A 54251-nucleotide genomic window follows, 5' to 3' on the forward strand; every position below is an offset into this window, starting at 1 on the left:
TCATCGACGACGACCTGAAGGGCTACAAGAAGGACTTCGCCGACCAGCTGCGGATTGTTGAAAACGACGCGTTCGCGCGGATCGAGCGCCTGTTGACCGGTAAGGTCGCCAATGGCGGTCCGAAAAAACTGGCGAAGGGCGCGAAGCTGACCAAGGATTATCTGCACTCGCTCAACCGCCACGACTGGTTCGACATCCGTCTGGCGAGTGAGGAAGCCGCGCAGCAACTCGAGAACATCAAGGACAGCATTTCGGCCACCCGCGTCGAGTTCGACAAGATGTTCGAAGAGAAGAAGCGCAAGCTCACCCAGGGCGACGAGCTGGCGCCTGGCGTGCTGAAGATGGTGAAGGTCCACATCGCGGTCAAGCGTCGCCTGCAGCCGGGTGACAAGATGGCCGGCCGTCACGGCAACAAGGGCGTGGTTTCGCGCATTGTGCCGATCGAAGACATGCCGTACCTCGAAGACGGTACTCATGTTGACATCGTGCTCAATCCGCTGGGCGTGCCCTCGCGCATGAACGTCGGGCAGATCCTCGAGACGCACCTGGGCTGGGCTTGCGCCGGCATGGGCAAGAAGATCGACGAGATGGTCCGCATCTATCACCAGAAGGGCGATCTGAAGCCCCTCCGGGCCGAGATCCAGGACCTGTTCGCCGGCGATGAGAGCATCACCGACCTCGACGACGACGGCATGATCCGGCTCGGCGAGCACCTGTCCAAGGGTGTCTCGATCGCCACTCCGGTGTTCGACGGCGCCAAGGAAGCCGACATCGTCAAGATGCTGGAAAAGGCGGGGCTCAAGGGCTCTGGCCAGTCCACCGTCTATGACGGGCGTACCGGTGAGCAGTTCGATCGTCAGGTGACGGTTGGGTATATCTACATGCTCAAGCTCGACCATCTGGTGGACAACAAGATCCACGCGCGTTCGATCGGTCCTTACTCGCTCGTTACCCAGCAGCCGCTGGGCGGCAAGGCGCAGTTCGGCGGGCAGCGTTTCGGCGAGATGGAGGTGTGGGCACTCGAAGCCTATGGCGCCGCCTATACTCTGCAGGAAATGCTGACGATCAAGTCGGACGACGTCGCGGGCCGGACCAAGGTCTACGAATCCATCGTGCGCGGCGACGACACGTTCGAGCCAGGCATCCCCGAGAGCTTTAACGTTCTGGTCAAGGAAATCCGTTCCCTGGGCCTCAATGTCGAACTCGACATGCGTGATGTCGTGGAGCCCGACCGGGCGGAGCTCGCACCTCCTCAGGAAGCGGCGGAGTAATCCGGCACTTCCTAACCCCATTCATTTTCCGTTCGGCTCAGTAGAGCTGGACGGATAGAGGAGAGAATTGATGAACCATCATTCCCACGTCATGGACCCGTTCAATCCGGCAGTGCCGGTGCAGACGTTCGACCAGATGAAGATTTCGATCGCGAGCCCGGAGAAGATTCTCTCGTGGTCGTTCGGCGAAATCAAAAAGCCCGAGACCATCAACTATCGTACGTTCAAGCCTGAACGCGATGGCTTGTTCTGCGCGCGTATCTTTGGCCCTGTGAAGGACTATGAGTGCCTGTGCGGCAAGTACAAGCGCATGAAGTTCAAGGGCGTCATCTGCGAAAAGTGCGGTGTGGAAGTCACCCTGAGCCGTGTTCGTCGCGAGCGCATGGGCCATATCGAACTGGCCGCGCCGGTCGCGCACATCTGGTTCCTGAAGTCCCTGCCGTCGCGTATCGCGCTGCTGCTCGATATGACGCTCAAGGACATCGAGCGCATCCTGTACTTCGAAAACTACGTCGTGCTCGATGCCGGCCTGACCCCGTTCAGCCAGCATGAATTGCTCTCCGAAGAGCAGTTCCTCGATGCCCAGGACGAATATGGTGCCGACAGCTTCACCGCCAAGATCGGCGCCGAAGCCATCCGCGACATCCTACTCGCCCTCGATCTCGAGAAGATCGCGGCCGATTTGCGCGTGGAAATTGCTGAGTCCACGACGGAACTTAAGCCCAAGAAGCTTGCCAAGCGCTTGAAGATCGTCGAGCAGTTCATCGTTTCGGGCAACAAGCCCGAATGGATGATCATGACGATCATTCCGGTCATCCCGCCCGAGCTGCGCCCGCTGGTGCCGCTGGATGGCGGCCGCTTCGCCACGTCCGATCTGAACGATCTCTATCGTCGCGTCATCAACCGTAACAACCGGTTGAAGCGCCTGATCGAGCTGCGGGCTCCCGACATCATCATCCGCAACGAAAAGCGCATGTTGCAGGAAGCTGTGGATGCGCTGTTCGATAACGGCCGCCGTGGCCGCACCATCACCGGTGCCAACAAGCGTCCGCTGAAGTCGCTGTCCGACATGCTCAAGGGCAAGCAGGGCCGATTCCGCCAGAACCTGCTCGGCAAGCGCGTCGACTATTCGGGTCGTTCGGTCATCACCGTGGGTCCGAATCTCAAGCTGCACCAGTGCGGCCTGCCCAAGAAGATGGCGCTCGAGCTGTTCAAGCCCTTCATCTATTCGCGCCTTGAAGCCAAGGGCTTCAGCTCGACGGTGAAGCAGGCCAAGAAGCTGGTCGAGAAGGAAAAGCCCGAGGTTTGGGATATCCTGGACGAAGTGATCCGCGAGCACCCGGTTCTGCTGAACCGCGCGCCCACGCTGCATCGTCTTGGCATCCAGGCGTTCGAGCCCATCCTGATCGAAGGCAAGGCGATCCAGCTGCATCCGCTGGTCTGCTCGGCATTCAATGCCGACTTTGACGGCGACCAGATGGCCGTGCACGTTCCGCTGTCGCTCGAAGCGCAGCTGGAAGCGCGCGTCTTGATGATGTCGACCAACAACATCCTGCATCCTGCCAACGGCCAGCCGATCATCGTGCCGTCCCAGGACATCGTGCTGGGGCTTTATCACCTCAGCTTGATGAATGAGAACGAGCCCGGCCAGGGCATGAGCTTCTCGTCCATGGGCGAGCTGGAACACGCGCTCTACAACGGCGTCGTGACCATGCACACCAAGATCAAGGGCCGCGTACACACGTTCGACGAGAACGGCGCGTCCAAGACCGAGATCGTGGAAACGACCCCGGGCCGCATGATTATCGGCCAGATTCTTCCCAAGCATCCGTCGGTGCCGTACGCTACGGCCAACCAGCTGATGACCAAGAAGATGATCTCCAAGATGATCGACACGGTTTACCGTGGCTGCGGTCAGAAAGAGACCGTGATCTTCTGTGACCGCGTCATGCAGCTGGGCTTCACCCATGCGTGCAAGGCCGGCATCTCGTTCGGCAAGGACGACATGGTCATTCCGCCGACCAAGTATGCGATCGTGGAAGCGGCGCGTAAGCAGGTCGAGGAATTCGAGCAGCAGTACAATGACGGCCTGATCACTCAGGGCGAGAAGTACAACAAGGTCGTGGACGCCTGGGCCAAGTGTGGCGACAAGGTTGCCGAAGAGATGATGAAGGGCATTGCCGCCGTTCAGATCGACAAGGAAACCAAGCGCCAGAAGCCGATCAACTCGGTTTACATGATGAGCCACTCGGGCGCTCGTGGTTCACCGGCCCAGATGAAGCAGCTTGCCGGCATGCGCGGCCTGATGGCCCGTCCTGACGGCTCGATCATCGAGACCCCGATCACGGCTAACTTCAAGGAAGGCCTCAACGTTCTCGAGTATTTCAACTCCACCCACGGTGCCCGTAAGGGTCTGGCGGATACGGCGTTGAAGACCGCGAACTCGGGCTATTTGACCCGTCGTCTCGTCGACGTGGCGCAGGACGCGATCATCGTTTCCACCGATTGTGGGACCGATCGCGGCCTGACCATGGAGCCGATCGTCGATGCCGGCCAGATCGTGGCTTCGATCGGCCAGCGCGTTCTCGGCCGTACGGCCGCTGACGACATCAATCACCCGCTGACGGGTGATCTGATTGCCGCCAAGGGCACGCTGCTCGAAGAAAAGCATGTCGATATCATCGAGGAAGCGCGGATCCAGTCGATCCGTATCCGTTCCCCGCTGACCTGCGATATGCGCCAGGGCACTTGCGCGGCCTGCTATGGTCGTGACCTTGCTCGCGGTACTCCCGTGAACATGGGTGAAGCTGTCGGCGTTATCGCCGCACAGTCGATCGGTGAACCCGGCACGCAGCTCACCATGCGCACGTTCCACATCGGTGGCACGGCTCAGGTGGTCGATAGCTCGTTCCTGGAATCGGGCGCGGAAGGCACCATCGCCATCCGCAATCCGAACGTGGTCAAGGTCGAAGGCAACAAGCTCGTCGTCATGGCGCGTAACGTGTCGCTGGCCGTTCTCGACGCCGAAGGCAAGGAACGCAGCACCCACAAGGTGACCTACGGCTCCAAGCTGCTGGTGAAAGAGGGCGATCAGGTTCGCCGTGGCCAGCGTCTGGCTGAATGGGACCCCTACACCCGTCCGATCCTGGCGGAAGTTGACGGCGAGGTGGTCTTCGAGGACCTGCTCGACGGGACTTCGGTTGCGGAAAACACCGACGAGGCAACGGGCTTCACCAAGCGCGTCGTGATCGATTGGCGTACCAATCAGCGCGGTGACGGCCTCAAGCCGGCACTGGCGATTGCTCGCAGCGGTGCCGTGGTGAAGGTCGACCGCGGTGGCGAAGCCCGCTATCTGCTGTCGGTGGATGCCGTGTTGAACGTGGAACCTGGCCAGAAGGTCTCGCCCGGCGACGTGCTGGCGCGTATCCCGCTGGAAAGTGCCAAGACCAAGGACATCACCGGCGGTCTGCCGCGTGTGGCCGAGCTGTTCGAGGCACGTCGTCCCAAGGACCACGCCATCATCGCCGAGATCGACGGCATCATTGGTTTTGGCCGCGACTACAAGAACAAGCGTCGCGTCATCATCAAGCCGCATAACGAAGGCGAAGAGTCGGTCGAGTACCTGATCCCGAAGGGCAAGCCGTTCCATCTGCAGGAAGGCGATACCATCGAGAAGGGCGAATATATCCTCGATGGCAATCCGGCTCCGCATGACATTCTGGCAATCAAGGGCGTGGAAGAGCTTGCTCGTTACCTCGTCAATGAAATCCAGGAGGTCTATCGTCTGCAGGGCGTGCTGATCAACGACAAGCACATCGAGGTGATCGTTCGCCAGATGCTGCAGAAGGTCGAGATCGTGGATCCAGGTGATACCGGCCTGCTCAAGGACGAGCAGCTGGACAAGCTGGACTTCGACGAGCTCAACGACCAGTTGATCGCCGATGGCAAGAAGCCGGCAACGGCCAATCCGGTGCTGCTCGGCATCACCAAGGCGTCGTTGCAGACCCGCTCGTTCGTGTCGGCCGCTTCGTTCCAGGAAACCACCCGCGTCCTCACGGAAGCGGCGGTTTCCGGCAAGGCCGATCTGCTCGAAGGCCTCAAGGAGAACGTCATCGTGGGTCGTCTGATCCCAGCCGGTACCGGCGCGGGCATCACCTCGGCCAAGCTGATCGCCGCCAAGCGCGACGAGCTGATCCTCGACGAACGCCGCCGCCAGGCCAATACCGCCGCGATCCCGTCGCCGCGCGTGTTCGACAAGCCGGTGGAAACGCCAGCCGAGTAAGTTCGGATCGATCGATGAAAAATCAGGGAAGGGGGCCGAAGGGTCCCCTTTCTTTTTGCGCCGGCCGCGGGTTGGCAACTGACGCAAAACCGTAACGGCAGTGCAATCAGACTGTAGGCGGACCGACATGTTGGCTGGGTAGGGAAGGCGGGTTCAATTTACCTTCCGGAGAAGTCATGTTCCGTTCCCTCCTTCTGGCTGGGGTCAGCCTGCTTGGCCTTATGGCCACTGCCAATGCCCAGGACGTCCCGAAATTCGAAGCCGTGCTGAAGGCTCATGCCCAGCAGCCGGGCGCGACCTTCGTCGAAGCGCCCGCCGATGCGCCCGCTGAGTTCCAGATGTCCGGCCGTTTCACCTCGGGCACCCGCGTCGAAACGCTGGAAGAATTCAAGGATGCCAAGACCGGCATCGGCATGCCGTTCAAGGGCCAGGCACTGCAGGGTTTTTCCGGCATCCGTTCGCTCGGCGATGGCCGTTTCGTGGTGCTGACCGACAATGGCTTCGGCGCCAAGGCCAATTCGGCTGACTCGCTGCTGATGTTCAACACGCTCAAGCTCGACTGGACCGGCCACACTGTCGCTCGCGAAGCCGGCGTGTTCCTGTCGGACCCGAACCGCGTCGTGCCGTTCCCGATCGTCAATGAAGCCACCGACACTCGTTACCTCACCGGCGCCGATTTCGACATCGAGTCGATCCAGCCCGTTGGCGATAGCTACTATTTCGGCGACGAGTTCGGCCCCTGGCTGATCAAGACCGACGCCAAGGGCGTCGTGCAGTCCGTGTTCAAGACCCAGATCGGCGACCTCGTCTACAAGGGCCCGGATAACCAGACCGTTTCGGCTCCGAACCCCGGTGCCGAACTGGCCGGCGTCGTCACCCAGCGTTCCGGCGGCTTTGAGGGCATGGCCCAGTCGCCCGATGGCAAGACGCTTTATCCGCTGCTCGAAAAGACCTTCTGGGATGCCGACAAGAAGGCGTTCGAGCTGATCGACGGCAAGCCGGCGATCCGCATGCTGCAGTTCGACGTCGCCACCGGCGCCTTTGCCGACAAGGTCCGCTATTATCCGCTGGAAGACGCGCCGAATTCGATCGGCGACTTCAATATGATCGACGACCACCGTGCACTGGTCATCGAGCGTGACCAGAACCAGGGCGATGCCCGTGACGGTTGGGCTGCCAAGCCCGCGCTGCTGAAGCGCATCTACCTCATCGATATCGATCAGCTCGATGCCAATGGCGTGGTCAAGAAGCTGGGCTATATCGACCTGCTCGACATCAAGGATCCCGATGGCATCGCGCCGCGCGGCTCCAAGGACGGCGTCTTCACCTTCCCGTTCGACACCATTGAGAACGTCGATCGCGTGGACGAGAACACCATTGTCGTGGCCAACGACAACAACTTCCCCTTCGACGTGAGCCGCGAGCAGGGCAAGCAGGACGACGAGGAATTCATGATCCTCGACGTCACTGAGCTGCTGAAGGCCAAATAGCCAGACCAGGCGTGCGGGAAGGGGCCTTCGGGCCCCTTTTCTTTTTGGCCGATGAAGCGGCAATAAAAAAGGGGCCCGTCGGGGCCCCTTTGGATTCGATGGCAGCGCGTGGCTTACTTCTTGAAGCCGACGTGATCGGCGAACTTGCTCATCGTATCGGCCCAGATGCCGAACTGGCCATCCAATGCCTCGGTGCTGATACCCTGGGCCATGTAGACGTCAGATTCCACCACAGCGTCCTGATCCTGATCGAGGTATGCTCGACTGAAGCTGTTGTCGCGATTCCAGTCGTTGATTATTTCGATTTTTGGCTTTAGATCGGCGAAACCGAGATAGAAGTAGCCGTTCTGGCAGTCCCTATTGTCGGTGCACCCGAGGAAGTAGAACACATAATTCACGCCGTCGATTCGGCCGGTGATCATGGGGTTGCCGTTGCTGCTGGTGCTGATCGAGGCGGAGCCATAGCCGCGCGCTACATTGAGAATTTCATCGGTGTCGGACGCGGTGATGTTTGCAGCATAAGCCGAACCGGTCAAGGCAAGCACAAGTGCGCCGCCAGCAAGCATGGCATTCAATTTCATTTGTAGTCCCTCTTCTGAGTCGTCGTGCCCGCCCTGAAAGGGTCGGGCGCATCCCCGCTGCCAATTCTACACATTTACATGAACGGGAAAAGCAGGATGCAAATCAAATCTACGGTGGTACGCGCGATCAACTGTGCCGTCATCTCTTATGCTACGGGCGTTAAGAGGCGCGAAACGAATACGCTACCAAAGCATGACCGGCATGCAGATTTTCGCGAAAGAATCCTTGACGCATGCAGACATCGGCACTAAACAGCCCATACCTAAGCAGTCGGTCGTGAATGTCGCTTCGGGTACCTGCCATCTTGTGCGGGCATCCAGGACACTCAAACACACTGGTGGGTAGATAGACGAAGCAAATCCTTGTGCGCATGAACGTGGTCCTTTCGGGCTACGGTCCGCTGCAATTAAGGCGCCGCCGTTCCCCTAACCGGGTCGGATGAGCGCCGTTTTGGTTTGCTGCGTTGTGATCGAAACGATTTGGACGATGGAAAGAGCTCAATGCCCACCATTAATCAGCTGATCCGCAAACCACGCGCCAGCAAGCCAAAGCGGAACAAAGTTCCGGCGATGGAAGCCAACCCGCAGAAGCGCGGCGTTTGCTCACGTGTCTACACGACCACTCCGAAAAAGCCGAACTCGGCTCTGCGTAAGGTTGCCAAGGTTCGCCTGACCAACTCCCGCGAAGTGATCTCGTATATTCCGGGCGAAGGTCATAACCTGCAGGAGCACTCCGTTGTGCTCATCCGTGGCGGTCGCGTTCGCGATCTTCCGGGCGTTCGTTATCACGTGCTCCGCGGTGTCCTCGACACGCAGAGCGTGAAGGACCGTAAGCAGCGCCGTTCGAAGTACGGCGCGAAGCGTCCGAAATAAGGAGATAGAGTCATGTCCCGTCGCCACAGCGCAGAAAAGCGTGATGTTATTCCTGATCCCAAGTTCGGCGATCTGGTTGTCACCAAGTTCATGAACTCCTTGATGAAGGACGGCAAGAAGTCGGCCGCCGAAGGTATCGTTTACGGTGCATTCGAAATCGTCGAGTCCAAGACCAAGCAGGACCCCATCGTGGCGTTCCACACCGCACTCGACAACATCCGCCCGTCGGTTGAAGTCCGGTCGCGTCGTGTTGGCGGTGCCACCTATCAGGTTCCGGTTGAAGTCCGTACCGATCGTCAGCAGGCCCTGGCCATTCGCTGGCTGATCGACAGTGCCCGCAAGCGCGGCGAGAACACGATGCGCGAGCGTCTGTCCGGCGAGCTTATGGATGCGGTCAACGGTCGCGGCCAGGCCGTCAAGAAGCGCGAAGATACGCACCGTATGGCTGACGCCAACCGTGCCTTCTCGCACTACCGCTGGTAGGAGCTTACTATGGCACGCGAATACCCGATCAATCTGTATCGCAATTTCGGCATCATGGCTCACATCGATGCTGGCAAGACGACCACGACCGAACGCATCCTCTACTATACCGGCAAGTCCCATAAGATCGGCGAAGTCCATGACGGCGCCGCTACCATGGACTGGATGGAGCAGGAGCAGGAACGCGGCATCACGATCACGTCCGCTGCCACCACCACGTTCTGGAAAGACCGTGATGGCGTCATGCACCGCTTCAACATCATCGATACCCCCGGCCACGTGGACTTCACCATTGAAGTCGAGCGTTCGCTGCGTGTGCTCGACGGTGCCGTCGCGCTGCTGGATGCCAATGCCGGTGTCGAGCCGCAGACTGAAACTGTGTGGCGCCAGGCCGACAAGTACAACGTTCCGCGTCTGATCTTCGTCAACAAGATGGACAAGATCGGTGCCGATTTCTATCGCTGCGTCGAGATGGTCGGCACCCGCCTGGGCGCCAAGGCCGTTCCCGTGCAGCTGCCGATCGGTGCCGAGAACGACTTCAAGGGCGTCGTCGACCTGATCGAGATGAACGCGCTGATCTGGCACAATGAAGAACTGGGCGCTGCCTGGGACGTCGTTGAGATCCCTGATGACCTCAAGGAATCGGCCAAGAAGTATCGCGAAGCCATGATCGAAGCCGCCGTCGAACTCGACGACGACGCGATGACGGCCTACTTGAACGGCGATCTGCCGAACAACGATACGATCCGTCGTCTGCTGCGTCGCGGCACGATTGATGCGAAGTTCTTCCTGGTCTTTGCTGGCTCGGCCTTCAAGAACAAGGGCGTGCAGCCTTTGCTCGACGGCGTGATCGACTTCTTGCCGGCGCCGGCCGATGTTCCGGCGATCAAGGGCATCGATGCCCGCACGGAACAGCCGATCGAGCGTCATGCTGACGACAATGAGCCGCTGGCCATGCTGGCGTTCAAGATCGCCAACGACCCGCACATGGGTACGCTGACGTTCTGCCGCATCTACTCGGGCAAGCTCGAGCAGGGCATGATGATCGAGAACACGGTCAAGGAAAAGCGCGAGCGCGTTGGTCGTCTGTTCCAGATGCATGCCAATAGCCGCGAGCAGATCACGGAAGCCTTCGCTGGTGACATCGTCGCCATCGTGGGTCTCAAGGACACCACCACTGGCGACACCCTGTGTGCCTCCAATGCGCAGGTTATCCTTGAACGCATGATCTTCCCGGAACCCGTTATCGACATCTCGGTGGAACCGAAGTCGAAGGCCGACCAGGAAAAGATGGGCCTCGCGCTCAACCGCTTGGCTGCTGAAGATCCGTCGTTCCGCGTCAAGACCGATGAAGAATCTGGCCAGACCATCATTTCGGGCATGGGCGAACTTCACCTGGACATTCTCGTCGACCGCATGCGTCGCGAGTTCAAGGTGGAAGCCAATATCGGTCAGCCCCAGGTGGCTTACCGCGAGACCATCACCAAGCCTGCCAATGTGGACTATACCCACAAGAAGCAGTCCGGTGGTTCGGGCCAGTTCGCCCGCGTCAAGCTCAGCGTCGAGCCGGGTGAAATCGGCACGGGTCTGACCTTTGTGAATGCCGTCGTCGGCGGTTCGGTGCCCAAGGAATATATCCCGGGCGTCGAAAAGGGCGTGAAGTCGGTTATGTCGTCTGGTCCGTTGATCGGGTTCCCGATCGTGGACGTCAAGGTGACATTGACCGAAGGCGCGTACCACGACGTTGACTCCTCGGTTCTCGCCTTCGAAATCGCCGGTCGTGCGGGCTTCAACGAAGCTCTGCGCAAGGCGTCGCCGAAGATCCTCGAGCCGATCATGAAGGTTGAAGTTACGACGCCAGAAGATTACATGGGCGACGTTATCGGCGATCTGAATTCACGACGCGGTCAGATTCACGGCACAGAAGGCCGTGGTGTCCTCCAGGTCGTGGATGCCTATGTTCCGCTCGCGAACATGTTCGGCTACGTGAACTCCTTGCGCTCGATGAGCCAGGGCCGTGCACAGTATTCGATGTCGTTCGATCACTACGAGCAGGTTCCGCAGGCTGTCGCCGACGAAGTCCAGGCCAAGTACGCCTAATAACAAACTGAAACTCAAGGTTGGCCGAACGGCTAACGAATACGGAGAGAAGCGATGGGCAAGGAAAAGTTTTCCCGCAATAAGCCTCACTGCAATATCGGCACCATTGGTCACGTTGACCATGGCAAGACCTCGCTGACCGCAGCGATTACCAAGGTTTTGGCTGAGACTGGTGGCGCGACCTTCAAGGCGTACGACCAGATTGACGCTGCGCCGGAAGAAAAGGCACGCGGCATCACGATCAATACCGCCCACGTCGAGTACGAGACGGCTAACCGTCACTATGCTCACGTCGATTGCCCAGGCCACGCCGACTATGTGAAAAACATGATCACCGGTGCTGCCCAGATGGACGGCGCGATCCTGGTTGTGTCCGCTGCCGACGGCCCGATGCCCCAGACTCGCGAGCACATCCTGCTCGCTTATCAGGTTGGCGTTCCCGCAATGGTCGTGTTCCTGAACAAGTGCGACATGGTTGATGACGCCGAGCTGCTCGAGCTCGTCGAACTCGAAGTTCGCGAACTGCTCACCAGCTACGACTTCCCCGGCGATGATATCCCGATCGTCAAGGGCTCGGCTACCGAAGCGCTGAACAACGGCGACAAGAAGCTCGGCCATGACGCGATCGTGGAACTGATGGCTGCTGTTGACTCGTACATCCCGCAGCCGGAACGTCCGGTTGACCTGCCGTTCCTGCTGCCGATCGAAGACGTGTTCTCGATCTCGGGTCGCGGTACTGTGGTCACCGGCCGTGTCGAACGCGGCATCGTCAAGGTTGGCGAAGAAGTCGAAATCGTCGGCATCAAGGCAACCCAGAAGACCACCGTCACCGGTGTCGAAATGTTCCGCAAGCTGCTCGACTCGGGCCAGGCTGGCGACAACATCGGCGCCCTGATCCGCGGTATCGACCGTACGCAGGTTGAGCGCGGCCAGGTTCTCTGCAAGCCAGGCAGCGTGACCCCGCACACCGACTTCGTTGCTGAGGCCTATATCCTCACCAAGGAAGAAGGCGGCCGTCACACTCCGTTCTTCGGCAACTACCGTCCCCAGTTCTACTTCCGTACCACGGACGTGACGGGCATCGTGACCCTGCCGGAAGGCACGGAAATGGTCATGCCGGGCGACAACATCAACATGAACGTTCAGCTCATCGTTCCGATCGCCATGGAAGAGAAGCTGCGCTTCGCTATCCGTGAAGGTGGCCGTACCGTCGGCGCCGGCGTCGTGGCGAAGATCCTCAAATAAGAAGCGAATGATTTCGTGGCGCGCGAGTTGCGCGCGCCACGGTCCATTGTTGTCAGGATAACAAGATGAACGGTCAAAATATTCGCATCCGCCTCAAGGCGTTTGACCATCGCGTCCTCGACGCATCCACGCGTGAGATCGTGCAGACGGCCAAGCGTACGGGTGCTCAGGTTCGCGGTCCGATCCCGCTGCCGACGCGAATTGAGAAGTTTACCGTCAACCGCTCGCCGCACATCGACAAGAAGGCGCGTGAGCAGTTCGAGATCCGGACCCACAAGCGTCTCCTGGACATTGTGGATCCTACCCCTCAGACGGTTGATGCACTGATGAAGCTCGATCTTGCCGCCGGCGTCGACGTCGAAATCAAGCTCTAAAGTCACGGATTTCCGCGCTGACCAAATAACAGGGTCCTCTTGAGAACCAATGACCCGGTTCAGCGCTAAACAAGAAGGTACTAACCGATGCGTTCTGGTTTGATCGCACAGAAGCTGGGCATGACCCGCATATTCACCGATGACGGCGCACACGTGCCCGTTACGGTGCTCGGGCTGCAGAACTGCCAGGTGGTAGGCCAGCGGACGTCGGAAAAAGATGGCTATGTCGCGCTCCAGTTGGGCGCCGGACAGGCCAAGGTGAAGAACACGACCAAGGCAGAACGCGGCCAGTTCGCCGTTGCCAAGGTCGAGCCCAAGCGCCACGTCGCTGAATTCCGCGTCGATGCCGAAAACCTCATCGAGGTTGGCGCGACGCTGCAGGCCGACCATTTCGTCGAAGGCCAGCTGGTGGATGTCACCGGCACTTCGATCGGTAAGGGTTTCGCCGGCGGTATGAAGCGCTGGAACTTCGGTGGTCTTCGTGCCACCCACGGCGTGTCGGTGTCTCACCGTTCGATCGGTTCGACCGGTGGCCGCCAGGACCCGGGCAAGACCTTCAAGAACAAGAAGATGCCTGGTCACATGGGTGATCGTCGCATCACCACGCAGAACCTGACGGTCGTCAAGACCGACGTGGAACGCGGTCTGATCATGATCCAGGGTGCGGTTCCCGGTGCCAAGGGCGCCTGGATCCAGATCAAGGATGCCGTCAAGAAGCCTGCTCCCAAGAATGCTGCCTTCCCGGGCTCGTTCAAGGCCGCTGCTGACGTTGCGGAAGGGGCTGAATAATGGAACTCCAGATCACTACTCTGGACGGCAAATCTAACGGTACCGTGACACTCGCAGACGACGTGTTCGGCCTGGAAGTGCGTCAGGATATCCTGCACCGCATGGTCCGCTACCAGCAGCTGAAGGCGATGGCCGGCACGCACGATGTTAAGAATCGTTCGGAAGGCGTTCGCACCGGCAAGAAGTTCAAGAAGCAGAAGGGCGGCGGCGCTCGTCATGGCGATCGCAAGGCTCCACAGTTCCGTGGTGGTGGCCGTGCGTTCGGTCCGACCCCGCGTAGCCACGCGATCGACCTGCCCAAGAAGGTCCGTGCCCTGGCGCTCAAGCATGCCCTGTCGGCCAAGGCCGCAGCCGGCGAGCTGATCGTGCTGGACAGCGTCATCACCAAGGCTCCGAAGACTGCGGCTCTCCGCATCACCTTCGGCAAGCTGGACTGGATGAACGCGCTGATCATCGATGGTGCGACTGTCGACCAGAACTTCGCTCTGGCCGCTCGCAACATTCCGCATATCGACGTGCTCCCGATCCAGGGCATCAACGTTGTTGATATCCTGCGCCGTCAGAAGCTCGTCCTGACCAAGGCAGCGCTCGAAGCGCTGGAAGCGAGGTTCGCATGAACAAGCTCAGCGCTTATGACGTGATCCGCAATCCCGTCGTGACTGAAAAGTCCACGATGGCTTCGGAAGCCAACCAGGTCGTGTTCGATGTTGCCATCGACGCGAACAAGACTGAAATCAAGGCCGCCGTTGAGCAGCTGTTTTCGGTCAAGGTCAAGGCAGTGAACACCCTGGTCCGCAAGGGCAAGGTGAAGCGCTTCCGCGGCAAGATCGGCGTCCGCAATGACGTCAAGAAGGCTATCGTTACCCTCGTCGACGGCCAGTCGATCGATATTTCGACCGGCCTCTAAGGGAATAGAGACAAAAAATGGCTCTTAAAACTTACAACCCAACTTCCGAAGGCCGCCGCCAGCTGGTGACGACCGATCGGTCGGAACTGTGGAAGGGCGCTCCGGTCAAGACTTTGACCCAGGGTCTTTCGAAGTCCGGCGGTCGTAACAACCGTGGTCGCATTACCTCGTTCCATCGTGGTGGCGGTCATAAGCGGACCTACCGCATTATCGACTTCAAGCGCGTCAAGTTCGACGTCGTCGGCACCATCGAGCGCCTCGAGTATGATCCCAACCGTACGGCTTGGATCGCTTTGGTGATCTATCCCGATGGCGAGAAGGCCTACATCATTGCTCCCCAGCGCCTCGGCGCCGGCGACAAGGTGATCTCGTCGATGCAGACCGTCGACGTGAAGCCGGGCAATTCGATGCCGCTGGAACGTATGCCGGTCGGTACGATCGTGCACAATATCGAGCTGAAGCCCCGCAAGGGTGGCCAGGTCGCCCGTTCGGCTGGTGCTTATGCCCAGTATGTCGGTCGTGACCAGGGTTGGGCGATCCTTCGCCTGAACTCGGGCGAACAGCGCCGGGTCCATGGTTCGTGCCTCGCCACCGTTGGCGCTGTGTCGAACCAGGATCACTCCAACACCTCGCTCGGCAAGGCCGGTCGTTCGCGTTGGCTCGGTCGCAAGCCCGTCACGCGCGGCGTGGCGATGAACCCGATCGATCACCCGCATGGTGGTGGTGAAGGCCGTACCTCGGGTGGCCGTCATCCGGTTACTCCTTGGGGTAAGCCGACCAAGGGCAAGAAGACCCGCAGCAACAAGGCGACGGACAAGTTTATCGTTCGCTCGCGTCACGTGAAGAAGGGCAGGTAAGCCATGACCCGTTCAATCTGGAAGGGCCCGTTCGTCGACGGCTACATGCTCAAGAAGGCCGAGAAGGCCTTGGCATCTGGCCGCAACGACGTGGTCAAGATCTGGAGCCGCCGTTCGACGGTTCTGCCACAGTTCGTTGGCATCACTTTCGGCGTTCACAATGGCCACAAGCATATCCCGGTCAACGTGACCGAAGACATGATCGGCCACAAGTTCGGCGAATTCGCACCGACCCGTACGTACTACGGTCATGCGGCCGACAAGAAGGCCAAGAGGAAGTAACATGGGCAAGCCAAAAACCCAGCGCGCGCTTGCGGACAACGAAGCCAAGGCTGTGCTGCGCATGCTGCGCATCAGCCCGCAGAAGCTCAACCTTCTGGCTCAGCTGATCCGTGGCAAGAAGGTCGAGAAGGCTCTGGCCGAACTCGAATTCAGCCACAAGCGTATCTCTGGCCAGGTCAAGAAGGTGCTGGAAAGCGCCATCGCCAATGCCGAAAACAACCACGGGCTCGACACCGATGCCCTGGTCGTTGCTGAAGCTTTTGTGGGCAACTCGCTCGTGATGAAGCGCTTTACGGCGCGCGGTCGCGGTCGTTCCTCGCAGATCCAGAAGCCATTCGCGCATCTGACGATCATTCTCCGTCAAGTTGAGGAGGCCGCATAATGGGTCAGAAGATCAATCCAATCGGTTTTCGCCTCGGCATCAACCGCACTTGGGATTCCCGTTGGTACGCCAACAAGGGCGAGTATGGTAACCTGCTTCAGGAAGACCTGAAGATCCGTGCCATGCTGCTCGAGGACCTGAAGGCCGCTGCGGTCTCCAAGATCGTCATCGAACGCCCGCACCGCAAGTGCCGCGTGTCGATCCACACTGCCCGTCCGGGCATCGTGATCGGCAAGAAGGGCGCTGACATCGACAAGATCCGCGCCAAGGTGAAGAAGTTCACCGACAGCGAAGTGCACATCAACATCGTTGAAGTGCGCAAGCCGGAAACCGATGCGACGCTGGTTGCCCAGGGCATTGCCCAGCAGCTGGAACGCCGCGTGGCTTTCCGTCGCGCCATGAAGCGTTCGGTGCAGACCGCAATGCGCATGGGCGCCGGCGGCATCCGCGTGAACGTTGGTGGCCGTCTCGGTGGCGCCGACATCGCTCGTACCGAATGGTACCGCGAAGGTCGCGTTCCGCTGCACACGCTGCGTGCCGACATCGACTATGGTACCGCCGAAGCCGCGACCACCTACGGCATCATCGGTATCAAGGTCTGGATTTTCAAAGGCGAAGTGCTCGAGCACGATCCGATGGCCCACGAACGCCGTGCTACCGAAGGTGGCAATAGCGGCGGCGGCGAAGGTCAGCAGCGTGCTCCGCGGCCCGATCGCGACCGCGAACGCGCATAAGAAGGTTAGTTCATTATGCTGCAACCTAAGAAGACCAAGTTCCGCAAGGCCCATAAGGGCCGCATCCATGGCGTTGCCAAGGGTGGCACTACCTTGGCTTTCGGCCAGTATGCCCTCAAGGCGACTGAGCCGGAGCGCGTGACTGCTCGCCAGATCGAGGCGGCTCGCCGCGCGATCACCCGCGAGATGAAGCGCCAGGGCCGTGTCTGGATCCGTATTTTCCCAGACGTACCGGTTTCCAAGAAGCCGACCGAAGTACGTATGGGTAAGGGCAAGGGTTCGGTTGAACTCTGGGCCGCTCGCGTCAAGCCGGGCCGTATCGTATTCGAGATCGACGGCGTCCCCGAGGACGTTGCCAAGGAAGCCCTCCGCCTCGGCGCGATGAAGCTTCCAATCATGACGCGGGTTGTTACCCGCATTGCAGACTGAGGGGCGCGGTTATGACCACTGCCAAAGATGTGCGGGCCAAAACCCCGGATGAGCTGAAGGATCAGCTCGTTAGCCTGAAGAAAGAACAGTTCAACCTGCGTTTCCAGCGTGCTACCCAGCAGCTCGAAGCCCCGGCCCAGGTCAAGAAGGTCCGCCGCGATATCGCGCGGATCAAGACGATCCTGGCCGAGAAGAACGCAGCGAAGTAAGGAGCGGCGACCATGCCAAAACGCGTTCTACAGGGGACTGTTGTCTCCGACACCAATGAGAAGACGGTTGTGGTGCGCGTCGAGCGCCGGTTCACGCATCCCGTTATGAAGAAGGTTGTGCGCCGGTCCAAGAAGTACCATGCGCACGATGAAACTAATGTGGCGAAGATCGGCGATATCGTGTGGATCGAAGAGTGCGCGCCAATTTCGAAGAACAAGCGCTGGACGCTTGTTCCGACTGCAGCAGCAGCGCCGTCGGCGTAACATATAGGTTCAAGATCGGCAGTTCCGGGGACGGTAGGTCGGTTTAACAAGAAGGCATCCAGTCATGATTCAGATGCAATCAAATCTCGACGTCGCGGATAATTCCGGCGCGCGTCGTGTCATGTGCATCAAGGTGCTGGGCGGTTCGCATCGCAAGTACGCGTCGGTTGGCGACATTATCGTTGTGTCGGTCAAGGACGCTATTCCGCGCGGCCGCGTTAAGAAGGGTCAGGTTATGAAGGCGGTTGTCGTTCGCACCTCCTTCGATATCCGTCGCCCCGATGGCACGGTGATCCGTTTCGACAAGAACGCCGCGGTTCTGATCAACAATCAGAAAGAGCCGATCGGCACCCGTATCTTCGGACCAGTTCCGCGCGAGCTTCGCGCCAAGAACCACATGAAGATCATCTCGCTCGCACCAGAGGTGCTGTAATGGCTGCCAAAATTAAGAAGGGCGATAAGGTCGTCGTCCTGACGGGCAAGGACAAAGGCAAGACTGGCCAGGTTCTTTCCGTCATTCCGACCGAAACCAAGGCACTCGTGCAGGGTATCAACCTTGTCAAGCGCCACACCAAGCAGACCGCGTCGACCGATGCCGGCATCTTCACCAAAGAAGCGCCGATCCATCTGTCCAACATCGCGCTCGCCGATAAGGATGGCAAGGCCACTCGCGTCGGTTTCCAGATCAAAGACGGCGTCAAATCGCGCGTCGCCAAGTCGACCGGAGACGTGATCGATGGCTGATACAGTGTATATGCCTCGCCTTCGGGTCGAGTACGAAGAAAATATCCGCAAGGCTCTGACCGAGCAGTTCGGCTACAAGAATGTCATGGAGCTGCCCAAGCTCGACAAGATTGTGCTGAACATGGGCGTTGGCGAAGCTGTCAACGACACCAAGAAGGTCAAGACCGCTGCGGCCGATCTCGAAAAGATCGCCGGCCAGAAGCCTGTCATCACCCATGCCCGCAAGTCGATCGCCGGCTTCAAGGTGCGTGAAGACATGCCGCTGGGCGTCAAGGTGACCCTGCGCAAGCAGCGCATGTATGAATTCCTCGACCGTCTGGTGAACATCGCCCTGCCGCGTGTTCGCGATTTCCGCGGTTTGAACCCGAATTCGTTCGATGGCCGTGGCAACTATGCTATGGGCATCAAGGAACACATCATTTTCCCGGAAATCAACTACGACCAGGTTGACCAGGTCTGGGGCATGGACATCGTCATCGCGACGACGGCCAAGAGTGATGACGAAGCGCGTGCGCTTCTCAAGGCTTTCAACTTCCCTTTCCGCACGTAAGCGGGCAGGGGAAGGCATAAGGATCAGGACATGGCCAAGACCAGCTCCATCGAAAAGAACAACAAGCGTAAGGCACTTGCCAAGCAGTATGCGCCCAAGCGCGCTGCTTTGAAGGCTCTGACCAAGGATCAGTCGATTCCGGCAGACCAGCGCTTCGCCGCCCAGCTCAAGCTGGCGGAACTGCCGCGCAACTCCGCCAAGGTCCGCGTTCGCAATCGTTGCGAAGTGTCCGGTCGCCCGCGCGGCTTCTACCGTAAGCTGAAACTGAGCCGCATCGCGCTGCGCCAGCTGGGCAATATGGGCGAGATCCCAGGCCTGGTTAAGTCGAGCTGGTAAGGAAAAAGACAGATGAGCTTTTCAGATCCCATCGGCGATATGCTGACCCGCATCCGTAATGCGCAGATGCGCCGTAAGAATTCCGTTTCGACACCAGCTTCGACCCTTCGTGGTCGGGTGCTGGACGTTCTCCAGTCCGAGGGTTTTATCCGCGGCTATTCGGAGACCAAGTTCGAGAACGGCGCTGCCGAGTACGAGATTGAACTCAAGTACTCGGATAATGAAGCGGTTATCCGCACGATCGAGCGCGTTTCGCGTCCCGGCCGTCGCGTTTACGCTTCCGTGAAGAATATTCCGCAGGTTGCCAATGGCCTCGGTGTTTCGATCCTCTCCACCCCCAAAGGTGTGATGGCCGACCACGAAGCCAAGGCTGCCAACGTTGGTGGCGAGGTACTCTGCCGCGTCTTCTAATGAAGGCGTGGTAAGACGATTACTCAAGGATTGAACTAGCATGTCACGTACAGGCAAACAGCCGGTAGCCCCGGTCGGTGGTGTTACGGTGACCATTAATGGTCGCACCGTCTCCGCCAAGGGCCCCAAGGGTGAACTGAGCATCGAGCTCATGGACGCCATCAATGTCGAACAGACCGAAGCTGGTCTGGTTGTGTCGCCTGCGAACGACACCCGGTTTGCCAAGGCAGCCTGGGGCACCACGCGCGCTCTGATCCAGAATATGGTGACGGGCGTCAGCGCCGGCTTCGAACGCCGCCTGAATATCCAGGGCGTTGGTTATCGCGCTGCCCTTCAGGGCAAGGACATCAAGCTCTCGCTTGGGTTCAGCCACGAAGTGATCTATGAAGCGCCCAAGGGAATCACCCTTGCCGTGCCAGTGCCGACGGAAATCGTCATCACCGGCATCGACAAGCAGGCCGTCGGCCAGGTTGCGGCGAACATTCGTGCATGGCGCAAGCCAGAGCCCTACAAGGGCAAGGGCGTTCGCTATGCTGGCGAGTTCGTCTTCCGCAAAGAAGGCAAGAAGAAGTAAGGAGCGCCTGCAATGGCTATCAGTGCAAAGGGAGCGGATCGCCGCAAGGCCCGTGTCCGCAAGGCGCTCAAGGCTCGTGCCTTCGGTCGTCCGCGTCTGTCGGTTTTCCGTTCGGACAAGAATATCTACGCCCAGATCATCGACGATACGACAGGCCGTACGCTGGCCGCTGCATCGACGCTGGACAAGGACGTCAAGGCGTCGGTTGGCAACGGTGCTACCGCCGAGGCTGCTGCAGCGATTGGCAAGTTGATTGCCGAGCGCGGCTCCAAGGCCGGCGTTGCCGAAGTGATCTTCGATCGCGGCGCCTACATCTATCATGGCCGGGTCAAGGCCCTAGCAGACGCTGCCCGCGAGGGCGGCCTGCAGTTCTGATCCACGGCGCGAGAAAGAAGATACTATGAGCAGAGACGTTCAAGAACGCGATAGCGAATTTGTCGATCGCCTGGTCCACATCAATCGTGTGGCCAAGGTGGTCAAGGGTGGCCGTCGTTTTGGTTTCGCCGCGCTTGTCGTGGTCGGTGACCAGAAGGGCCGCGTTGGCTTTGGTCACGGTAAGGCCCGTGAAGTTCCAGAGGCAATCCGCAAGGCTACCGAGCAGGCCAAGCGCCAGATGATCCGGGTGCCGCTGCGCGACGCCCGTACCCTGCACCACGACGTCACCGGACGTCATGGCGCTGGCAAGGTCATCCTGCGCGCCGCCGTTCCGGGTACCGGCATCATTGCCGGTGGTCCGATGCGCGCCGTGTTCGAGACGCTGGGCATCAACGACATCGTTGCCAAGTCGCAGGGGACTGCAAACCCCTACAACATGGTGCGGGCCACCTTCGATGCGCTCAAGCGCGTCGATAGCCCTCGCTCGGTTGCATCGCGTCGTGGCTTGAAGGTTTCGGAACTGCAAGCCCGTCGTGGCGAAGCGGTCGAGGCTTGATCCGGTAAGCCGGACGGAGAGATATCATGGCTGAACAAAAGACCCTCGTCGTGAAGCAGATCGGTTCGCCGATCCGCCGCGATAAAGTGCAGCGCGCGACCCTGATCGGTCTCGGGCTCAACAAGATGAACAAAGAGCGCGAGCTGATCGATACGCCCGAAGTGCGCGGCATGATCCGTAAGCTCCCGCATCTCGTCCGTGTTATCGGCGAGTAAGAAGGTAGCTTCGTAATGACCCGTTTGAACGAACTTCGCGACAATCCAGGCGCCAACAAGATCCGTATCCGCGTTGGTCGCGGCATTGGCTCGGGCAAGGGCAAGACCGGTGGCCGTGGCGGCAAGGGCCAGACGGCGCGCTCGGGCGTTGCCATCAACGGCTTCGAAGGCGGCCAGATGCCCCTTCACATGCGTATGCCTAAGCGCGGCTTCAATGCCCTCAATCCTGGTGATTGGAACGAGGTTCGCATCGACCGTATCCAGGCCTATATCGACAGCGGCAAGCTGGACATCAAGGGTGTGGTCGACGCTGCGGCGCTGATCGCCGCTCGCGTGATCCGTCGCCCGAAGGACGGCATCCGTCTGATCGGCGCCGAGGGCTTCACGTCCAAGAAAGTCACCTTCAAGGTCGATTATGCGACCAAGGGTGCGCTGGCCGCTATTGAATCGGCTGGCGGTAAGGTCGATATCATCCCGGCCAAGGCGCCTTGGAAGAAGACTCCATTCGCTGGATAATTCATTCGGCAGGCGCACCCGACCAGCGGTTGGGTGCGCTCTTCTGGTTTGTTGCGTGAGGGATGTGGATGGCCATCTGCGTTCCGAAGCGCTCCGAGCGCACCTGGCCTTGAAGCCATAGGGAGCGATACATGGCGTCCGCAGCCGAACAGCTCGCACGTAATCTCAATTTCTCGACATTCTCCAAGGCGAAAGCCCTGCAGCAGCGCATCTGGTTCACACTGGGCGCGCTGCTCGTCTATCGTCTGGGTACTTTCATTCCGGTTCCGGGTATCGACCCGGATGCCTTTGCGGCCACTTTCGAGCAGAGCCAGCAGGGCATCATCGGCATGTTCAACATGTTCTCCGGCGGTGCCGTGCAGCGCATGGCGATCTTTGCCCTGAACCTCATTCCCTATATTACCGCGTCGATCGTGGTGCAGGTGATCGCCACGGCGTCGCCGCGCCTCGAAGCGATGAAGAAAGAGGGTGAAGCGGGTCGTCGCAAGATGAACCAGTACACCCGCTATCTGGCAGTCGTGTTCTGCGCCGTGCAGGCCTATGGCATTGCCATCGGGCTGGAAGCCAGCCAGGGCGTCGTGCTGCATCCGGGCTGGATGTTCCGTTTCACCACGGTCATCACCCTGGTCGGCGGCACCATGTTCCTGATGTGGCTGGGCGAGCAGATCACCTCGCGTGGTGTTGGCAACGGCATTTCGCTGATCATTTTCGCCGGTATCGTTGCCAATCTGCCCACGACGCTGGTGCAGACGATGGAACTGAGCCGCACCGGTGCTTTGCCGGCTGCTGCCGGTATCTTCATCCTGGTGCTGGCGATCGTCGTTATCGCGGGCATCGTGTTCTTCGAGCGCGCCCAGCGCCGGCTGCTGATCCAGTATCCAAAGCGCCAGGTCGGCAACAAGATGTTCCAGGGCGACACCTCGCACCTGCCGCTCAAGCTGAATACCTCGGGTGTTATCCCGGTGATTTTCGGCTCGTCCTTGCTGCTGCTGCCGGCGACCATCGCGTCGTTCGCTGCGCAGGGCAACGCGCCGGTGTGGTTGCAGACCGTGACGGCGATGTTGGGCCGCGGCCAGCCGCTCTACCTGACGCTGTTCGCCGTGTTCATTATCTTCTTCTCATTCTTCTATACGGCCATCGTGTTCAATCCGCAGGAAACCGCGGATAACCTGAAGCGCTCCGGCGGCTTCATTCCGGGCGTGCGTCCGGGCGAACGCACGGCTGCGCATATCGATTACGTGCTGACGCGCATTACGGTGGTTGGTGCACTTTATCTGACGGTCGTGGCCCTGATCCCCGAGATCATCCACAACCAGCTGGCAGTCAGCCAGTTCATCGGCGGCACCTCGCTGCTGATCATGGTGACGGTGACGCTCGACACCGTGTCGCAGATACAATCGCACCTGATCGCGCAACAATATGAGGGGCTGGTCAAGAAGTCCCGTCTTGGTGGGGGAGGTAAGCGTCGATGAGGTTGATCCTGTTGGGACCGCCGGGAGCGGGGAAGGGTACGCAGGCCAAGATCCTGGTCGAAGCTTACGGTATTCCCCAACTCTCGACTGGCGACATCCTGCGGTCGGCCATCGAGGCTAAGACTGAGATGGGACTGGCGGCCAAGGCAGTCATGGACCGTGGTGACCTGGTCTCCAACGATATCGTCAACGGTATCGTCTCTGAGCGTCTCGATGCCGCTGATTGCCATAACGGGTTTATCCTCGATGGCTTTCCGCGCACGATTGCGCAGGCCGAGGCGCTCGACGAAATGCTCGAGCAAAAGGGCATGCAGCTCAATGCCGTGATCGAGATGACGGCGGATGCCGAGGTCCTGGTTGAGCGCGTGATCAACCGGGCCAAGGAAAGCAACCGCCCGGATGATCATCCGGACGTCATTCGCAAGCGGTTGGAAGTGTACAACCGCGATACGGCTCCGCTGGTGGACTACTACCGCCAGCATGGGCTGGTCAAAACGGTCGACGGCATGGCACCGGTCGAGCAGGTAACTGCTGCGATCAAGGCAGCTATCGAAAACTGAAAGCTTTGGATTGGCCGGGGCAGTTGACACTGCCCTGTCTTATCCTTATGAACCGCACCAGTCTCATGGATTATTGGGCTGGATTCGGTTCCTCACGCAGGTTGGGGGTCGAAATCCGGTCCCTTGTTGTTTAATGGCGCGCGCCGTGATGGTTACCGCGTTAATGTAGGAGAGCAGACGTGGCCCGTATTGCTGGCGTCAATATCCCGACGAATAAGCGCGTAGTTATCGCGCTGCAGTATATCCACGGGATCGGCGACAAGTTCGCCGAGGATATCTGCACCAAGGTTGGCATTCCGGCCGATCGTCGCGTCAATGAGTTGACCGACGCGGAAGTGATCCAGATCCGTGAAGCCATCGACCGCGACTACGTCGTGGAAGGTGACCTTCGCCGCAATGTGGCGATGAACATCAAGCGGCTGATGGATCTGGGCAACTACCGTGGCCTTCGCCACCGTCGTGGCCTGCCGGTTCGTGGTCAGCGTACCCACACCAATGCTCGCACCCGCAAGGGCCCGGCAAAGGCGATCGCTGGCAAGAAGAAGTAAGAACCCGCTTCGGGTTCTTCGATGTAGCTGCTGGGGCCGGATGGCTAACGGCAGCGCCGATATCGAATAGAGGAATTACATGGCTAAGACTGAAACGACTCGCGTTAAGCGCAAGGAACGTAAGAATATCACGTCGGGTGTTGCCCACGTGAATGCCTCGTTCAACAATACGATGATCACCATCGCCGACATGCAGGGCAACACGATTTCGTGGTCCTCGTCGGGCGTGATGGGATTTAAGGGGAGCCGCAAGTCCACCCCTTACGCAGCGCAGGTTGCTGCCGAAGACGCCGCCAAGAAGGCCCAGGAACATGGCATGAAGACCCTTGAGGTCGAAGTGCGCGGTCCTGGTTCGGGCCGCGAATCGGCACTCCGGGCGCTGCAGGCAGCGGGCTTCAACGTCACCTCGATCCGCGACGTGACTTCGATCCCGCACAATGGCTGCCGTCCGCGCAAGCGGCGCCGCGTCTAATCTAGACGGTTTAGAAGCTCCCGGCCGCGCGGCCGGGAGTCTCATTGCGTTTGCGGCGGAGCGGCCTGGGCGAGGCCGCGATTTTGAAAGGACATAACCGTGACGATCCAGAGGAACTGGCAAGAACTGATTAAGCCGACCAAGCTGGAGATTGTTTCGGGCAGCGATAACGCGCGCGTGGCCTCGGTCGTTGCCGAGCCGCTTGAGCGCGGTTACGGGCTTACCTTGGGTAATGCCCTTCGTCGCGTGCTGCTGTCGTCGCTCCAGGGCGCCGCAGTGACTGCAATCCAGATTGACGGCATCTTGCATGAATTCTCGTCGCTTCCGGGCGTGCGTGAAGACATGACCGATCTCGTGCTCAACGTGAAAGAAATCGCGTTGAAGATGGGCGGCGAAGGCCCCAAGCGCCTGCAGCTCTCCAAATCCGGCCCCGCGGCCGTGACTGCTGGCGACATCAAGGTCACCGGCGACATCGAAGTGCTGAACCCTGAACTCGTCATCTGTCATCTTGATGACGGCGCCGAGATCAATATCGAGTTCACGGTCGATACCGGCAAGGGCTATGTCCCCGCCGACAAGAACCGTCCGGAAGACGCTCCGATCGGCTATATCCCGGTCGATGCGCTGTTCTCGCCGGTTCGTCGCGTTTCCTACAAGGTCGATGCGACCCGTGCGGGCGAAAGCCTCGACAAGGACAAGCTGACCCTGCAGGTCGAAACCAATGGCGCAATCTCGCCGGATGACGCCGTGGCTTACGCTGCGCGTATCCTGCAGGACCAGCTGTCGGTGTTCGTGAACTTCGAAGAGCCAAGCAAGGAAAAGACCCAGGATTCCGTTCCGGAACTGGCGTTCAACCCGGCACTGCTCAAGAAGGTCGACGAGCTCGAGCTTTCGGTGCGTTCGGCCAATTGCCTCAAGAACGACAACATCGTCTATATCGGCGACCTGATCCAGAAGACGGAAGCCGAGATGCTGCGGACCCCGAATTTCGGCCGCAAGTCGCTCAACGAAATCAAGGAAGTGCTCGCGCAGATGGGCCTTCATCTCGGAATGGACGTTGCCAATTGGCCACCCGAGAATATCGATGACCTCGCCAAGCGCTACGAAGATCATTATTGATCCCGCGCTGCCAAGCACTTTAGGAGACAACCATGCGCCACGGTAATTCAGGCCGCAAACTCAATCGGACGGCCAGCCATCGCAAGGCCATGTTCGCCAATATGTCCGCCGCGCTGATCAAGCACGAGCAGATCGTCACGACCTTGCCCAAGGCCAAGGAACTGCGTCCGATCGTCGAGAAGCTGATCACGCTGGGCAAGCGCGGCGACCTGCATGCTCGCCGCCAGGCCATTGCGCAGATGCGCGACGAAGGCCAGGTCGCCAAGCTCTTCGCAGTGCTTGGGCCCCGCTACAAGGAACGTCAGGGCGGCTATATCCGCATCCTGAAGGCCGGTTTCCGCTATGGCGACAACGCGCCGCTGGCAGTGATCGAGTTTGTCGATCGCGACGTCAATGCCAAGGGCCTCGATAGCGGCCCAGTGTTCACGCGCGAAGACGAAGACGAGTCGGTCGCAGCGTAAGACTGCTTCGACTTGACGAAATGATTATAAGCGGCCACGGATCATCCGTGGCCGCTTTTGTTTGTGCTTGGCCATCATTGCTTTGGGGGATGCGATGGCGAGCAAGGGACTGGTACTCGTCACGGGCGCGAGCGGGTTTGTTGGCAAATGGACGGTGATCGAGCTGCTCGGCAGCGGTTACTCGGTGCGCGGGACCGTTCGGTCGGCCGCCAAGGCCGACGCCGTGCGCAAGGCGGCCGCCAAGGCGCTGGGCGGCGATGTCGGCGACCGGCTGGACTTCGCCATCTGTGACCTGATGGACGATGCGGGCTGGGCCGAGGCCATGGTGGGCATCGATGCGGTGATGCACGTGGCGGCGCAGATCCTCGCCATCGAGCCCAAGGATTCCAATGTGGTGATCGGGCCGGCGGTCGAAGGCACGCGCCGGGTGTTGCGCTTCGCGGCCGATGCTGGGATCAAGCGGGTGATTCTGACCTCCTCGATCGCCACGGTCGGCTACGGGCACGGCCAGACCAGCGGCAAGCGCATCTATACCGAAGAGCATTTCACCAAGCTCGACGGCATGAAGTTCACCTGGGCCTATTGCATTGGCAAGACCAAGGCCGAACAGGCGGCCTGGGCCTTTGCCAAGGAAAAAGGCCTGCACCTGACCACGATCCATCCGGGCGCCATCCTGGGACCGGCTGTGGATGATGACGCCAGCATCTCGTTGCAGATGGTGGGCGGGCTGCTGGAAGGCACGACGCCGGCGATGCCGAGCAATGGTTTTTCCATCATCGACGTCCGTGATGTGGCGGCGATGCATGTGGCCGCGCTGGAGCAGCCGGCATCGGTGGGGCAGCGGTATCTTGTCACCTCGGACTATGTCCCGTTCCCTGAGGTGGCCAATATCCTGCGTGCGGCCTATCCCGACCGGGGGATTACTTCCAAGTCGGTACCGGACTGGATCATCAAGCTGTTCGCCCGATTTGGCGGCCCGACGCGGCAGATCATCAACGACATCGGCAACGAAAAGCATTTCGACCGCAGCAAGGGCGAGACGTTGCTTGGTCGGGCGTTTATCCCGGCCAAGGATGCGATCCTGAGTGCGGCGGAAAGCCTGATCGAATTGGGCCTGCTCAAGCCGGCGGCGAAGTAACCGGCGGCCGTTCGAGGCCCCAGACAGCGTAGGCGGCCTGAAGTTCGCGCATCGAACTGAGCTGTACCATCGGTAGGCCGGTTGCGCGCAGCAGGTTGATATCGCGTTCACGCTTGCGCGGCTGCTCGATCAAGATGTAGCGGATCATCACCCATTTCAGGCTGTCCTGCGCGCCGTCCAGCATGCCGTGGCGCTGGTGCTCGAACAGGGTGCGACGCAAGTAGCGCCCGAACGCACTCCAGCGATCGGTCCCCAGGAGCAGGATACCGGTGGCGCGGTGCATCCGTTCGGGCAACAGGCGCATGTAATTGCCTTCGATGACCCAGCGGTCGCGGGCGATTGCCGCGGAATGGGCAGCATCAAACTCTTCGCGCGGGCGCGCCACCCAATTGGTGTGGGGCTGGTGGTGCAGCAGGTCGAGATAGGTAGGATCGACGCCCATGCGGCGAGCAAGTGCCGCCGCTAGGGTTGATTTGCCGGCATTGGACGGGCCGCAGACGCAGATGCGCGGCCCCAGGCTTTCGAGCGGCGGGAGAGTGAGCATTTTCAGTTCCGATATGTTGACGGGATCGGGGTGGAAAAGGCGAATGGAGGTCGGCGGAGGCTCCAACGAAAAGGGCCGCTCCCTGAGGAGCAGCCCACATTCGGGGGACGGGCCTATAGACCCGAACGGCTAAGTTGGCAAGACAGCGCGATTAATCCGGCTGCACGTCCTTGCCGGTATAGACCTCGTCGACCCAGAACTGGTCGCGGCGGTCGAAGCCGTTGAACGGGGTGAGCGAGGCCTGGGTGTAAGCGCCCATCAGGCCGAATTCGATCCAGTCGTCCTCATCGATATCCGACGGCAGGGTGAACACCTGGGGCAGCACGTCATAGCTGTCGCAGGTGGGGCCCCAAACGGTGAATTCGGAGAATTCGGCGTCGTTGTCATGCACGCGGGCGCCGCGCCAGACGCGGACCGGCGGGGTGAAGTGCATGAACTTGACTTCCATCAGGCTGCCATAAGCGCCGTCATTGACATAGACCGACTGGCCGCCGCGCTGATGCTTGACGCGCAGCAGCAGTGACGTGGACGAGGTCACCAGGGCACGGCCGGGCTCGATGATCAGCTCGGGCTTGCGCTTTTCGCCAAAGTGGTCGTTGACGGCGGTCGCGATGGTTTCGAAGTAATAATCCATCGGCGGGGCTTCGCTGGTCGGGTAGGGGGCCGGATAACCGCCGCCGATATTGAGGCGCTTGAGCTCGATGCCGGCTTCCTCGACGATGCGGGCGGCGGCGGCGATGTGGCGCTCATAGGCATAAGCGTCTTCGCACTGGCTGCCGACGTGGAAGCACAGGCTGGGCGTGTAGCCCATCTGGTCGACCATGGTGGCGATTTCGGCCGCGCCCTGTTCCATGACGCCGAACTTGATGCCGAAATCGTAGGATTTCAGCGCCTTACCGGCCTTGAAGCGGGTGGTGACTTCGACATCTCGCGAGGGCGAAACTACGGCGGCAAGCTGGTCGAGCTGCTGGGGGTGGTCGATGGTGAAGGAGCGGACGCCGAACTCTTCGTAAGCGCGGGCGATCTCGCGCTTGTTCTTGATCGGGTTGTTGTAGTGCATCACGGCGCCCGGCGCGTTGTCGCGCACCAGTTCCATCTCGGTATTGGAAGCGACGTCGAAGGCCTTGAGGCCTTCACGATGCAGCTGGGCGATAATGTGGGGCGAGGGATTGCATTTGACCGCATAGGTCAGCAGCCCGTCGAAGCCCTTGCGGAACACCTTTGTGGCCTTGTGCAGCTCACGTTCGGAGAACAGGAAGGCCGGAAAATCCGGGGCTTCCGCCGCGATCAGGGCGGAGGTGTTCGGGAACACGTGGTTCGGCTCGTCTGTCATGGACATCTTGCCTTTCTGGGGCTGCAAAAAGTCGTGGAAAGAGCGCTGCATATAGGGCCGCATGCCCCCTCACGCAAACGTTTATTTATGACGATTTTGTAGGGTGGCGATGACACCTTAATGGCGCCGGATTCCGGGCGTTCTGCTGCGGAAACCATAGCGTTCCGCTCACGCTGAACCTATCAATCCGGAGGTTGGTCCGATGACACCGCGCAGTTTGGCTTTGGCAATTGGCGCTCTTGCAGTTCTGGCTATTGGCGGCACGCTGGCGCTGGCGCCGCTGACCGCGCGCAACGAGACGCTGGCGGCAGCCGTGGCACCGGACGTGGCGGTGCCGGTGAGCGACACGCAGGTCAAGCTGAGCTTCGCACCGGTGGTCAAGGCCGTGGCGCCCTCGGTGGTCAATGTCTACGCGACGACGATCGAGCAGCAATCGAGTTCGCCATTCGCCAATGATCCGTTCTTCCAGCGGTTCTTTGGTGGGCAGGGCCAGTTCCAGTCGCGGCCGCGGGAGTCGCAGTCGCTGGGCTCCGGCGTGATCGTGGATGCTTCGGGCATGATCCTGACCAATCGACACGTGATCGAGGGCGCGACCGATGTGCGGATCGCTTTGTCGGACGGGCGGGAGTTCGCCGTCGACGTGGCGGTCGAGGATGCGCAGACCGATTTGGCGGTGCTCAAGATCCGCGATCCCAAGGGCGCGACCTTCCCGGCGATCACCTTTGCCAATTCCGATGCGCTGCAGGTCGGCGATCTGGTGCTGGCAATCGGCAATCCGTTCGGGGTGGGCCAGACCGTCACCAGCGGCATTGTTTCGGGCCTCGCGCGAACCGGTGTGGAAAGCTCGGACTACGAGTTCTTCATCCAGACCGATGCGGCGATCAATCCGGGCAATTCGGGCGGGGCGCTGGTCGATCTCGATGGGCATCTGGTGGGCATCAATACGGCGATCTACTCGCAAACCGGCGGCTCGGTGGGGATCGGCTTCGCCATCCCGGCCAATATGGCGCGGTTGGTGGCGCAGGCCGGGGTCAGCGGCGGCGCGATCGTGCGGCCATGGTTCGGCGCCAAGATGCAGGCGGTCAATTCCGATATCGCCAGCAGTCTGGGCATGGTAGCGCCGCATGGTGCGCTGATCACCGAGGTGGCGCCGGATGGACCAGCGGCCAAGGCGGGATTCGCATCGGGCGATGTGATTATGTCCGTGGATGGCGTGGCGATCGACGATCCCAGCGCCTTCAATTTCCGGCTGGCCACCAAGCCCATCGGCAAGGCAACGACGTTGCAGCGGTTGCGCAGCGGCAAGACGGACGACGTACCGTTCAATGTCGAAGCCGCGCCGGTGCCGACGCCGGATATGCTGGCGACCATCAATGGCGATTCACGGTTTTCGGGCACCACAGTGCGGCAGATCACGCCAGACCTCGCCGAGGCCAAGGGGCTGCCTTACGACGCCAAGGGCGTGATCGTGACTGTGGTGACGAAGGGGTCTCCGGCGGACCAGATGGGCTTGCAGGTTGACGATGTCCTGATGACGCTGAACGATGCGGCGATGGATACGGCCAAGACCTTCGAGCAGACCGCGTCCCAGCGCGTGCGCACGTGGCAGGTGACGTTGGAGCGTAGCGGGCAGGTATTGCGCAGCATCGTCAGTGGTTAGGCGCAGATTCGGGCTGACCGTGATGGTTGGCTCCAATCTGTCGGCTCTGCCATCACTACCGCCTCGGCTTTTGGCACAACGCCGCTCCACCCACGGTGTCATACCGGCGCAGCCCTGTACCCATCCTGAGATGTGGCTGCAGCCGCAAGGTGGTTGCGAAGCCAACCTGCCACGTCCTCGTGGTTCGAGGGTCGCTACGCTCCCACCTCACCATGAGGACTACTGAAACAGCGCAATTCTAGCAGCATCCCCCATGTGAAAACTCTTTCAGTAGCCCTCATGGTGAGGTGTGAGCCCTTGCGAGCCTCGAACCACGAGGGCGTGGTACAATCTATCCAACTAATCCCCACCCCCAAAACCCGCTGTATCCTCGCCCCCGATATCTCCACAATGGCTGCGGGTTCGCGACGAACGGCTGTGGAGAGTTTGGTGGGAGGGGAATGCGGTCGCGCGATCCCTGGGCCAGTGCGACGTTCGTCTCCTGAAACAATGGAGGCCACGTTCGGGCGGCCAGAAACCCCATCGCATGCGGCGAGATGTGTCTCGCTTACTACAAATTACCATGAGGCACGTCTCGCCGCATGCCGCAGTCTTTGCAAAACCGTGAGCCGCTCGGGCTGCACGGCGTTTCGGCATGACCGCCGGTGGAACAGGAATCTCCGCTTTGTCGGGGATCACTGTGAAGTTGACGCCCGAGAACGCTGTATGCGCTTCAGCAGTCTGATAGAATGCAGCCATGACCGACCTGTTTTCCGCCGACCCCATCGATAGTGACACAGCACGACCGCTGGCCGACCAGTTGCGGCCGCGTTCGCTCGACGAGGTGATCGGGCAGACCCATCTGTTGGGGCCTGATGGCACCCTGCGGCGGATGATCGCCTCGGGGCGGCTGGGGTCGCTAATCCTGTGGGGGCCGCCGGGCACCGGCAAGACCACGGTGGCGCGCTTGCTGGCGGACCAGATCGGCTATCGGTTCGAGCAGATTTCCGCGGTGTTTTCGGGCGTCGCCGATCTCAAGAAGGTGTTCGAGAAGGCGCGGTTCGAGCGGCTGTCCGGGCACAAGACGCTGCTTTTCGTCGACGAAATTCATCGCTTCAACCGGGCCCAGCAGGATGGTTTCCTGCCGGTTATGGAGGATGGCACCGTGGTGCTGGTGGGCGCAACGACGGAAAATCCGTCGTTCGAACTCAATGCCGCTTTGCTGTCGCGCAGCCAGGTGTTGCGGTTCGAGTCGCTGTCGCTGGAAGACCTGGCGCTGTTGGTGGAGCGGGCCGAAGAACTGACCGGCGAAGCCCTGCCGCTCAACGAGGAAGCGCGGGCGACGCTGCTGACGCTGGCGGATGGCGACGGGCGGGCGCTGCTCGGGCTGGTGGAGGAAGTGCTGGCGTCCGCAAAGCCGGGCGAAGTGCTTGATGGGCAGGCTCTGCTCACCGTGGTGCAACGACGCGCCCCGATCTACGACAAGGCGCAGGACGGGCACTACAACCTCATTTCAGCGCTGCACAAGACAGTGCGCGGATCGGACCCCGATGCTGCTCTCTATTACTTCGCACGCATGCTGGACGCCGGTGAAGACCCGCTGTTCCTGGCGCGGCGGCTGATCCGCATGGCGGTCGAGGATATTGGGTTGGCCGACCCGCAGGCCCTGCCGCAGGCGGTGGCGGGACGGGATGCCTACCAGATGCTTGGATCGCCTGAGGGTGAACTGGCGCTGGCGCAGGTCGTTGTCTATCTGGCGCTCGCGCCCAAGTCGAACGCGGTCTACACCGCCTTCAAGGGCGCCACGAGCGTCGCCAAGGCCACCGGCTCGCCGATGCCACCCATGGTCATCCTCAATGCGCCGACCAAGCTGATGAAGGGTTCTGGCTACGGCGAGGGCTATCAATATGACCACGACACCCCGGAGGGCTTTTCGGGGCAGGAGTATTTCCCCGAAAAGATTGGCCGCCAGAAGTTCTACGAGCCGGTGGAGCGCGGGTTCGAGCGGGAATATCGCAAGCGGATCGAGTATTTCGAGCGGTTGCGGGCGGAGAAGCGGGGCGGGGGCGAATAATGGTTGGCGTGGTATTGGTGGGCGTGGGCGGCGGTATCGGCGCCATGGCCCGCTATGGGGCCTCGGTCTTGGTGGGCCGGGTCTGGCCATCCGGTTTTCCGCTGGCGACGCTGCTCATTAACATTGTCGGCTCGCTGGCAATGGGGCTGCTGATCGGCTGGTTAGCCAAGGCCATGCCGAGCTGGGCGGCTGAGGGACGGCTGTTTCTGGCGGTCGGCGTGTTGGGCGGGTTCACCACGTTTTCCTCGTTTTCGCTGGATACGATTGCCCTGATCGAGCGCGGCGAAATCGGGCAGGCGGGCACCTATGTGGTGTTGTCGGTTGTGGTTTCGGTCGTCTGCCTATATCTGGGGCTTTTGATGACAAGGGGCCTGCCCGTATGAGTGCGGTTCAACAGCGCCTGGTGAGCCAGGACGAAGATGGAATGCGGCTGGACCGTTGGTTCGCGCACCATTTTCCTCAGCTCGGTTTCGGGCGCCTGCAAAAGCTGATCCGCAACGGCGAGGTCAAGGTCGACAAGGCCAAGGTGACGACCAGTACGCGGGTGGTTGCCGGCCAGACTGTGCGCATTCCGCCGATCGATGATCCCGAAACGGTCAAGCCCGTCAAGGTGCGCGACGAGGACGCCGATTTCCTGCGCGACCTGATCATCTATGAGGATGACGATATCTACGTGTTCAACAAGCCCAGCGGCCTGGCCGTGCAGGGCGGTAGCGGCACCTATCGCCATCTCGACGGGATGCTGAAAAGCCTGCCCAACAAGAAGGGCGAGCCGCCGCGGCTGGTGCATCGGCTGGACCGGGATACGTCCGGCTGTCTCGTAGTCGCCAAGACGCACGCGGCGGCAAGCCATTTCGGCACGGTGTTCCGCTCGCGCTCGGCGCGCAAGATTTATTGGGCGGTGGTCGCCGGCAATCCTCATCCGCAGCAGGGCGAGATTTCGTGTTTCCTCGCCAAGCAGGGCGGGATGGATGGCGAGCAGGTGGTTGTCGTGAAAAACGGCACGCCCGGGGCTCAGCACTCGACCACCTATTACTCGACCACCGATACGGCCAGCCGACGCTTTGCCTGGGTGACGCTGAAGCCGGTGACGGGGCGTACACACCAGTTGCGCGTGCATATGGCACAGTTGGGGACGCCGATTATTGGTGACCCGCGCTACTTCAATATCGAGAACTGGCAGGGCGCGCCGGGGCTGGGCGAGGGGTTGCACCTGCATGCCCGGCGCATCGCGTTCCCCCTACGAGGCGGAAAACGCCTGGATATTTCGGCGCCGCTGCCGCCGCATATGCGGCAGAGCTTTGACGCGCTGGGGTTTGATCCGGATCGCTACGACATCCAGCAACAGGACCCGGAGGAGGAGGGCGCATGATCCTCGTCGTGTTCGACATGGACGGCACGTTGATCGACACGCAGGCGCTGATCACCGAGCATATGGCGGCGACATTCGCGGGTGCGGGACTGGCGGCGCCGGTGCCGGCGGAATCGCGGCGGGTGATCGGGCTATCGCTGCCGGTGGCGCTGGGGCGCTTGGCCAAGAGCGACGATGCGGGGCTGATCGCGCGGCTGGTGGAGAGCTACAAGAGCCACTATCGCGCCTCGGTGGTGACCGATGAAGGCCGTGAGGGCCTGTTTCCCGGGGCTTTGTCGGCGCTGGAGAGGCTGCGGCTGTGGCCGGATATGCAATTGGGCATTGCGACGGGCAAGGGGCTCAACGGAGTGCACCGCATTCTCGGGCTGCACGGGATCGAGGATTACTTTGTCACGTTGCAGACGCCGGACCATAATCCGTCGAAGCCGCATCCGGGGATGATGTATCGGGCGATGAGCGAGACCGGGGCGAAGCCGGAGCAGACGGTGATGGTCGGCGATACCACGTTCGACATCGAGATGGGCAAGGCCGCAGGCGCAAAAGCTATTGCAGTATCATGGGGTTACCATGAGACGGCCGAGCTGCTGGAGGCTGGGGCGGACGCGGTGATCGACCGTTATGAGGACCTCGACGCGGCGATCAGGACGGTACTGGAGTTAAGCGATGCGTGACCAGCTTGAAGATGCCCACCAGCATAGCGACGCTGGCCTCGGCCGGGCGCATCATCGGGTGAAGTCGGATTTGCCGAAGCGATTCTATAAGGAAGTCAGTGTCTTAGCGGTGGATGGTGGGTTCACGGTGGCGCTGGATGGGCGGCCGGTAAAGACGCCGGGCAAGATCGCGGTCGTGGTGCCGGTGGCGGAGATCGCCACGGTGATGGCGGCGGAGTGGGCGGCGCAGGGAGAGTTTATCAATCCCGACCCTATGCCCATGGTAAGATTGATCAATTCGGCGCTGGAGAGCGGGGAGAAGATGATCCCGGCGTTCCGTGACGAGGTGCTGAAGTTCGCGGCGGGCGATGCGCTGCTGTATCGGGCCGAGGCGCCGCAGACGCTGGTCGATGAGCAGGAAGCAAGCTGGGACGCAGCACTGGTGACGCTGGCGCGCCATTTTGGTGTGAGTTTTCAACCCACTATCGGAATTATCCACCAGGCGCAGCCGGCGGCGACGCTGGCGCGGCTTGGGGATGCGTTGCAGGAGCAGGGGTTGTTGACGATGACGGCGCTGGTGTCGATCACCGGGCTGACGGGGTCGGGGCTGCTGGCGATCGGGCTGTTGCATAAGTTATTTACGCCCGACCAGGTGTGGGCAGCGGCGCATGTGGACGAGGATCACCAGATCAAATTCTGGGGCCAGGACGAAGAGGCGGCGGAGCGGCGCGCGAAGCGGCGGCTGGAGTTCGATACCGCCGTCAACGTCGTGCAATGGCTGCGGAATTAGCTTTTGCTGGCCGCCGTGGCGATGACCCAGTCGGCGGTTTCTGAATCGATCTCGCGGAGCGGATCGAGGACGAAATCGCGTTCGTGAGCATAGGGATGCGGCAGGGTCAGACGCGGGGATAACTCGATGCGCCGGTCATAGGCGATGATATCGATGTCGATCAGGCGCGGGCCCCAGACTTCGATGCGTTCGCGGCCCATGGCTAGTTCGATGGACTGCAAAACATCCAGCAATTCCAGTGGTTTGAGGCTGGTGACGATGCTCATCGCCATGTTGGCGAAGTCGGGTTGATCGGTCTTGCCCCAGGGTTTGGTGGTGATGACGGACGAGGCGGCGATCAGGGCGATTTGCGGCTGCGAAATGATTCGATCCACTGCGTCGGCCAGCTGGGCCGGTGGATCGCCGATATTGGCACCGAGACTGAGCCAAGCTTTTGACATCGTTGACTATTTCCGGACGCGGTGAAGCTCGATGGCGGCCTCGCCACGAACCATGGCGATGGGAGCCTCGGGCTTGCGGATGCGCAGGATAATCCAGTTAACGCCTTGAAAAGACTGGAAAAGTGCCTCGACGATGTTGTTGGCGACAGCTTCGAGCAGCTTCATGCGCTGGCCTTCGAAGCTCTGTTTCACCACGTCGTAGATATCCGCGTAGGAGATCCCGGCGGAGAGGCGGTCGGTCTCGGCTGCGGCAGAGAGATCGGCACCCAATTCCAGATCGATGAAGAATCGCTGACCGAGCTTGGCTTCCTCGGCAAAAACGCCGTGGTAGCCGTAAAAGCCCAGGTCTTTCAGGATGATACGGTCGCCAGTGTAGGGGTCGGCCATGCGGTCACCTCGCGTTTTCGGGGGGACCATACAGCGTTGCCTGCGCCACGCGAAGGGCGTCGCGGTTGGCTCGGACATCGTGGACGCGAAAGATATGCCCGCCTTTGGCATAGGCCAGGACGTTGGTGGCGATGGTGCCGGCGAGGCGCTCGTGGGGCTCGTTGCCGAGCAATTTTCCGATCATGGATTTGCGCGAGGTACCAATAAGCAACGGGAGGCCCATTTCGGTGAGCATTCGGGTAGCATCGAGCAGCGCATAATTGTCACCAAGCGACTTCGCGAAACCGAAGCCGGGATCAAGGATCAGGTTTGTCCGGTTTATCCCCGCGCGTTCGGCCAGCGCTATTGTGGCGTCGAAACAGCGGCGGACTTCATCGGCGATGGGTTTTGTGAGATCGCGGGCCTTGTCCCAATGCATGGCGATGACCGGGACGCCATGCAGTGCGGCGATGTCGGCCATCTCCGGCGCGCCTTGCAGGCCGTGGACGTCGTTGATGATAGCGGCACCGGACTGGATAGCCTGGTCGGCGACCAGGGGCTTGTAAGTGTCGATGGAGATGGGCGTGGTGATGCCGGCGGCGACCAGGGCTTCGATCAACGGGATGACGCGGTCGAGTTCGTCCTGGATCGAGACGGGGGTGGCGCCGGGACGAGTGCTTTCGCCGCCGATATCGATGATGTCGGCGCCTTCGGCGATCATGGCATGGGCGTGGGCGATGGCGGCGTCGAGCAGGGCGTGTTCACCGCCGTCGGAGAAGCTGTCGGGAGTGACGTTGAGGATGCCCATGATGGTGGGCCTGGGGCCGAGGGTAAGGACGCGATGATGGGACAGGGGGATGGTGTGGGTGGTGTGCAAGGTGGGTGTCCGACAGCGCATTGCGATGTTTTTGTCATATCACGGCGTTGTTGTGGCGAAGGTGGGAATCCGCAGAATGGGTTCCCGCTTGAGCGGGAATGACGTCGTGGGTTGGATGAGTCAGAGTGCGAGAACTGAGCGTTGGAGCCTGTAATCAGGCGGCAGGAAACACTGGGGTGTCCGGTGTGGCGTCGCTGGGGTGGAGGAGCCAGATGCCGGAGCCGTGTTCGCGGCACATGATGGCGGCGCCTTCGGGATCATAGGGGCGGTCGCCGGGGATGCTGTCGCTGAACCAGACCGGGAGGGTAATGTCGAAACGGGCCTGCAGGCGCGGGCTGTCGACGCAGCAGGCGGCATTGGCGAGGGCGCCGTAGAGCGGGCGAACCAGAATGCCGGCGTCGCGCATGGCGCGTTCGATGGGCTGGATGTGGGCGCAGGTGACCAGGCGGGTCGGGTCCATGTCGTAGGCGATCTGGTCGTCGTTCCAATGCTGGCCCTGCCGGATCAGGTCGGCATATTTCCGCATGGCCGGGTCGGTGCCGAGACGCTTGACGCGTCGGTGCTCTTCCTGGGTCAGGAGGCGTGACTCGCGCTGCCAGCGACGGCGGCGCAGGCCGAAGTAGTCGATACTGCGCCAATCAGCAGCAATGCCTTCGGACATGCGGATAGAGCGGACCAACAAGACGATGGCGACCAGCAGCAACGGCACGGCGATGATGGCGGCCTGATCGAGTTCGGGCGGAGTGCGGGGCTCGTTGAGGTGGTAAAGCAGATCGATGATGATCACGAAGCCGGGGCCGACAATGGCCATGGCGGCAAAGACGCTGCCGGCGCCGCTCAGCGGGCGGTTCAGGACGTTACGCAGGGCTCCCGGGGCTGGGAGAGGTTGGCCGGATTGATCCATGGTGGCGTTGGACGGTGTTCGGTCGCCCAGGAGGACGACGAGCGTTACAACGCCAAGCGCGCTGCCGAACGGGATCAGGAAGAGATAGGCGAAAGCCTGAACCTGAAGCAGCAGACGCGCCCAATGGGCGTTGAACAACAGGCCGATGCCTCCGATGACGCTGGGGGCGAAGTAGACGAGGAATAGCAGCACGAAGACGCCGCCAGCGGCGCGATAGCCGGGATTAGCGCCGGGATCCGTCAGGAACAGACCGATGAAGGGGATGGCTATGGCGGAGCAGGCCAGGCCGACCAGAATGTGTGCGACGGCGAGGATTTTGGCGGCGATGGCGGAATGCTCCGGGCGGGAGAGTATTGGGGGACCGGTTTAGCGATGCAGTTTGCGGTGTTGTCGGCCGCGGAGCGTGAATGGGAGCTGAATTGGCGCCCATTGAGCGGGCTGCGCCGCAATGCCGCAATGCAGATTTGTCGATTGCGGCGTGGCGCCTGAGGCCCGTACACCTGACGCAGGTCCAAGCTCCTCCCGAGCCGGCCGGACCAATTGCCGTTCAGGTGATGTTGGCCTGCAAATGCCCGTTTTCTGCGCTTCCGGTCCTCACGTACTCGAGCGTACGCTCCGGTCCGGTTCTCAAAACCCGGCATTTTCGGCTCAACCTGACCTGAATTGCAAACGGTCCCTAACCCACATTGCGGACAGGACAAATCGGCTTCGGCCGAGGCTGGCCGTCGCCGGAGTATGCGCCGTGTCGAATATTGCGTCTGTAGCAAGCGGTCTCACGACTGGCGCCAAGCTGGCGATCCTAGCGATGGCGGTGGGTTCGTTCGGTATCGGCACTGGGGAATTCGCCATCATGGGGCTGTTGCCCAATCTGGCGGGCGAGCTGGGGATCAGCGCGCCGGAAGCGGGGCATGTGATCAGTGCCTATGCGCTGGGCGTGGTGGTGGGGGCGCCGCTGGTGGCGATCCTAGGCGCGAAGCTGGGACGGCGGCCGCTGTTACTGGCGATGATGCTGCTGTTTGCACTGGGCAATTTCGGCAGCGCGGTGGCGCCGAATTATGCGTCGCTGATCGTGCTGCGGTTTATCAGCGGGCTGCCACATGGGGCTTACTTCGGCATCGCGGCGCTGGTGGCGGCCTCGATGGTGGACGTGGGCTATCGGGCCCGGGCGGTGGGTCGGGTGATGCTGGGGCTGACCATATCGACGCTGGTGGGCCTGCCGGTGGCGACGTGGTTGGGGCAGGGCATGGGCTGGCGGCCGACTTTCGCCGGCGTGGGCGTGGTCGGAGTGCTGGCTTTCGTGATGATCGCGCGGTTCGTGCCGCCAATCGTGATTTTGGCCGGGGCGTCGCCGCTCAAGGAATTGAGTGCGCTCAAGCGCCCGCAGGTTTGGCTGACGCTGGGGATCGCAGCGATCGGCTGCGGCGGCATGTTCTCGGTGTTCACTTATGTGGTGCCGTTGCTGACGGACGTGGCGGGCGTGCCAATCGGTTGGGTGCCGCTGGTGCTGGCGCTGTTCGGCGTCGGCATGACGCTCGGCAATATTGTCGGCGCGGCCATGGCGGACAAGGCGCTGATGCGTACCATCGGCGGGATGCTGGCGTTCAACGTGCTGGTGCTGGCGGCGATACCGATCATGGCGCAATCGGTGGTAGGCGCGTCGCTGAGCGTCTTGTGTGTCGGCTTTACGGTCGCAATCGGCACGGCGTTGCAGACGCGGCTAATGGACGTGGCGGCAGATGGGCAGACACTGGCGGCAACACTGAACCACGCGGCGTTCAACCTGGCTAATGCACTGGGCGCATTGTTCGGCGGGATGGCGATTTCGGCGGGCTATGGCTGGGGCTCGACCGGGGTGGTTGGCGCGGTGATGGCTATCGGCGGGCTGGCGCTGTTCGGGATTTCGGTGGCGCTGGACCGGCGGGAAACGCGCTGGGCGCCGCTGGCGGTGGCGGGAGAATAGGGCTCTTTTTTCCCTCTCCCGCAAGGGGAGAGGGTAAGCAAGAATATTCAGGCCTTGGCTTTGAATTCTTCCAGGATCTGATCGAGGCGTTTGAAGCCTTCGCGGACTCCATATTCCATGCCGGAGGCGAGCATGCCGTCGCGTTCCTCGACCGTGTCGAAGCGCGAGGTGACGCTGTAGATTGTGCGGTCACCCGCCTCCTTGAGCGTCAGGGTTTCGGTGGCCATCTTGCCATCGAACATGCCTTCTACGCCGAAGGTTTGCACCGTGCGCTCGGGCGGAACGATTTCCAGATAATTGCCATGGAACAGGATGACCTGGCCTTCGGGCGTGGTGGTTTCGATCTTCCATGAGCCGCCGATACGCCAATCGAAATGGATCACCCGGTTGGTGTGGCGATTGGGGCCGAACCAGCGAATGATGTGCTCTGGCTGCGACATGGCCTTCCAGACCAAGGCGCGGGGCGCGTTGAAAGTACGGGTGATGGTGACGGTCGGCACGGTGTTGCCGGAGGTGATCTTGAGGTCGTCCATGATTGGTCCTTTCGTCAGTTCTTGGGGGTGGAAGTGTCGGCGGTTTGCAGTTCGGCCAGATAGGCGTCCAACTGATCGAGGTTGTTTTCCCAGAAGCGGCGGTATTCCCCGACCCAGGTAGAAAGGTCCTTGAGGGGGGCCGCCTCGAGGTGGCAGGGACGGTATTGTGAATTGCGGCCTCGGGATATCAGGCCGGCCGTTTCCAGCACCTTGAGGTGTTTCGAGATGGCAGCGAGGCTCATGGCATAAGGCGCGGCCAGCTCGGTGGGGGTGGCATCGCCGTGGGTGAGCCGGGCGAGCATGCCGCGGCGGGTGGGATCGGCGAGGGCGGCGAGGGTGGCGGATAGGGCGTCGGACATGAGTGAACCGAATGGTTGTGAACTTATTGGTTAAGTATAGGGCGCGGGCGTTGTTGTCAACCGAAAGGTTAAGGATGGTTAGAGGAAGGCCTGGCGGTATTGGCGCGGGGTGGCGCCCTTGAGGGCTTTGAACTGGCGGTTGAAATTGGCGAGCGAGTCGTAGCCGACGTCGCCGGCGATCTGGCCGACGGGGAGGGCGGTGGAGGATAGGAGAGCGCAGGCGCGGCCGATGCGGAGGCGGATCAGGTATTGGCTGACGGTCTGGCGCGTATGGCGCAAGAAGGTGCGGTGCAGGCCCGAGGGGCTGAGCGCGGCGATATCGGCGAGGGTGGCGATGGTCAGCGGTTCGGCGAAGTTTTGGTGGATGTGATCGAGGACGCGGTCGATGCGGGTGCGTTCGGCGGTGGGGCTGGTGGTGTTGGGGGCGGTGGCAGCGAGGGGCGTGGCGGCGCGGTCGGCGGCGAGGAGGGAGAGGACCTGCAGCAATAGCAGGAAGCGCTCGGTCGGGGGGCGCTGGAACAGGGTTTCGATCAGCGGGCGAGCGGCGGCGGAGGTCGCGGGAGAAAAGCGAAGGCCGGCGGCGGCGCGGGCGAGCATGGCGCCGGTGCTGCGCAATTCGGGGAATTTGGCGGTGAGATGCTCGGCCCAATCGGGCAGGAACCACATGACGAGGGCAATGTGGGGCTGGTTGGGGTCGGGCTTGTCGATGGAGGACCAGGTGTGGGGCAGGTAGGGGCCGATGAGGACGAGGTCGCCGTCATCGTATTCCCCGATGTGGTCGCCGATGAAGCGCTGGCCGCGGGAGTTGAGGGTGAGGGTCAGTTCGTATTCGGGGTGGTGATGCCACTGGAAGGGGATGGCGTCGTCGAGGCGGCGGTTGAGCATGGCCCAGGAGGCGTCATCGGTGACGGTCAGATGTTCGAGATAGGGCTTCATCTGGCACCGGATGGGTCGTGGACGCCAGAATAGTATCAATCATTGCTGGTCGAGGGCAAGCTTTGGCGGCGCGGCAGGGTTAGCCTCTACCCATCGAACAGTCCTGAGGGGACGAGACATGGGAGAGTTTCATGCAAGCCGAAGCCAAGCGCGACAGCCATCCGACCACGCAGGTCGTGACGACGCAGCTCAAGGATATCGTCAAGAAGCTGCCTTTGAGAGTGCTCAGCCCCGCGGACTGGGAGCACTGGGTGACGAAGGGCTATGTGATTGTTCGAAATGCGGTGCCGCAGGAAAATGTCGAGCGGCTCAAGGCTTTACTGTGGGATTTTGATGAAAAGAATCCGGCAGACCAGAGCACTTGGTATGCGCCGCAGCGGCGCGATCACATCATGAAGGAGCTGAACGGCACCGGCATGGTGGAAATCTACAACCACCAATACTTGTGGGACAACCGGATGGAACAGCGCATTTACGATGCGTTCGTGGATGTCTGGGATCTGGAAGAGCTGTGGGTGTCGATCGACCGGGCGAACCTGAATGTGCCCAAGAAGGTGCATGGCAATCCGAACGGGTTCATCCACTGGGACAGCGATACTTCGCTCGATCCGCTGCCGATCGGCGTGCAGGGGGTGTTGAGCCTGGTCAAGCAGGATGGCGATGTGGGCGGATTCCAGTGCATTCCGGAGCTGTTCTACAATTTCGACGAATGGGTGAAGACGCAGCCGGCGGACCGCGATCCGATGCATCCGGATACGACCGGGTTGACCATCACCAATATCGAGATGGAGCCGGGCGACCTGATGATCTTCAATACGCTGCTGGCCCATGGCGTGCGGCCGAACCACTCCAAGGATCGGGTGCGGATGGCGCAGTATATCTCGATGTATCCGGCAAATGAGGGCGACGTGATCGACCGCGCCGAGCGGGTGCGGCTGTGGCGGGAACTGGATTCGCCGAAGCGCGACGCCTTCCCTGGCGATCCGCGCGAGTGGGAAAAGAACCACGCGCAGACCGCCAAACTGAACCCGCTGGGGGAGAAGCTGCTGGGGCTCAAGAGCTGGTAAATTGAATGGGGCGCCGGTGGCGCCCCAAGCTTTTGTGGGGGTGGCGCGGCGGGCAGATCCCGGGTGGTTGAGGTCTACAGATAGCGGCCGGATCGAGCTAAACCTCTACCGGCTAGTATTTTTTGTCGGCTGGGTTATTCTGATGCCAGCGTCGAACGTATTGCGAATGTCTCACCGCAGGGGGCCACACCATGCGCTTAGAGTTCGATCGTCGACGCCCGTGCCTGATTGTTCCGGCGGCAGCCATCACCGCGTTTCTCTGGTCGAGCGGTGTGGAAGCGGCCTGTGTGTTCGCCCCGACGGCGGGCGACGACGCCTATATCTGCGATAGTCCAGGGCCGGCGGGATTGACCGATCTGAGCGGCAATAACAGCCTGACGTTTCCGGCCGGTGGCGCCGGGGTGATCAGCGGCAATATCACGTTTGGCGGCGGCGCGGACCGGGTCACCATGGCCTCGGGGCAGGTGACGGGAGCGGTCAGCCAGGGCAACGGCATCGACGATTTCACCATGAGCGGTGGGCAGATCGGCACACTGCAGCAGGGCGATGGCTACGACACCTTCAACATGAGTGGCGGCAGCATCGTGGGGGCGTTCGAGGACGGCGACTATGCGGTGATGAGCGACGGCACGATCGGCCGGGTCGACATGAAGCTGGCCGACAATTTCTTTTACCTGCGGGGCGGCCGTATCCACGGCAACCTGGTGACGGGGTTCGGGCTCGACACTATCGAGATGTCCGATGGCACCATCGCGGGCAATATCAGCGTCAGCGGCGGCAATGACATCATGCGGCTGAGCGGCGGCACGGTGGGCGGCGAAATCCGCATGAGCTTTGGCAATGACGAGCTGACTTGGGACGGCGGCGCGGTGTTCGGCAGCGTGCTGATGGGGCAGGACGCCGACTTGGCGACCCTGCGCGGCCTGAACGAGGCGACGCTTTCGGTGACGCCGTCGATCGATGGCGGCGTTGGCACTGATGCGCGCGTGGTGACGCCGGCAACGGACGTGCTGATTTTCGACGGCACGCAGAGCGCCAATGGCGCGCGCTATACCAATTGGGAGGCTATCGAGCTGACGAATGGTTCGTCGTTCACGCTGGACGGAAGGGCGCTGGTGCTGGGAGGCAGCGATACGGGGACCGGTTTGCTGGGGATCGATGCGACCAGCGACATCATCGTTGATGGCAATGCGGCCATTAGCCCGTTCGGGGCCGGATTGGCGCGGGTGAGCAATGCGGGCACGATCTATATGAGCCACGCGGCCAAGACCCCAACCGACCGGCTGACCATCAACGGCGACTATGTAGGGCTGAATGGCTCGGTGGTGCTCGATACGTATCTGGGCAGCGACGGCTCGGCGTCGGACCGGCTTCTGATTTCGGGTGGGACGGCGAGCGGGCTGACCGGTCTCGGCATCGTCAATGCGGGCGGGCCGGGCGCGAGCACCAGTCAGAGCGGCATCATGGTGGTGCAGGCGATCAACGGCGGGACCACCAATGGCGACGCTTTCGCCCTGGACCGGGCGGTGGCAGCGGGGGCTTATGAATACCTGCTGTTCAAGGGCGGCGTGGAGGCGAACACGCAGGAGAACTGGTATCTTCGATCCAGCCTGATCAATGTGCCGCTGCCGCCAGTGCCGCCGCCGCCCGAGCCACCAGCGCCGCCACCGCCGGCACCGCCGCCGCCGGTGAATGAGCCAGTGCCGACGCCGCCCGATCCGGGACCAGTGATCAATCCTGGACCGCCGGTGCCCGATGTGGAGGCGCCGGTGATGCCGGCCGATCCGCCGGTCGTGCCGCCGATCGCCCCGCAGCCGATCGATCCCGATCCGGTGCTGGACCCTGGCGTGGCGCCACCGACGGCAGTGGCGCCGGCAGGGCGGTTCGCGATCGTACCGCCAACGTCGCAGGCGCGGCTGCCGACTGCGGAGTTGCTGGCAGGGGCTGCGGCGGTGCCGCTGTATCGGCTGGAAGCGGCCACTTATGCGGTGGTGCCGGTCGCGGCGCTGGCGCTGGGATTACAGGCAGTGGGGACGCTGGACGAGCGCCGGGGTAGCCAGGGCAATGTGGTGGATGGAACGCAGCCGGGCTGGCTGCGGGTCTACGGCCAGCGCACTGAACAATCCTGGACCGGCACGGTCGCGCCGACGTTCGATGGGCAGACTTATGGCGTGCAAGCGGGACTCGACCTGCTCAACATGGAAAGTGATGGACACCAGACCTCCGGCGGCGTGTTCGCCGGCACGGCGGGCATGAGTGGCGACATTCGCGGCTTTGCGCTGGGTTGGGCCGATTATGATGTCGGCACGCTCAATCTCAGTTCGACGCAGGCCGGGGTGTATCTGACCCATGTCGGGCCGTCCGGCTGGTATGTCGACGGGGTGTTGATGGGCTCCTGGCTCGGCGGGTCGGCGACATCGACGCGTGGCGCGGGCGTGAATGTGTCCGGTTTGGGGCTGACAGCGTCGCTGGAGGCGGGGTATCCGCTGCCGCTGGCGGGCGGGTGGACGCTGGAGCCGCAGGGGCAGATCATCTGGCAGGGCCTGTGGCTGGACCAGACTTCGGACGCCTTTGCCGATGTGCGCTTCAGTGGCGACAGCGGGGCGACGGGGCGCATCGGCGTGCGGTTGGACAACCGTATCGCGTTGGAGAACGGGTTTATCGAGCCGGCGGTGTACGCCAATCTGTGGAGGGACTTCGGGAGCACGGAAACGATGCTCGATGCCGACCGGCTGGAGACCCGCCATGATGATACGGCCTTGGAAGTGGGCGTTGGATTTACCGCCGAGCTGGCGCCCAAGGTCAGCCTGTTCGGCAATGCCAGCTATACCAGGGGACTGGGGAGCGAGCGGGCATCGGGCAAGGCGCAGTTCGGCCTGCAGGTGGGGTTTTGACGTGGCGTGACGAGCGAGGGGACGCTAGCGCTGAGAATGATTGGTGATGGTGAAGTCCCTGAACAGGCGATGTGAGGGTGAAATTGTCGCAGGGTTTGAGGGTGTATATTAGACCAATTGCGAGGCGACGCAGCGGATGCAGGGCAAAAGCGTAAGCATTCGTTAGAGGCAAAATGCGAAACTCATTCAGTGACATAGTAGTCATTTTCAACAGTCAGTAGAAATACTAATGCACCCCGTCTGGTACGGACTCCTGGCAAATCTGGCTGTGGTGACGATTTTCGTCTCCAGCTGGGCTTATATTCAAACCATGTTCGACCGCTGGTCGCCGTGGGTGCGCGCGCTCGCGCTGGGGGTGCTATTCGGCATTGGCGCTGTGATGGCGATGCTGTCCGCCTTCAGCCTGGAAGAGGGCGTATTTTTCGATCTGCGGACCACCTTGATTTCGTCGGCAGGGTTGTTCGGCGGGCCGGTAGCGGGATTGTCGGCTGCTTTAATTGCTGCCAGCTATCGGATCTATATGGGCGGCGCCGGGGTGTGGAGCGCTTCCATCGGGATTGCCGCGACGCTCGCGGTGAGCCTCGGACTCTACGCCGTGATCAGCAAGCGGGCGATGCGCCGGCGCGATATACTGACGCTCGCTTTGCTGCTTGCGGCTGTGGGCATCGCTGGCATGTTCACCTTACCGAGCGAACACCGCGAGGCCGCGCTCGCCCACATCGCCGTGCCCAGCGCAGTGCTGCACTTCATATCGAGCCTGCTGGCGGGGTTGGCGCTGCTCTATGACGAGCGCCGACGCACCGCGGTGCGCGAAAACCAGACTTATCGCACTATCATCGAATCGCTGCCCGACAGTCTCAACGTCAAGGATCGCGAAGGGCGCTTCATCGCCGCCAACCCGGCGACGGCGGCGCTGATGCATGCCGAAAGCGCGGCCGACCTTATCGGTAAGACCGATGCGGATTTCTACGCGCCGCCAGTGGCCAGCCGCTTCCGCCAGGATGAGCTGGAGGTGATGGCCAGCGGCGTGATGACCAAGATCGACCAGAAGGTGCCCAACCTGGATGGCAATCCGAAATGGCTGTCGACGCTCAAGGTGCCGTTGTTCGATGAAAGCGGCGCGCCGGCTGGCATCATCACGCTCAATCGCGACGTGACCGAGCGGCGCAACCTGGCGCTGGCGCTGGAGCAAAGCCAGCAGCAACTTTCCTACGCCATGGCGCAGATGGCCGACGGCGTGGCGATGTTCGACAAGAGCGGATACATGGTGTTCTGCAACGAGCAGTACCGCAACAGCTTTCCGCTGACGCAGGACGTGCGCGTACCCGGCAATCATGTACGCGACATGTTGCGCGCCTCGGCCGAGAGGGGCGAGCAGACGGTGCTGGAACTCGATGATCTGGAGGCCTGGATCGACCAGGCGGAGGCGGCGCTCTATACGCCCACCGAACATGACGTGCCCTTGATCGACGGGCGGTGGGTGCAGGTGCGCACCAGCTCGTCTCCCGGGGGGGCCAGCATGGTGGTGGTGTCCGATATCAGCAAGATCAAGACCGCGGAGACCAACCTGCTGGCGCTGACCAATCTGCTGCAGCAGCAGGCAATCACCGATGGGTTGACGGGATTGCTGAACCGTCGGGCGTTCGACCAGGGGCTGGAGAGCGAACTGGCGCGCAGCCAGCGCGACAAGAGCTGGATCAGCCTGTTGCTGATGGATATCGACCGCTTCAAGGCGTTCAACGATTATTACGGGCATCAGGAAGGCGACACGTGCCTCCGCGCCGTGAGTGCCGAATTCAAGCGGGCGTTGAAGCGACCGGGTGACGTGGCGGCGCGCTATGGCGGCGAGGAATTCGTGGCCATTCTGCCCGATACGGACGAGGACGGCGCCTTCGCTATCGCCGATGAGTTTCTCAAGGGCTTGCGGGCGCTGGGAATGTCCCATGTCGGCAGCGAGAAGGGGATTGTCACCGCAAGCATCGGCATTGCGTGCTATCGGCCGGATGAGCATTCCCGCGGGGCGGCCGAACTGGTGGGGCGGGCCGACCAGGCGCTGTATGACGCCAAGCTGGCCGGGCGGGATCGCCTGACGGGGTGGAAGCAAAAGCGCGCGATGGGGGCAGCGTAAGCCGGTCCGTTGCAAAAGCTCAGGATGGGCCCCGGCCTTCGCCGGGGTGACACTCGAGTTTGTGGAAGCATTGTGGGCGGTAGCTTAGCTCAGTTCAGCGCCTTCACCGGGGTGGCGAAGAGGTCGTATTCGTCGCTGTCGGTGACGAGGACATCGATCATGTCGCCGGGCTTGATACCGGTGGCGTTGGAGACGATGACCTGGCCGTCGATTTCAGGAGCATCCCACTTGGAGCGGGCTATAGCCTTGTTGGCTTCGGGCTGCACATCGTCCACCAGCACCTGGATGGTGCGGCCGACCTTTTTGGCGAGCTGGCCGGTCGAGACGTTCTGGGCAACTTCCATCAGGCGTTCGAAACGGTCCTGGGCGACGTCGTCGGGGACAATGTCAGCGAGTTCGTTGGCGGGGGCGCCAGTGACGGGTTCGTATTTGAAGCAGCCGGCGCGGTCGATTTCGGCCTCTTCGATGAAGTCGAGCATCATCTCGAAATCTTCTTCGGTCTCGCCGGGGAAGCCGACGATAAAGTTGGAACGCACAGTCAGATCAGGCACTTGCTGGCGCCAGTTGAGAATGCGATTCAGCGTCTTGTCCTGATGGGCCGGGCGGCGCATGGCCTTAAGGATCTTTGGCGAAGCGTGCTGGAAGGGGATGTCCAGGTAGGGAAGGACGAGGCCTTCGGCCATCAGTTCCATGACCTGATCGACATGCGGGTAGGGATAGACATAGTGCAGGCGCACCCAGGCGCCGAGCTGGCCGAGTTCCTTGGCGAGATCATAGAACTTCGCCTTGACGGGACGGCCGCGATAATTGCTCTCGGCATATTTGATGTCGACGCCATAGGCGCTGGTATCCTGGGAGATGACCAGCAGCTCCTTGACGCCGCCGCGGATCAGGCCTTCGGCCTCGCCCAGAATGCCGGCAGCGGGACGGGAAGCGAGATCGCCGCGAATCTGGGGGATGATGCAGAAGGAGCAGCGATTGTTGCAGCCTTCGGAAATCTTCAGGTAGGCGTAATGGCGCGGGGTCAGCTTGAGGCCCTGTTCGGGAACCAGGTCGACGAAGCGGTTCGGCACCGGCGGCAGGTGTTCATGCACGGCGCTGACGACGTTTTCGTACTGATGCGGGCCGGAGATCGCCAGTACCGACGGGTGGGTCTTGCGGATCAGCTCTTCTTCGACGCCCAGGCAGCCGGTGACGATGACGCGGCCGTTTTCGGCCAGCGCTTCGCCGATGGCTTCGAGCGATTCCTGCTTGGCGGAGTCGAGGAAACCGCAGGTGTTGACGAGCACGATATCGGCGCCGGCATAGTCGCGGCTGAACGAATAGCCCTGCGAGCGCAGGGTAGACATGATGCGCTCGCTATCGACGAGGGCTTTGGGGCAGCCGAGGCTGACGAGGCCAATTTTTGGCGCTTGGCTCATGTGAGCGGATATTCCGATGTGTTTGGTTGGCGGCGTCATACAGAAAAGTTGACAGTTACGCAATGTGACTGTCGCGGGGCTGGGGTGTGCGTAGCGGTGAACACGCAGGCTTGAAGTATGGATTTGGTGAACGGTGCGTTACCGATGTTTAACTTTTCCAGACCCGCATACTCAAGTTATTGATCGGTGTTCATCGCTGGGCCAGCCAGGCGCAGCCATAATCGAAGGAAACGTCATGTTCGACCGCCTCTCCCCTTATGCGCCGCACGCCTTGGCCGTGTTGCGAATTGTCGCCGCGCTACTGTTCATCGAACACGGCACTGCCAAGATGCTGAACTTCCCAGCGACGGGCGGTCCCGGCATGGCGTTCAACCTGTTCTCCCTGTTTGGCGTCGCGGCAGTGCTTGAGATCGTCGGCGGGCTGCTGGTGCTGGTCGGCTTCTTCACCCGTCCTGTGGCGTTCATCCTGGCCGGTGAAATGGCCGTCGCCTACTGGATGGTGCATTACTCGATGGGTGGCTTCTTCCCGCTCGCCAATGGCGGCGAAGCGGCGATCCTGTTCTGCTTCGTGTTCCTGTACCTGGTATTTGCCGGGCCGGGCGCGTGGAGCGTCAACAAGAAGTAGGGCCACAAACCCGAAATTGGAAAGGCCGCCGCGATGGGATCGTGGCGGCTTTTTTCGTTTCAGGTCCGTGGCGCGGGAGGCGTGCGCTTGGCGGTGCGTTTGGGCTTGAAGGCTTCGCCGGGCTCGGCCGCCGGTGGCGTGCTGGGCGGGGTTGGGGGCGTTGGCGGGATCGGGTAGAACGGGCCGGGCTCGGTGGCCGGAGTGATGTATTCGTCGGCTTCAGCATAGTCGCGGTCTTCGCCTTCCTCGGCCAGATCGCGAATGGCATCGCGCACTTCATCGAGCAGCGAGGCCGAATAGCGCGAGCGGTTGACGCTGTCGCTGCTCGATTCGTGGGCCTTGAAATAGACCAGCAGAGCCTCGCACGCGATGCGGAGGAGTATCCAGGACAGGAGGCTGAAGACGGCGATTTCAAGCAGGCCCCATAGGCCATTGCCAAAGCCGGAGCCGAAGGTGAAGAACAGATGGCCGATGGCCCAGAGCAGGATGGCGCAGAGGCCGAGTGCGTAGAGGATCGGCACCAGGCGGGGTGACAGGATGGAGTCGAGCTTGAACAGCGTTTGTCTCGTAAACAGGCGCTTCAGGTCGTCCAGGGTCATTTCGGTCTCCACGATTCAGGCCGGTTTCAGCATGTCTGCACTATTTGGGGCAGGGCTGGCAAATCTCACTCGGTTGGCAGGTCTCCGGAAACGGCGATGGTCGCCCCGAACTGGGTTTCGAAGGCCTGGCGGAGGACCGAATCGACTTCGGGCAGGGAGACGAGGTGACCGAGGTCCTCGAAGCTGGTGACGCCCTGGTCGGCGATGCCGCAGGGGACGATGCCATCGTAATGGCTCAGGTCGGGCGAGACGTTGAGCGAAATGCCGTGGAAGGTAACCCACTTGGAGACGCGCACGCCGATAGCGGCGATCTTGTCTTCGCGGCCGATCCCCTTGTCGGGGCGGGCAACCCAGACGCCGACGCGGCCGGGGCGGCGTTCGGCGCGGATGTTGAAGGCGGCCATGGTGTCGATGACCCATTGTTCCAGGGACTGCACCAGGGCGCGGATGTCGCGGCCGCGCTCGCGCAGGTCGAGCATGATGTAGGCCACGCGCTGGCCGGGGCCATGATAGGTATATTGGCCGCCACGGCCCGCGTCATAGACCGGGAACCGGTCGGTCAGCAGGTCGTCGGCATGGGCCGAGGTGCCGGCGGTGTAAAGCGGCGGGTGTTCGAGCAGCCAGACGGCCTCGTTGGCCTCGCCGGCCGCAATGGCGGCGGCGCGGGCGCGCATGGCGTCGAGCGCCTCGGGATAGGGCACGGGCGTGGCGGAAATGATCCACTCGACCGGCTTGGCATCGGGCCGCAGCATTTTATTGGTAGGGGGCTCGATGTCGGGTAGTGCCATTAACACTTTGATAACCATAGTTGCCAGAAGATTACCCGGAGAGATTCCGCCCGAGAGTCACGGTGCAGCTTAGCTGAAGCTGCCCTGAATTTCGACAACGCCAGGTGGCGCGCCGGATAAAGGTTCGAGACATATCTATGAGCACTCTGGACAGTATTGAAGTGGACATCACCGTCGAACTCGGTGCGACGACGATGCCGGTGCATCATCTGTTGCGCATGGGACGCGGCGCGGTGATCGAGCTGGACACCACCGAAAACGACCCGCTGCGGATTTATGCCAACAATACGCTGGTCGCCCATGGGGAAGTGCGCGTGGACGAGGGCCGGCTGCGGGTGCTGATATCGGAGAAGGTGTATCGCCGGGGATAGAGCGCATTCTCTGCGTTCGGCGACCCCTCACCCTGACACTTCTGCTGAACGCAGAAATGTCTGTCCCTCTCCCACAAGGGGCGGGGGGTGACGACTGCGAGTTTTCGGCTCCATCCCTTCGCCCCCTCTGGGAGAAGGTGCCGAAGGGCGGATGAGGGGTTCTTCTGTAGGAAACTCGAGTTGTCACCAAATCGGTGATTTAACCGCTTGAGGTTACGGATGAGCTTTGCTACATGCCCATCACGCTTCGCCGCAGGGGGAAGCTCTACCATGGCGTGCGGTCGTGGCGGAATTGGTAGACGCGCAGCGTTGAGGTCGCTGTATCGCAAGATGTGGAAGTTCGAGTCTTCTCGACCGCACCAGTCGCCTTCGAAAGCGACACGAAAATAGGCCACCCTCCGGGGTGGCTTTTTTGTTTCCGGAACGCCAATGACTTTCATTGGTTTTTTGATGGCCAGGTCACGCGCGGGTGCGTTGACCACCCATGGAAAACATGATCATCCAAATCTGCTTTAGGAGAGATACCATGCATATTGGACGGATAATTTTTGGCGCGGTCCTGTTGTTCTCGTCGTCGGCGATGGCGGCGGACTTTCAGGTGCAGATGCTCAACAAGGGCAGCGACGATGCCCGGATGGTTTTTGAACCCGCGCTGACCACGATCGCTCCCGGCGACACCGTGACTTTTGTTGCTACGGACAAGGGGCACAATGCCGAGACGATCCCGGGCATGCTTCCGGAGGGCGCCGAGCCGTTCAAGGGCGCTTCCGGCAAGGACGTCACGGTGACGTTCACGGTTCCTGGCGCCTATGGCGTCAAGTGCCTGCCGCATTTCGGCATGGGCATGGTGGCCATGGTGGTTGTGGGCGACGCGCCGGCCAATCTCGATGCCGTCAAGGCCGTTAAGGTGCCGCCCAAGGCCGCTGAGCGATTCGAAGCGATGTACGCGCAGATCGCGCCGTAAACCGGGCTCTAAGGAGGGGCGCGGGTTCGCCCGGCTGCTCCCGATTTTACCGATGATGCACGAGGCCACTCTCCGGGGTGGCCTTTTGTTTTGCTTAACCCTGGGCCCAGCTATGCGACGCTCGCATGACAGAGGCGGCACGGGCGCAATTGACTTACTAAGTGTACTTATTATATGTGCGCTTATGGATCAACAAACCGACCAAACACTGGACTGCAAACCCTCGATCGGCATCTCCGACGTGGCGCCGATCAGCAAGCTGATTTTTTCGGTGACCAAGCAGATGCGGCGCGTGTTCGAGCAGCATGCGCGGTTGCAGGACATGACGCTGCCGCAGTGGCGGGCGCTGGGGCAACTGGTGCAATCGAACGGGCTCTCGCAGGCGGCTTTGGCCACGCTGATCGAGACCGATCCGATGACCACCAGCAAGATATTGCGGCTGCTGGAGACGCGCGGGCTGATCGAGCGGCTGCCGGACCCGGCAGACAGCCGCGCCAAGATTGTGCGGGCGACGCCGCCGGTCACGGCCATGGTCGAGGCGATGAAGGCGGTTGCGCACGACCTGCACGAAACGATGCTTGAAGGCATTTCGGAGGCGGACAAGGAGGTTCTGGTCCGCTCCCTCAATAAGATTTCCGACAATTTGGCTGGTCAAAGCGATCGGCAAAAGGACGCAGATAAATGAACGCTCCCATGAAGAAGAATGCCGAAGCCGATGCCACGCCCCTGGCTGCCCCGAAGCCCGTGACGGCAGTGCCGCCGGCGGCGGAAGCGGCTGAGGTAGCGGCGGCGCCCAAGAAGAAGGGCCGGCTGCGCCGCAATCTGCTGATGTTTGGACTGCCGTTGGTGCTGGCGGGCGGCGGAGCGTATTTTTACCTGAATGGCGGGCGCTTCGTGGACACCGACAATGCCTATGTGCAGCAGGTCAAGGTGTCGCTGTCGGCTGATGTGGCCGGGCGCGTGACCGAAGTGGACGTAGCGGAGAATCAGGTGGTCGCGGCCGACGATGTGCTGTTCA

General features: G+C 61.4%; 62 protein-coding genes, 1 tRNA gene and 1 pseudogene (1 of these 64 running past the window's edge). 51 read left to right on the forward strand and 13 right to left on the reverse strand.

Annotated features, from left to right (window positions below):
• The 3 genes and pseudogenes from JWR51_RS08565 to JWR51_RS08575 form a co-directional block, all read left to right on the forward strand.
• Positions 1 to 1271: pseudogene (locus tag JWR51_RS08565) on the forward strand (DNA-directed RNA polymerase subunit beta); the annotation flags it as partial.
• Positions 1272 to 1341: 70 nt separating this feature from the next.
• Entirely contained in the window at positions 1342 to 5553 is a 4212-nt protein-coding gene (rpoC, locus tag JWR51_RS08570) for a DNA-directed RNA polymerase subunit beta' (protein ID WP_299746311.1), read from the forward strand.
• 176 nt (positions 5554 to 5729) lie between these two features.
• Positions 5730 to 7043 (forward strand): esterase-like activity of phytase family protein, encoded by a 1314-nt coding sequence (locus tag JWR51_RS08575; RefSeq protein WP_299746314.1) that lies wholly within the window; start codon positions 5730 to 5732, stop codon positions 7041 to 7043.
• Between the two features lie 113 nt (positions 7044 to 7156).
• On the opposite strand, the gene JWR51_RS08580 is transcribed toward JWR51_RS08575, so the two are convergent.
• Positions 7157 to 7624 carry a YbjN domain-containing protein gene (locus JWR51_RS08580; RefSeq protein WP_299746317.1) on the reverse strand — a complete coding sequence of 156 codons (468 nt, stop codon included), beginning with the start codon at positions 7622 to 7624 and terminating at the stop codon, positions 7157 to 7159.
• Between the two features lie 501 nt (positions 7625 to 8125).
• Here JWR51_RS08580 and rpsL point away from each other — a divergent pair.
• The 32 genes from rpsL to JWR51_RS08740 all read left to right on the forward strand — a co-directional run bounded on the left by rpsL (position 8126) and on the right by JWR51_RS08740 (position 27599).
• Positions 8126 to 8497 (forward strand): 30S ribosomal protein S12, encoded by a 372-nt coding sequence (gene rpsL / locus JWR51_RS08585; protein ID WP_046136734.1) that lies wholly within the window; start codon positions 8126 to 8128, stop codon positions 8495 to 8497.
• A gap of 12 nt (positions 8498 to 8509) precedes the next feature.
• On the forward strand, positions 8510 to 8980 hold the full coding sequence (gene rpsG, locus JWR51_RS08590; protein ID WP_299724798.1) for a 30S ribosomal protein S7: 471 nt from the start codon (positions 8510 to 8512) through the stop codon (positions 8978 to 8980).
• A gap of 9 nt (positions 8981 to 8989) precedes the next feature.
• On the forward strand, positions 8990 to 11080 hold the full coding sequence (fusA, locus tag JWR51_RS08595) for an elongation factor G (RefSeq protein WP_299746319.1): 2091 nt from the start codon (positions 8990 to 8992) through the stop codon (positions 11078 to 11080).
• Positions 11081 to 11134: 54 nt separating this feature from the next.
• Positions 11135 to 12325 carry an elongation factor Tu gene (gene tuf / locus JWR51_RS08600; protein ID WP_299746321.1) on the forward strand — a complete coding sequence of 397 codons (1191 nt, stop codon included), beginning with the start codon at positions 11135 to 11137 and terminating at the stop codon, positions 12323 to 12325.
• Between the two features lie 65 nt (positions 12326 to 12390).
• Positions 12391 to 12699 carry a 30S ribosomal protein S10 gene (rpsJ, locus tag JWR51_RS08605; RefSeq protein WP_299724804.1) on the forward strand — a complete coding sequence of 103 codons (309 nt, stop codon included), beginning with the start codon at positions 12391 to 12393 and terminating at the stop codon, positions 12697 to 12699.
• A gap of 87 nt (positions 12700 to 12786) precedes the next feature.
• Positions 12787 to 13488, forward strand: coding sequence for a 50S ribosomal protein L3 (gene rplC / locus JWR51_RS08610; RefSeq protein WP_299724806.1), 702 nt, complete (start codon positions 12787 to 12789; stop codon positions 13486 to 13488).
• Positions 13488 to 14105, forward strand: a complete 618-nt coding sequence (gene rplD, locus JWR51_RS08615) for a 50S ribosomal protein L4 (protein WP_299724808.1) — start codon at positions 13488 to 13490, stop codon at positions 14103 to 14105. The genes rplC and rplD overlap by 1 nt, the downstream gene beginning before the upstream one ends.
• Positions 14102 to 14395: a 50S ribosomal protein L23 gene (locus JWR51_RS08620; RefSeq protein WP_299724810.1), complete on the forward strand. Its 294-nt coding sequence runs from the start codon at positions 14102 to 14104 to the stop codon at positions 14393 to 14395. Before rplD ends, JWR51_RS08620 begins: the two co-directional genes overlap by 4 nt.
• A 17-nt stretch (positions 14396 to 14412) precedes the next feature.
• Positions 14413 to 15252: a 50S ribosomal protein L2 gene (gene rplB / locus JWR51_RS08625; RefSeq protein WP_299746323.1), complete on the forward strand. Its 840-nt coding sequence runs from the start codon at positions 14413 to 14415 to the stop codon at positions 15250 to 15252.
• Positions 15253 to 15255: 3 nt separating this feature from the next.
• Entirely contained in the window at positions 15256 to 15534 is a 279-nt protein-coding gene (gene rpsS, locus JWR51_RS08630) for a 30S ribosomal protein S19 (protein ID WP_299724814.1), read from the forward strand.
• Between the two features lies 1 nt (position 15535).
• Positions 15536 to 15916: a 50S ribosomal protein L22 gene (gene rplV, locus JWR51_RS08635; RefSeq protein ID WP_299746326.1), complete on the forward strand. Its 381-nt coding sequence runs from the start codon at positions 15536 to 15538 to the stop codon at positions 15914 to 15916.
• Complete coding sequence (rpsC, locus tag JWR51_RS08640) at positions 15916 to 16650, forward strand: 30S ribosomal protein S3 (protein ID WP_299746327.1); 735 nt, start codon at positions 15916 to 15918, stop codon at positions 16648 to 16650. The genes rplV and rpsC overlap by 1 nt, the downstream gene beginning before the upstream one ends.
• Before the next feature lie 15 nt (positions 16651 to 16665).
• Positions 16666 to 17079, forward strand: coding sequence for a 50S ribosomal protein L16 (rplP, locus tag JWR51_RS08645; RefSeq protein ID WP_299746330.1), 414 nt, complete (start codon positions 16666 to 16668; stop codon positions 17077 to 17079).
• Between the two features lie 11 nt (positions 17080 to 17090).
• The gene (gene rpmC / locus JWR51_RS08650; protein ID WP_299723790.1) at positions 17091 to 17288 is read left to right on the forward strand and encodes a 50S ribosomal protein L29; all 198 of its coding nucleotides are present in this window, start codon (positions 17091 to 17093) and stop codon (positions 17286 to 17288) included.
• Between the two features lie 12 nt (positions 17289 to 17300).
• Positions 17301 to 17552, forward strand: a complete 252-nt coding sequence (rpsQ, locus tag JWR51_RS08655; protein ID WP_299746333.1) for a 30S ribosomal protein S17 — start codon at positions 17301 to 17303, stop codon at positions 17550 to 17552.
• Between the two features lie 64 nt (positions 17553 to 17616).
• Positions 17617 to 17985, forward strand: coding sequence for a 50S ribosomal protein L14 (gene rplN, locus JWR51_RS08660; protein WP_299723795.1), 369 nt, complete (start codon positions 17617 to 17619; stop codon positions 17983 to 17985).
• Positions 17985 to 18296, forward strand: a complete 312-nt coding sequence (gene rplX, locus JWR51_RS08665; protein WP_299723798.1) for a 50S ribosomal protein L24 — start codon at positions 17985 to 17987, stop codon at positions 18294 to 18296. Before rplN ends, rplX begins: the two co-directional genes overlap by 1 nt.
• Positions 18289 to 18846, forward strand: a complete 558-nt coding sequence (gene rplE / locus JWR51_RS08670; RefSeq protein WP_299723801.1) for a 50S ribosomal protein L5 — start codon at positions 18289 to 18291, stop codon at positions 18844 to 18846. The genes rplX and rplE overlap by 8 nt, the downstream gene beginning before the upstream one ends.
• A gap of 30 nt (positions 18847 to 18876) precedes the next feature.
• Complete coding sequence (gene rpsN / locus JWR51_RS08675; RefSeq protein WP_299723804.1) at positions 18877 to 19182, forward strand: 30S ribosomal protein S14; 306 nt, start codon at positions 18877 to 18879, stop codon at positions 19180 to 19182.
• A gap of 12 nt (positions 19183 to 19194) precedes the next feature.
• The gene (gene rpsH, locus JWR51_RS08680) at positions 19195 to 19593 is read left to right on the forward strand and encodes a 30S ribosomal protein S8 (RefSeq protein WP_299723807.1); all 399 of its coding nucleotides are present in this window, start codon (positions 19195 to 19197) and stop codon (positions 19591 to 19593) included.
• 40 nt (positions 19594 to 19633) lie between these two features.
• Complete coding sequence (rplF, locus tag JWR51_RS08685; RefSeq protein ID WP_299746335.1) at positions 19634 to 20167, forward strand: 50S ribosomal protein L6; 534 nt, start codon at positions 19634 to 19636, stop codon at positions 20165 to 20167.
• Positions 20168 to 20179: 12 nt separating this feature from the next.
• The gene (gene rplR, locus JWR51_RS08690) at positions 20180 to 20542 is read left to right on the forward strand and encodes a 50S ribosomal protein L18 (RefSeq protein ID WP_299723813.1); all 363 of its coding nucleotides are present in this window, start codon (positions 20180 to 20182) and stop codon (positions 20540 to 20542) included.
• A 25-nt stretch (positions 20543 to 20567) separates the two neighbouring features.
• Positions 20568 to 21098 (forward strand): 30S ribosomal protein S5, encoded by a 531-nt coding sequence (gene rpsE / locus JWR51_RS08695; protein WP_299746337.1) that lies wholly within the window; start codon positions 20568 to 20570, stop codon positions 21096 to 21098.
• Between the two features lie 26 nt (positions 21099 to 21124).
• Positions 21125 to 21313 carry a 50S ribosomal protein L30 gene (gene rpmD / locus JWR51_RS08700; protein WP_299723819.1) on the forward strand — a complete coding sequence of 63 codons (189 nt, stop codon included), beginning with the start codon at positions 21125 to 21127 and terminating at the stop codon, positions 21311 to 21313.
• 15 nt (positions 21314 to 21328) lie between these two features.
• Positions 21329 to 21829 (forward strand): 50S ribosomal protein L15, encoded by a 501-nt coding sequence (gene rplO, locus JWR51_RS08705; protein WP_299746340.1) that lies wholly within the window; start codon positions 21329 to 21331, stop codon positions 21827 to 21829.
• Between the two features lie 131 nt (positions 21830 to 21960).
• Positions 21961 to 23301, forward strand: a complete 1341-nt coding sequence (gene secY, locus JWR51_RS08710; protein ID WP_299746343.1) for a preprotein translocase subunit SecY — start codon at positions 21961 to 21963, stop codon at positions 23299 to 23301.
• Positions 23298 to 23861 carry an adenylate kinase gene (locus JWR51_RS08715; RefSeq protein ID WP_299746346.1) on the forward strand — a complete coding sequence of 188 codons (564 nt, stop codon included), beginning with the start codon at positions 23298 to 23300 and terminating at the stop codon, positions 23859 to 23861. Before secY ends, JWR51_RS08715 begins: the two co-directional genes overlap by 4 nt.
• A gap of 179 nt (positions 23862 to 24040) precedes the next feature.
• Positions 24041 to 24409 (forward strand): 30S ribosomal protein S13, encoded by a 369-nt coding sequence (gene rpsM / locus JWR51_RS08720; RefSeq protein WP_299723831.1) that lies wholly within the window; start codon positions 24041 to 24043, stop codon positions 24407 to 24409.
• 79 nt (positions 24410 to 24488) lie between these two features.
• Positions 24489 to 24881, forward strand: coding sequence for a 30S ribosomal protein S11 (gene rpsK, locus JWR51_RS08725; RefSeq protein WP_035102656.1), 393 nt, complete (start codon positions 24489 to 24491; stop codon positions 24879 to 24881).
• A 93-nt stretch (positions 24882 to 24974) separates the two neighbouring features.
• Positions 24975 to 26000, forward strand: a complete 1026-nt coding sequence (locus JWR51_RS08730; RefSeq protein ID WP_299746486.1) for a DNA-directed RNA polymerase subunit alpha — start codon at positions 24975 to 24977, stop codon at positions 25998 to 26000.
• A 32-nt stretch (positions 26001 to 26032) separates the two neighbouring features.
• Positions 26033 to 26461 (forward strand): 50S ribosomal protein L17, encoded by a 429-nt coding sequence (rplQ, locus tag JWR51_RS08735; protein WP_299746349.1) that lies wholly within the window; start codon positions 26033 to 26035, stop codon positions 26459 to 26461.
• Between the two features lie 94 nt (positions 26462 to 26555).
• A complete protein-coding gene (locus tag JWR51_RS08740; RefSeq protein ID WP_299746351.1) occupies positions 26556 to 27599 on the forward strand; it encodes an NAD-dependent epimerase/dehydratase family protein in 1044 nt (347 codons plus the stop codon).
• On the opposite strand, the gene JWR51_RS08745 is transcribed toward JWR51_RS08740, so the two are convergent.
• Both JWR51_RS08745 and JWR51_RS08750 read right to left on the reverse strand, forming a co-directional pair.
• Entirely contained in the window at positions 27580 to 28143 is a 564-nt protein-coding gene (locus JWR51_RS08745) for an AAA family ATPase (protein WP_299746354.1), read from the reverse strand. The two genes, JWR51_RS08740 and JWR51_RS08745, sit on opposite strands and share 20 nt — an antisense overlap.
• A gap of 151 nt (positions 28144 to 28294) precedes the next feature.
• Positions 28295 to 29482 carry a hypothetical protein gene (locus tag JWR51_RS08750; protein WP_299746356.1) on the reverse strand — a complete coding sequence of 396 codons (1188 nt, stop codon included), beginning with the start codon at positions 29480 to 29482 and terminating at the stop codon, positions 28295 to 28297.
• Between the two features lie 196 nt (positions 29483 to 29678).
• Between JWR51_RS08750 and JWR51_RS08755 the strand changes: the two genes are divergently transcribed.
• From JWR51_RS08755 to JWR51_RS08780, 6 genes are all read left to right on the forward strand, one after another.
• A complete protein-coding gene (locus JWR51_RS08755) occupies positions 29679 to 31136 on the forward strand; it encodes a Do family serine endopeptidase (protein WP_299746358.1) in 1458 nt (485 codons plus the stop codon).
• A gap of 736 nt (positions 31137 to 31872) precedes the next feature.
• Entirely contained in the window at positions 31873 to 33189 is a 1317-nt protein-coding gene (locus tag JWR51_RS08760) for a replication-associated recombination protein A (protein ID WP_299746360.1), read from the forward strand.
• Complete coding sequence (gene crcB, locus JWR51_RS08765) at positions 33189 to 33572, forward strand: fluoride efflux transporter CrcB (RefSeq protein WP_299746363.1); 384 nt, start codon at positions 33189 to 33191, stop codon at positions 33570 to 33572. Before JWR51_RS08760 ends, crcB begins: the two co-directional genes overlap by 1 nt.
• Entirely contained in the window at positions 33569 to 34561 is a 993-nt protein-coding gene (locus JWR51_RS08770; protein WP_299746366.1) for an RluA family pseudouridine synthase, read from the forward strand. The genes crcB and JWR51_RS08770 overlap by 4 nt, the downstream gene beginning before the upstream one ends.
• Positions 34558 to 35232: an HAD-IA family hydrolase gene (locus JWR51_RS08775; protein ID WP_299746368.1), complete on the forward strand. Its 675-nt coding sequence runs from the start codon at positions 34558 to 34560 to the stop codon at positions 35230 to 35232. Before JWR51_RS08770 ends, JWR51_RS08775 begins: the two co-directional genes overlap by 4 nt.
• Complete coding sequence (locus JWR51_RS08780; RefSeq protein WP_299746371.1) at positions 35225 to 36001, forward strand: ATP12 family protein; 777 nt, start codon at positions 35225 to 35227, stop codon at positions 35999 to 36001. Before JWR51_RS08775 ends, JWR51_RS08780 begins: the two co-directional genes overlap by 8 nt.
• Here JWR51_RS08780 and folK read toward each other — a convergent pair.
• From folK to JWR51_RS08800, 4 genes are all read right to left on the reverse strand, one after another.
• The gene (gene folK, locus JWR51_RS08785; RefSeq protein ID WP_299746373.1) at positions 35998 to 36441 is read right to left on the reverse strand and encodes a 2-amino-4-hydroxy-6-hydroxymethyldihydropteridine diphosphokinase; all 444 of its coding nucleotides are present in this window, start codon (positions 36439 to 36441) and stop codon (positions 35998 to 36000) included. The two genes, JWR51_RS08780 and folK, sit on opposite strands and share 4 nt — an antisense overlap.
• A 6-nt stretch (positions 36442 to 36447) precedes the next feature.
• Positions 36448 to 36828, reverse strand: coding sequence for a dihydroneopterin aldolase (folB, locus tag JWR51_RS08790; RefSeq protein ID WP_299746375.1), 381 nt, complete (start codon positions 36826 to 36828; stop codon positions 36448 to 36450).
• A 4-nt stretch (positions 36829 to 36832) separates the two neighbouring features.
• A complete protein-coding gene (gene folP, locus JWR51_RS08795) occupies positions 36833 to 37684 on the reverse strand; it encodes a dihydropteroate synthase (RefSeq protein ID WP_299746377.1) in 852 nt (283 codons plus the stop codon).
• Positions 37685 to 37838: 154 nt separating this feature from the next.
• Complete coding sequence (locus JWR51_RS08800; RefSeq protein ID WP_299746379.1) at positions 37839 to 38780, reverse strand: hypothetical protein; 942 nt, start codon at positions 38778 to 38780, stop codon at positions 37839 to 37841.
• A 550-nt stretch (positions 38781 to 39330) separates the two neighbouring features.
• Between JWR51_RS08800 and JWR51_RS08805 the strand changes: the two genes are divergently transcribed.
• Positions 39331 to 40548 carry an MFS transporter gene (locus tag JWR51_RS08805; protein ID WP_366525565.1) on the forward strand — a complete coding sequence of 406 codons (1218 nt, stop codon included), beginning with the start codon at positions 39331 to 39333 and terminating at the stop codon, positions 40546 to 40548.
• Positions 40549 to 40595: 47 nt separating this feature from the next.
• Here JWR51_RS08805 and JWR51_RS08810 read toward each other — a convergent pair whose 3' ends face one another.
• From JWR51_RS08810 to JWR51_RS08820, 3 genes are all read right to left on the reverse strand, one after another.
• Positions 40596 to 41081, reverse strand: coding sequence for an SRPBCC family protein (locus JWR51_RS08810; protein WP_299746381.1), 486 nt, complete (start codon positions 41079 to 41081; stop codon positions 40596 to 40598).
• A gap of 14 nt (positions 41082 to 41095) precedes the next feature.
• Positions 41096 to 41440: a metalloregulator ArsR/SmtB family transcription factor gene (locus tag JWR51_RS08815; RefSeq protein WP_299746382.1), complete on the reverse strand. Its 345-nt coding sequence runs from the start codon at positions 41438 to 41440 to the stop codon at positions 41096 to 41098.
• Between the two features lie 78 nt (positions 41441 to 41518).
• The gene (locus JWR51_RS08820; RefSeq protein WP_299746384.1) at positions 41519 to 42376 is read right to left on the reverse strand and encodes an AraC family transcriptional regulator; all 858 of its coding nucleotides are present in this window, start codon (positions 42374 to 42376) and stop codon (positions 41519 to 41521) included.
• A gap of 131 nt (positions 42377 to 42507) precedes the next feature.
• Here JWR51_RS08820 and JWR51_RS08825 point away from each other — a divergent pair, with 131 nt between their 5' ends.
• The 3 genes from JWR51_RS08825 to JWR51_RS08835 all read left to right on the forward strand — a co-directional run bounded on the left by JWR51_RS08825 (position 42508) and on the right by JWR51_RS08835 (position 48465).
• The gene (locus JWR51_RS08825) at positions 42508 to 43443 is read left to right on the forward strand and encodes a phytanoyl-CoA dioxygenase family protein (protein WP_299746387.1); all 936 of its coding nucleotides are present in this window, start codon (positions 42508 to 42510) and stop codon (positions 43441 to 43443) included.
• A gap of 191 nt (positions 43444 to 43634) precedes the next feature.
• Positions 43635 to 46337 carry an autotransporter outer membrane beta-barrel domain-containing protein gene (locus tag JWR51_RS08830; RefSeq protein ID WP_299746389.1) on the forward strand — a complete coding sequence of 901 codons (2703 nt, stop codon included), beginning with the start codon at positions 43635 to 43637 and terminating at the stop codon, positions 46335 to 46337.
• Positions 46338 to 46566: 229 nt separating this feature from the next.
• On the forward strand, positions 46567 to 48465 hold the full coding sequence (locus tag JWR51_RS08835; RefSeq protein ID WP_299746392.1) for a diguanylate cyclase: 1899 nt from the start codon (positions 46567 to 46569) through the stop codon (positions 48463 to 48465).
• An 89-nt stretch (positions 48466 to 48554) separates the two neighbouring features.
• Here JWR51_RS08835 and rimO read toward each other — a convergent pair whose 3' ends face one another.
• Positions 48555 to 49886 (reverse strand): 30S ribosomal protein S12 methylthiotransferase RimO, encoded by a 1332-nt coding sequence (rimO, locus tag JWR51_RS08840; protein ID WP_299746394.1) that lies wholly within the window; start codon positions 49884 to 49886, stop codon positions 48555 to 48557.
• Between the two features lie 235 nt (positions 49887 to 50121).
• On the opposite strand from rimO, the gene JWR51_RS08845 reads away from it, so the two are divergent.
• Positions 50122 to 50511, forward strand: a complete 390-nt coding sequence (locus tag JWR51_RS08845; protein WP_299746397.1) for a DoxX family protein — start codon at positions 50122 to 50124, stop codon at positions 50509 to 50511.
• A gap of 59 nt (positions 50512 to 50570) precedes the next feature.
• On the opposite strand, the gene JWR51_RS08850 is transcribed toward JWR51_RS08845, so the two are convergent.
• Both JWR51_RS08850 and lipB read right to left on the reverse strand, forming a co-directional pair.
• Positions 50571 to 51110 (reverse strand): DUF4282 domain-containing protein, encoded by a 540-nt coding sequence (locus tag JWR51_RS08850; RefSeq protein ID WP_299746399.1) that lies wholly within the window; start codon positions 51108 to 51110, stop codon positions 50571 to 50573.
• Positions 51111 to 51175: 65 nt separating this feature from the next.
• Positions 51176 to 51898 (reverse strand): lipoyl(octanoyl) transferase LipB, encoded by a 723-nt coding sequence (gene lipB, locus JWR51_RS08855; RefSeq protein ID WP_299746402.1) that lies wholly within the window; start codon positions 51896 to 51898, stop codon positions 51176 to 51178.
• Between the two features lie 137 nt (positions 51899 to 52035).
• On the opposite strand from lipB, the gene JWR51_RS08860 reads away from it, so the two are divergent.
• From JWR51_RS08860 to JWR51_RS08880, 5 genes are all read left to right on the forward strand, one after another.
• On the forward strand, positions 52036 to 52269 hold the full coding sequence (locus JWR51_RS08860) for a FliM/FliN family flagellar motor switch protein (protein ID WP_299746404.1): 234 nt from the start codon (positions 52036 to 52038) through the stop codon (positions 52267 to 52269).
• A 277-nt stretch (positions 52270 to 52546) separates the two neighbouring features.
• Positions 52547 to 52631: transfer RNA gene (locus JWR51_RS08865), tRNA-Leu, on the forward strand.
• Positions 52632 to 52795: 164 nt separating this feature from the next.
• A complete protein-coding gene (locus JWR51_RS08870; protein ID WP_299746407.1) occupies positions 52796 to 53233 on the forward strand; it encodes a pseudoazurin in 438 nt (145 codons plus the stop codon).
• A 184-nt stretch (positions 53234 to 53417) separates the two neighbouring features.
• Entirely contained in the window at positions 53418 to 53918 is a 501-nt protein-coding gene (locus JWR51_RS08875) for a MarR family transcriptional regulator (protein ID WP_299746409.1), read from the forward strand.
• Positions 53915 to 54251, forward strand: the start of a protein-coding gene (locus tag JWR51_RS08880; protein WP_299746412.1) for an HlyD family secretion protein. It continues 806 nt past the right edge of the window; 337 of the gene's 1143 nt are visible here — the first part of the coding sequence; the start codon lies at positions 53915 to 53917; its stop codon lies off the right edge, out of view. Before JWR51_RS08875 ends, JWR51_RS08880 begins: the two co-directional genes overlap by 4 nt.

Source organism: Devosia sp. (genome assembly GCF_028290625.1).
GTDB lineage: Bacteria > Pseudomonadota > Alphaproteobacteria > Rhizobiales > Devosiaceae > Devosia.

What these genes read in the sequence shown, in the direction of transcription:
- rpoC (WP_299746311.1), top strand. Translation starts at nt 1,342, where the DNA reads ATGAACCATCATTCCCACGTCATGGACCCGTTCAATCCGGCAGTGCCG.
- JWR51_RS08575 (WP_299746314.1), top strand. Translation starts at nt 5,730, where the DNA reads ATGTTCCGTTCCCTCCTTCTGGCTGGGGTCAGCCTGCTTGGCCTTATG.
- JWR51_RS08580 (WP_299746317.1), bottom strand. Translation starts at nt 7,624, where the DNA reads ATGAAATTGAATGCCATGCTTGCTGGCGGCGCACTTGTGCTTGCCTTG.
- rpsL (WP_046136734.1), top strand. Translation starts at nt 8,126, where the DNA reads ATGCCCACCATTAATCAGCTGATCCGCAAACCACGCGCCAGCAAGCCA.
- rpsG (WP_299724798.1), top strand. Translation starts at nt 8,510, where the DNA reads ATGTCCCGTCGCCACAGCGCAGAAAAGCGTGATGTTATTCCTGATCCC.
- fusA (WP_299746319.1), top strand. Translation starts at nt 8,990, where the DNA reads ATGGCACGCGAATACCCGATCAATCTGTATCGCAATTTCGGCATCATG.
- tuf (WP_299746321.1), top strand. Translation starts at nt 11,135, where the DNA reads ATGGGCAAGGAAAAGTTTTCCCGCAATAAGCCTCACTGCAATATCGGC.
- rpsJ (WP_299724804.1), top strand. Translation starts at nt 12,391, where the DNA reads ATGAACGGTCAAAATATTCGCATCCGCCTCAAGGCGTTTGACCATCGC.
- rplC (WP_299724806.1), top strand. Translation starts at nt 12,787, where the DNA reads ATGCGTTCTGGTTTGATCGCACAGAAGCTGGGCATGACCCGCATATTC.
- rplD (WP_299724808.1), top strand. Translation starts at nt 13,488, where the DNA reads ATGGAACTCCAGATCACTACTCTGGACGGCAAATCTAACGGTACCGTG.
- JWR51_RS08620 (WP_299724810.1), top strand. Translation starts at nt 14,102, where the DNA reads ATGAACAAGCTCAGCGCTTATGACGTGATCCGCAATCCCGTCGTGACT.
- rplB (WP_299746323.1), top strand. Translation starts at nt 14,413, where the DNA reads ATGGCTCTTAAAACTTACAACCCAACTTCCGAAGGCCGCCGCCAGCTG.
- rpsS (WP_299724814.1), top strand. Translation starts at nt 15,256, where the DNA reads ATGACCCGTTCAATCTGGAAGGGCCCGTTCGTCGACGGCTACATGCTC.
- rplV (WP_299746326.1), top strand. Translation starts at nt 15,536, where the DNA reads ATGGGCAAGCCAAAAACCCAGCGCGCGCTTGCGGACAACGAAGCCAAG.
- rpsC (WP_299746327.1), top strand. Translation starts at nt 15,916, where the DNA reads ATGGGTCAGAAGATCAATCCAATCGGTTTTCGCCTCGGCATCAACCGC.
- rplP (WP_299746330.1), top strand. Translation starts at nt 16,666, where the DNA reads ATGCTGCAACCTAAGAAGACCAAGTTCCGCAAGGCCCATAAGGGCCGC.
- rpmC (WP_299723790.1), top strand. Translation starts at nt 17,091, where the DNA reads ATGACCACTGCCAAAGATGTGCGGGCCAAAACCCCGGATGAGCTGAAG.
- rpsQ (WP_299746333.1), top strand. Translation starts at nt 17,301, where the DNA reads ATGCCAAAACGCGTTCTACAGGGGACTGTTGTCTCCGACACCAATGAG.
- rplN (WP_299723795.1), top strand. Translation starts at nt 17,617, where the DNA reads ATGATTCAGATGCAATCAAATCTCGACGTCGCGGATAATTCCGGCGCG.
- rplX (WP_299723798.1), top strand. Translation starts at nt 17,985, where the DNA reads ATGGCTGCCAAAATTAAGAAGGGCGATAAGGTCGTCGTCCTGACGGGC.
- rplE (WP_299723801.1), top strand. Translation starts at nt 18,289, where the DNA reads ATGGCTGATACAGTGTATATGCCTCGCCTTCGGGTCGAGTACGAAGAA.
- rpsN (WP_299723804.1), top strand. Translation starts at nt 18,877, where the DNA reads ATGGCCAAGACCAGCTCCATCGAAAAGAACAACAAGCGTAAGGCACTT.
- rpsH (WP_299723807.1), top strand. Translation starts at nt 19,195, where the DNA reads ATGAGCTTTTCAGATCCCATCGGCGATATGCTGACCCGCATCCGTAAT.
- rplF (WP_299746335.1), top strand. Translation starts at nt 19,634, where the DNA reads ATGTCACGTACAGGCAAACAGCCGGTAGCCCCGGTCGGTGGTGTTACG.
- rplR (WP_299723813.1), top strand. Translation starts at nt 20,180, where the DNA reads ATGGCTATCAGTGCAAAGGGAGCGGATCGCCGCAAGGCCCGTGTCCGC.
- rpsE (WP_299746337.1), top strand. Translation starts at nt 20,568, where the DNA reads ATGAGCAGAGACGTTCAAGAACGCGATAGCGAATTTGTCGATCGCCTG.
- rpmD (WP_299723819.1), top strand. Translation starts at nt 21,125, where the DNA reads ATGGCTGAACAAAAGACCCTCGTCGTGAAGCAGATCGGTTCGCCGATC.
- rplO (WP_299746340.1), top strand. Translation starts at nt 21,329, where the DNA reads ATGACCCGTTTGAACGAACTTCGCGACAATCCAGGCGCCAACAAGATC.
- secY (WP_299746343.1), top strand. Translation starts at nt 21,961, where the DNA reads ATGGCGTCCGCAGCCGAACAGCTCGCACGTAATCTCAATTTCTCGACA.
- JWR51_RS08715 (WP_299746346.1), top strand. Translation starts at nt 23,298, where the DNA reads ATGAGGTTGATCCTGTTGGGACCGCCGGGAGCGGGGAAGGGTACGCAG.
- rpsK (WP_035102656.1), top strand. Translation starts at nt 24,489, where the DNA reads ATGGCTAAGACTGAAACGACTCGCGTTAAGCGCAAGGAACGTAAGAAT.
- rplQ (WP_299746349.1), top strand. Translation starts at nt 26,033, where the DNA reads ATGCGCCACGGTAATTCAGGCCGCAAACTCAATCGGACGGCCAGCCAT.
- JWR51_RS08740 (WP_299746351.1), top strand. Translation starts at nt 26,556, where the DNA reads ATGGCGAGCAAGGGACTGGTACTCGTCACGGGCGCGAGCGGGTTTGTT.
- JWR51_RS08745 (WP_299746354.1), bottom strand. Translation starts at nt 28,143, where the DNA reads ATGCTCACTCTCCCGCCGCTCGAAAGCCTGGGGCCGCGCATCTGCGTC.
- JWR51_RS08750 (WP_299746356.1), bottom strand. Translation starts at nt 29,482, where the DNA reads ATGTCCATGACAGACGAGCCGAACCACGTGTTCCCGAACACCTCCGCC.
- JWR51_RS08755 (WP_299746358.1), top strand. Translation starts at nt 29,679, where the DNA reads ATGACACCGCGCAGTTTGGCTTTGGCAATTGGCGCTCTTGCAGTTCTG.
- JWR51_RS08760 (WP_299746360.1), top strand. Translation starts at nt 31,873, where the DNA reads ATGACCGACCTGTTTTCCGCCGACCCCATCGATAGTGACACAGCACGA.
- crcB (WP_299746363.1), top strand. Translation starts at nt 33,189, where the DNA reads ATGGTTGGCGTGGTATTGGTGGGCGTGGGCGGCGGTATCGGCGCCATG.
- JWR51_RS08770 (WP_299746366.1), top strand. Translation starts at nt 33,569, where the DNA reads ATGAGTGCGGTTCAACAGCGCCTGGTGAGCCAGGACGAAGATGGAATG.
- JWR51_RS08775 (WP_299746368.1), top strand. Translation starts at nt 34,558, where the DNA reads ATGATCCTCGTCGTGTTCGACATGGACGGCACGTTGATCGACACGCAG.
- JWR51_RS08780 (WP_299746371.1), top strand. Translation starts at nt 35,225, where the DNA reads ATGCGTGACCAGCTTGAAGATGCCCACCAGCATAGCGACGCTGGCCTC.
- folK (WP_299746373.1), bottom strand. Translation starts at nt 36,441, where the DNA reads ATGTCAAAAGCTTGGCTCAGTCTCGGTGCCAATATCGGCGATCCACCG.
- folB (WP_299746375.1), bottom strand. Translation starts at nt 36,828, where the DNA reads ATGGCCGACCCCTACACTGGCGACCGTATCATCCTGAAAGACCTGGGC.
- JWR51_RS08810 (WP_299746381.1), bottom strand. Translation starts at nt 41,081, where the DNA reads ATGGACGACCTCAAGATCACCTCCGGCAACACCGTGCCGACCGTCACC.
- JWR51_RS08815 (WP_299746382.1), bottom strand. Translation starts at nt 41,440, where the DNA reads ATGTCCGACGCCCTATCCGCCACCCTCGCCGCCCTCGCCGATCCCACC.
- JWR51_RS08820 (WP_299746384.1), bottom strand. Translation starts at nt 42,376, where the DNA reads ATGAAGCCCTATCTCGAACATCTGACCGTCACCGATGACGCCTCCTGG.
- JWR51_RS08825 (WP_299746387.1), top strand. Translation starts at nt 42,508, where the DNA reads ATGCAAGCCGAAGCCAAGCGCGACAGCCATCCGACCACGCAGGTCGTG.
- JWR51_RS08830 (WP_299746389.1), top strand. Translation starts at nt 43,635, where the DNA reads ATGCGCTTAGAGTTCGATCGTCGACGCCCGTGCCTGATTGTTCCGGCG.
- JWR51_RS08835 (WP_299746392.1), top strand. Translation starts at nt 46,567, where the DNA reads ATGCACCCCGTCTGGTACGGACTCCTGGCAAATCTGGCTGTGGTGACG.
- rimO (WP_299746394.1), bottom strand. Translation starts at nt 49,886, where the DNA reads ATGAGCCAAGCGCCAAAAATTGGCCTCGTCAGCCTCGGCTGCCCCAAA.
- JWR51_RS08845 (WP_299746397.1), top strand. Translation starts at nt 50,122, where the DNA reads ATGTTCGACCGCCTCTCCCCTTATGCGCCGCACGCCTTGGCCGTGTTG.
- JWR51_RS08850 (WP_299746399.1), bottom strand. Translation starts at nt 51,110, where the DNA reads ATGACCCTGGACGACCTGAAGCGCCTGTTTACGAGACAAACGCTGTTC.
- lipB (WP_299746402.1), bottom strand. Translation starts at nt 51,898, where the DNA reads ATGGCACTACCCGACATCGAGCCCCCTACCAATAAAATGCTGCGGCCC.
- JWR51_RS08860 (WP_299746404.1), top strand. Translation starts at nt 52,036, where the DNA reads ATGAGCACTCTGGACAGTATTGAAGTGGACATCACCGTCGAACTCGGT.
- JWR51_RS08870 (WP_299746407.1), top strand. Translation starts at nt 52,796, where the DNA reads ATGCATATTGGACGGATAATTTTTGGCGCGGTCCTGTTGTTCTCGTCG.
- JWR51_RS08875 (WP_299746409.1), top strand. Translation starts at nt 53,418, where the DNA reads ATGGATCAACAAACCGACCAAACACTGGACTGCAAACCCTCGATCGGC.